The 57,671-nt window shown below is 43.2% G+C and carries 44 protein-coding genes and 4 pseudogenes; 5 read left to right on the plus strand and 43 right to left on the minus strand.

Annotation, left to right across the window (positions count from 1 at the left end):
• Positions 1 to 118: 118 nt before the first annotated feature.
• From J2T20_RS19895 to J2T20_RS19965, 15 genes and pseudogenes are all read right to left on the minus strand, one after another.
• A complete protein-coding gene (locus J2T20_RS19895) occupies positions 119 to 514 on the minus strand; it encodes a DUF1398 domain-containing protein (RefSeq protein ID WP_307591082.1) in 396 nt (131 codons plus the stop codon).
• A gap of 605 nt (positions 515 to 1,119) precedes the next feature.
• Positions 1,120 to 1,599: a hypothetical protein gene (locus J2T20_RS19900; protein ID WP_307591083.1), complete on the minus strand. Its 480-nt coding sequence runs from the start codon at positions 1,597 to 1,599 to the stop codon at positions 1,120 to 1,122.
• 231 nt (positions 1,600 to 1,830) lie between these two features.
• Positions 1,831 to 1,908: pseudogene (locus J2T20_RS19905) on the minus strand (DNA alkylation repair protein); the annotation flags it as partial.
• Positions 1,909 to 1,987: 79 nt separating this feature from the next.
• On the minus strand, positions 1,988 to 4,774 hold the full coding sequence (locus J2T20_RS19910; RefSeq protein WP_307591084.1) for an AAA domain-containing protein: 2,787 nt from the start codon (positions 4,772 to 4,774) through the stop codon (positions 1,988 to 1,990).
• A gap of 662 nt (positions 4,775 to 5,436) precedes the next feature.
• Positions 5,437 to 8,544 carry a type ISP restriction/modification enzyme gene (locus J2T20_RS19915; RefSeq protein ID WP_307591085.1) on the minus strand — a complete coding sequence of 1,036 codons (3,108 nt, stop codon included), beginning with the start codon at positions 8,542 to 8,544 and terminating at the stop codon, positions 5,437 to 5,439.
• Positions 8,545 to 8,548: 4 nt separating this feature from the next.
• Positions 8,549 to 11,653 (minus strand): helicase-related protein, encoded by a 3,105-nt coding sequence (locus J2T20_RS19920; protein WP_307591086.1) that lies wholly within the window; start codon positions 11,651 to 11,653, stop codon positions 8,549 to 8,551.
• Positions 11,654 to 11,663: 10 nt separating this feature from the next.
• A complete protein-coding gene (locus J2T20_RS19925) occupies positions 11,664 to 12,824 on the minus strand; it encodes a DNA cytosine methyltransferase (RefSeq protein ID WP_307591087.1) in 1,161 nt (386 codons plus the stop codon).
• Between the two features lie 14 nt (positions 12,825 to 12,838).
• Entirely contained in the window at positions 12,839 to 13,966 is a 1,128-nt protein-coding gene (locus J2T20_RS19930; RefSeq protein WP_307591088.1) for a DNA cytosine methyltransferase, read from the minus strand.
• Positions 13,967 to 14,870: 904 nt separating this feature from the next.
• The gene (locus J2T20_RS19935; RefSeq protein WP_307591089.1) at positions 14,871 to 15,440 is read right to left on the minus strand and encodes an SF0329 family protein; all 570 of its coding nucleotides are present in this window, start codon (positions 15,438 to 15,440) and stop codon (positions 14,871 to 14,873) included.
• Between the two features lie 115 nt (positions 15,441 to 15,555).
• On the minus strand, positions 15,556 to 16,545 hold the full coding sequence (locus J2T20_RS19940) for a tRNA dihydrouridine synthase (RefSeq protein WP_307591090.1): 990 nt from the start codon (positions 16,543 to 16,545) through the stop codon (positions 15,556 to 15,558).
• A 175-nt stretch (positions 16,546 to 16,720) separates the two neighbouring features.
• The gene (locus tag J2T20_RS19945) at positions 16,721 to 18,067 is read right to left on the minus strand and encodes a NosD domain-containing protein (protein WP_307591091.1); all 1,347 of its coding nucleotides are present in this window, start codon (positions 18,065 to 18,067) and stop codon (positions 16,721 to 16,723) included.
• A 15-nt stretch (positions 18,068 to 18,082) separates the two neighbouring features.
• Entirely contained in the window at positions 18,083 to 19,612 is a 1,530-nt protein-coding gene (locus J2T20_RS19950) for a glycoside hydrolase family 32 protein (RefSeq protein WP_307591092.1), read from the minus strand.
• Positions 19,613 to 19,863: 251 nt separating this feature from the next.
• Positions 19,864 to 20,706 carry a carbohydrate ABC transporter permease gene (locus tag J2T20_RS19955; protein ID WP_307591093.1) on the minus strand — a complete coding sequence of 281 codons (843 nt, stop codon included), beginning with the start codon at positions 20,704 to 20,706 and terminating at the stop codon, positions 19,864 to 19,866.
• A 16-nt stretch (positions 20,707 to 20,722) separates the two neighbouring features.
• Entirely contained in the window at positions 20,723 to 21,601 is an 879-nt protein-coding gene (locus J2T20_RS19960; protein ID WP_307591094.1) for a carbohydrate ABC transporter permease, read from the minus strand.
• A gap of 76 nt (positions 21,602 to 21,677) precedes the next feature.
• The gene (locus tag J2T20_RS19965) at positions 21,678 to 23,042 is read right to left on the minus strand and encodes an ABC transporter substrate-binding protein (protein WP_307591095.1); all 1,365 of its coding nucleotides are present in this window, start codon (positions 23,040 to 23,042) and stop codon (positions 21,678 to 21,680) included.
• Between the two features lie 349 nt (positions 23,043 to 23,391).
• Here J2T20_RS19965 and J2T20_RS19970 point away from each other — a divergent pair, with 349 nt between their 5' ends.
• Positions 23,392 to 24,261 (plus strand): AraC family transcriptional regulator, encoded by an 870-nt coding sequence (locus J2T20_RS19970; RefSeq protein WP_307591097.1) that lies wholly within the window; start codon positions 23,392 to 23,394, stop codon positions 24,259 to 24,261.
• A 74-nt stretch (positions 24,262 to 24,335) separates the two neighbouring features.
• On the opposite strand, the pseudogene J2T20_RS19975 reads toward J2T20_RS19970, so the two are convergent.
• Positions 24,336 to 24,657, minus strand: a pseudogene (locus tag J2T20_RS19975) (tRNA-dihydrouridine synthase); the annotation flags it as partial.
• Between the two features lie 87 nt (positions 24,658 to 24,744).
• Here J2T20_RS19975 and J2T20_RS19980 point away from each other — a divergent pair.
• Positions 24,745 to 25,101: a putative zinc-binding protein gene (locus tag J2T20_RS19980; protein ID WP_307591098.1), complete on the plus strand. Its 357-nt coding sequence runs from the start codon at positions 24,745 to 24,747 to the stop codon at positions 25,099 to 25,101.
• Between the two features lie 117 nt (positions 25,102 to 25,218).
• Here the strand turns inward: J2T20_RS19980 and J2T20_RS19985 are convergent.
• The 5 genes and pseudogenes from J2T20_RS19985 to J2T20_RS20005 all read right to left on the minus strand — a co-directional run.
• Positions 25,219 to 25,323: pseudogene (locus tag J2T20_RS19985) on the minus strand (S-layer homology domain-containing protein); the annotation flags it as partial.
• Positions 25,324 to 25,350: 27 nt separating this feature from the next.
• Complete coding sequence (gene rlmD / locus J2T20_RS19990; RefSeq protein ID WP_307591099.1) at positions 25,351 to 26,895, minus strand: 23S rRNA (uracil(1939)-C(5))-methyltransferase RlmD; 1,545 nt, start codon at positions 26,893 to 26,895, stop codon at positions 25,351 to 25,353.
• Positions 26,896 to 27,656: 761 nt separating this feature from the next.
• Entirely contained in the window at positions 27,657 to 28,547 is an 891-nt protein-coding gene (locus J2T20_RS19995) for a diacylglycerol kinase (protein ID WP_307591100.1), read from the minus strand.
• 226 nt (positions 28,548 to 28,773) lie between these two features.
• Complete coding sequence (locus J2T20_RS20000) at positions 28,774 to 29,544, minus strand: sirohydrochlorin chelatase (protein WP_307591101.1); 771 nt, start codon at positions 29,542 to 29,544, stop codon at positions 28,774 to 28,776.
• A gap of 1 nt (position 29,545) precedes the next feature.
• Positions 29,546 to 29,836 carry a YerC/YecD family TrpR-related protein gene (locus tag J2T20_RS20005; protein WP_019913624.1) on the minus strand — a complete coding sequence of 97 codons (291 nt, stop codon included), beginning with the start codon at positions 29,834 to 29,836 and terminating at the stop codon, positions 29,546 to 29,548.
• A 428-nt stretch (positions 29,837 to 30,264) separates the two neighbouring features.
• On the opposite strand from J2T20_RS20005, the gene J2T20_RS20010 reads away from it, so the two are divergent.
• On the plus strand, positions 30,265 to 30,825 hold the full coding sequence (locus J2T20_RS20010; protein WP_307591103.1) for a tyrosine protein kinase: 561 nt from the start codon (positions 30,265 to 30,267) through the stop codon (positions 30,823 to 30,825).
• 21 nt (positions 30,826 to 30,846) lie between these two features.
• Here the strand turns inward: J2T20_RS20010 and corA are convergent, their stop codons facing one another.
• From corA to J2T20_RS20075, 13 genes are all read right to left on the minus strand, one after another.
• Positions 30,847 to 31,806 carry a magnesium/cobalt transporter CorA gene (gene corA, locus J2T20_RS20015; protein WP_307591104.1) on the minus strand — a complete coding sequence of 320 codons (960 nt, stop codon included), beginning with the start codon at positions 31,804 to 31,806 and terminating at the stop codon, positions 30,847 to 30,849.
• Between the two features lie 49 nt (positions 31,807 to 31,855).
• The gene (locus tag J2T20_RS20020; protein ID WP_307591105.1) at positions 31,856 to 32,761 is read right to left on the minus strand and encodes a response regulator; all 906 of its coding nucleotides are present in this window, start codon (positions 32,759 to 32,761) and stop codon (positions 31,856 to 31,858) included.
• Positions 32,762 to 32,763: 2 nt separating this feature from the next.
• Complete coding sequence (locus tag J2T20_RS20025) at positions 32,764 to 34,035, minus strand: ATP-binding protein (RefSeq protein WP_307591106.1); 1,272 nt, start codon at positions 34,033 to 34,035, stop codon at positions 32,764 to 32,766.
• Positions 34,036 to 34,134: 99 nt separating this feature from the next.
• Positions 34,135 to 34,785: an amino acid ABC transporter permease gene (locus J2T20_RS20030; protein WP_307591107.1), complete on the minus strand. Its 651-nt coding sequence runs from the start codon at positions 34,783 to 34,785 to the stop codon at positions 34,135 to 34,137.
• 24 nt (positions 34,786 to 34,809) lie between these two features.
• The gene (locus J2T20_RS20035; RefSeq protein ID WP_307591108.1) at positions 34,810 to 35,460 is read right to left on the minus strand and encodes an amino acid ABC transporter permease; all 651 of its coding nucleotides are present in this window, start codon (positions 35,458 to 35,460) and stop codon (positions 34,810 to 34,812) included.
• 147 nt (positions 35,461 to 35,607) lie between these two features.
• Positions 35,608 to 36,420: a glutamate ABC transporter substrate-binding protein gene (locus tag J2T20_RS20040; protein ID WP_373457836.1), complete on the minus strand. Its 813-nt coding sequence runs from the start codon at positions 36,418 to 36,420 to the stop codon at positions 35,608 to 35,610.
• A 31-nt stretch (positions 36,421 to 36,451) separates the two neighbouring features.
• Positions 36,452 to 37,180, minus strand: a complete 729-nt coding sequence (locus J2T20_RS20045) for an amino acid ABC transporter ATP-binding protein (protein ID WP_307591109.1) — start codon at positions 37,178 to 37,180, stop codon at positions 36,452 to 36,454.
• 269 nt (positions 37,181 to 37,449) lie between these two features.
• Positions 37,450 to 38,439: an inorganic phosphate transporter gene (locus tag J2T20_RS20050; RefSeq protein ID WP_307591110.1), complete on the minus strand. Its 990-nt coding sequence runs from the start codon at positions 38,437 to 38,439 to the stop codon at positions 37,450 to 37,452.
• A 13-nt stretch (positions 38,440 to 38,452) separates the two neighbouring features.
• A complete protein-coding gene (locus tag J2T20_RS20055; protein WP_307591111.1) occupies positions 38,453 to 39,070 on the minus strand; it encodes a DUF47 domain-containing protein in 618 nt (205 codons plus the stop codon).
• A 708-nt stretch (positions 39,071 to 39,778) separates the two neighbouring features.
• Entirely contained in the window at positions 39,779 to 40,870 is a 1,092-nt protein-coding gene (locus J2T20_RS20060) for a DUF3048 domain-containing protein (RefSeq protein ID WP_307591112.1), read from the minus strand.
• Positions 40,871 to 41,011: 141 nt separating this feature from the next.
• Positions 41,012 to 41,788, minus strand: coding sequence for a DODA-type extradiol aromatic ring-opening family dioxygenase (locus J2T20_RS20065; protein WP_307591113.1), 777 nt, complete (start codon positions 41,786 to 41,788; stop codon positions 41,012 to 41,014).
• 86 nt (positions 41,789 to 41,874) lie between these two features.
• A complete protein-coding gene (locus J2T20_RS20070; RefSeq protein WP_307591114.1) occupies positions 41,875 to 42,705 on the minus strand; it encodes an alpha/beta hydrolase family protein in 831 nt (276 codons plus the stop codon).
• 177 nt (positions 42,706 to 42,882) lie between these two features.
• On the minus strand, positions 42,883 to 43,092 hold the full coding sequence (locus tag J2T20_RS20075; protein WP_307591115.1) for a hypothetical protein: 210 nt from the start codon (positions 43,090 to 43,092) through the stop codon (positions 42,883 to 42,885).
• A 179-nt stretch (positions 43,093 to 43,271) separates the two neighbouring features.
• Here J2T20_RS20075 and J2T20_RS20080 point away from each other — a divergent pair, with 179 nt between their 5' ends.
• Together J2T20_RS20080 and J2T20_RS20085 are read left to right on the plus strand one after the other, a co-directional pair.
• Positions 43,272 to 43,934 carry a DUF1129 family protein gene (locus J2T20_RS20080; RefSeq protein WP_307591116.1) on the plus strand — a complete coding sequence of 221 codons (663 nt, stop codon included), beginning with the start codon at positions 43,272 to 43,274 and terminating at the stop codon, positions 43,932 to 43,934.
• 42 nt (positions 43,935 to 43,976) lie between these two features.
• Positions 43,977 to 44,915 carry a hypothetical protein gene (locus tag J2T20_RS20085; RefSeq protein ID WP_307591117.1) on the plus strand — a complete coding sequence of 313 codons (939 nt, stop codon included), beginning with the start codon at positions 43,977 to 43,979 and terminating at the stop codon, positions 44,913 to 44,915.
• 568 nt (positions 44,916 to 45,483) lie between these two features.
• Here the strand turns inward: J2T20_RS20085 and ilvA are convergent.
• The 9 genes and pseudogenes from ilvA to purM form a co-directional block, all read right to left on the minus strand.
• The gene (gene ilvA / locus J2T20_RS20090; protein ID WP_307591140.1) at positions 45,484 to 46,746 is read right to left on the minus strand and encodes a threonine ammonia-lyase IlvA; all 1,263 of its coding nucleotides are present in this window, start codon (positions 46,744 to 46,746) and stop codon (positions 45,484 to 45,486) included.
• 167 nt (positions 46,747 to 46,913) lie between these two features.
• Positions 46,914 to 49,022 carry a methyl-accepting chemotaxis protein gene (locus J2T20_RS20095; protein ID WP_307591118.1) on the minus strand — a complete coding sequence of 703 codons (2,109 nt, stop codon included), beginning with the start codon at positions 49,020 to 49,022 and terminating at the stop codon, positions 46,914 to 46,916.
• A gap of 297 nt (positions 49,023 to 49,319) precedes the next feature.
• On the minus strand, positions 49,320 to 50,642 hold the full coding sequence (locus J2T20_RS20100; protein WP_307591119.1) for a YecA family protein: 1,323 nt from the start codon (positions 50,640 to 50,642) through the stop codon (positions 49,320 to 49,322).
• Between the two features lie 347 nt (positions 50,643 to 50,989).
• Positions 50,990 to 52,063, minus strand: coding sequence for an IS200/IS605 family element RNA-guided endonuclease TnpB (gene tnpB, locus J2T20_RS20105; protein WP_307591120.1), 1,074 nt, complete (start codon positions 52,061 to 52,063; stop codon positions 50,990 to 50,992).
• A 9-nt stretch (positions 52,064 to 52,072) separates the two neighbouring features.
• Positions 52,073 to 52,262: pseudogene (locus J2T20_RS20110) on the minus strand (hypothetical protein).
• A gap of 289 nt (positions 52,263 to 52,551) precedes the next feature.
• Positions 52,552 to 53,817: a phosphoribosylamine--glycine ligase gene (gene purD / locus J2T20_RS20115; protein ID WP_307591121.1), complete on the minus strand. Its 1,266-nt coding sequence runs from the start codon at positions 53,815 to 53,817 to the stop codon at positions 52,552 to 52,554.
• Positions 53,818 to 53,835: 18 nt separating this feature from the next.
• The gene (purH, locus tag J2T20_RS20120; RefSeq protein WP_307591122.1) at positions 53,836 to 55,383 is read right to left on the minus strand and encodes a bifunctional phosphoribosylaminoimidazolecarboxamide formyltransferase/IMP cyclohydrolase; all 1,548 of its coding nucleotides are present in this window, start codon (positions 55,381 to 55,383) and stop codon (positions 53,836 to 53,838) included.
• Positions 55,384 to 55,935: 552 nt separating this feature from the next.
• Positions 55,936 to 56,553: a phosphoribosylglycinamide formyltransferase gene (purN, locus tag J2T20_RS20125; protein ID WP_307591123.1), complete on the minus strand. Its 618-nt coding sequence runs from the start codon at positions 56,551 to 56,553 to the stop codon at positions 55,936 to 55,938.
• Positions 56,553 to 57,593, minus strand: coding sequence for a phosphoribosylformylglycinamidine cyclo-ligase (gene purM / locus J2T20_RS20130; RefSeq protein WP_307591124.1), 1,041 nt, complete (start codon positions 57,591 to 57,593; stop codon positions 56,553 to 56,555). The genes purN and purM overlap by 1 nt, the downstream gene beginning before the upstream one ends.
• Positions 57,594 to 57,671: the final 78 nt, after the last annotated feature.

A 57,671-nucleotide genomic window follows, 5' to 3' on the forward strand; every position in this document is an offset into this window, starting at 1 on the left:
TCCCCTTTTATACCAGGGGTTAGGAATCTATTAATACAGATAAATCTATGATTCTATTCTAGCCAGCTTTACCCATCCAGTAGAGCGAAGAGCCGCATTTATTGGCCTTTTCTTTATATCACCTTACGTTCGGTATCTCTTCAACAATCACAACGTTATCTTTAATGTCATAATAACTGCAACTCATCTTGTCCATGTCCGAGACCCACTTATATACACCTGCGCCAGCAATCTCTCTACAAAATGTCAAGAAATCCGTCTCTCCGGTCTGATGTCGTTTCAGTACATCTTGTGCAACAGCATTTGAGGACATGATATTGATCGGCACATCAACTGCATTCGACTGAACTTTGATTTGCTCACCATTATCATGCTCATACGTTACAAGTCCTGTTTGAAGGTCGTAGGTATTTTTTTGCATCCCCATAAGTTTGAATTCTTTAATCAACTTCGGGAAGTCAACACCAGTAAATTTACTATGTGCTTCTTTAATTGCTTCTAACGAAAAATTCATTGTATCACATCTCCTTCATTTGTAATCATCGTTATAGCTATAAATGAGCAAATTTACTTCCAGTAAATTGTAAAAACCAAAAAAATAGAGACAAGGTGCTTTCCTTGTGTTAAAAAGTAGTCACCACAACACTTTTTACGAAGGAGAAATCACTATGTCCCATACCCCCATCGTATCTAAACCCAACACTATCCGCAACTATTTGTTGCAGCACCGGCTACCTTTGAATTTTTCCAAGCCTTTTTTAGCCCATGTGGAAACGTAACCGAAAAAAGTAAGCCGAGCGAAAATCAAGGGAAATGCCTGAAGATCGATTCCATGTCTCCGTTTCCTGTCTTTTCTAACAGTGATTTTCCGTAACTTTCCTTGATACATATTACATCCTTTCTTTCTCAAAACGGCGGTCGTGTCCAATTGATATTTGAACCGTTGCTGCTTTGAGTACAGTTTATTATGCTCTTTACAGAACCTCAAATTTTGGCTATCTCTTCTCTGAAAATAGCATTACCTTCATTGCCCGCTTGTGCAGCGGTCAATTATAGCAAATCAGGACGCAACAAAATACCCGTGACGCTTGTCACGAGTATTAGTTTATTACTGCAAACCTATCCTTCTGCTACTTTCAATCTGATCATTCTCAACCCGAGCATCACAAACCATGCTGCGAAAAGCAGCTGCGAAACAAATACCACAGAGGTTCCAATCAACCAGGGATAAGCGCCGATCAAGTCCAGTATCCCTACCATAAATCCTAAATAAGCTACAGGCTTGCCAATCACGCTTCTTCTTATTATGAGACACAATATGATGGTAGCTGCACTGAAGACGATCGCTACAAGATGCATGCCTCCATAGTATATACTCAGTACCAACTTGTAGATATCTAGTGAAAGTTCAATATCATACACGGGATAGACCAGTCTTCCCAGGATAATGTCCAGGAATATATTGATAGGTATGACCACAGCCAAAAGACCGCATCCCAACCATGTTTTGACTATATCTACCTTCACCAGTATCTGATACAAGGCAACGATTGACGGGATCAACAATAAGGTGGCAAAGAAAAGCAATTCGTCCGCCATGGCCAAATTAAACCGTCATTTCCCCAGCCATATCATCAGCTCTGCATCCGAGAGTGGAGGACTGGGTATCGGCAGAACAAATAGATACTGAGCAAAAAAGAGAATCCCAGATAGGATCAATGTAATTCCACCAAATTTAATAACGCCAACTTTTTTCACTGGGTTCATCTCAATTCTGTGTTTTCCAATTATTTTTGGGAATCAAGTATAAACATAGAGGCAGCTCATGTTGCCATTGGATAAGTATATTTTCTTAATTCGTTCTTTGCCGAGTGCTTCAAGCTCCTGCATAACCATTTCTAAATTCATTGTTTATCACTTGCTTATTTTTAGAAGTCTTGCCCTTAAGGTTTAAGCCATTAAATATCTTCAACACCATGACCAAGCATCAGCTTGATTGCACAATAGTATCTAGTAGTCTCCTAATCTTTTGCTCTTCCGAACTTTCGTTGGTTGCGAACCTTTCTAACTTCATCCCATATTTTTCAAAAATGCTATCTTTCATCTCATCACGCTTAAGTTGTTCTGGTTTATTCTCATGAAAAGAAAAGCCATCCACCTCAATGGCAAGTGCCGCTGTTTTATCCAACTTATGATAGATCACAAAATCAACAGATGACCTATTCCGAACATAACGCCGCTCATGTTCCTCCAACCTATCTACATTCAAAAAAAGGTTCTTAAGAAGGATCTGATTCCCCAGTATAAACCCGTTATATGCCGGTTCCTGCAATATATCCTTAAGCAGCGCCTGCATAAGATTCTCCGATTTATATTTGGACACGTTTATCCCCTTAGCCCTTTCTCTAAAAACCTGAAGCTTGTCCGAGTACTCTTGATACAACAAATCAAATATGGATACGACCTCACTTTCCACCACATTGTCATCCAGTGTGCTGTACTCCATGTACCGAGTGAGATCGCCAATTTCATTACCATATTTCCGAAATAACGTATGGTCGGTCACCAAAATGAACTGCTTCTGCGCCCGGGAGACCGCCACATTGATCTTGCAGGGATCATCCACAAATTTTATACCTATTTTCCCAGAACGGGTCCTATCTAACACCGTGGACATCACCATTATTGGCTTCTCTCGGCCTTGATATTTATGTATAGTATCGCTCTCGATATCTTCCTCAAACTGTACCGATGCTTTCTCAACCTGCTTCCGGTAAGGTGTGGCGAAACCAATATCTGTATGACTGGCTGCCACTTCCTCCAAACCCGCTAGAACTTCTCCTTCAATAACGTCCAGTTCCCTCTGATTGAACTTCCCCTTTTTCCCTTGTGTCACTTCCCGCATGTGATTACCCGGTGCCGTTCTATAAATAAGCAAAGGAACATCTGTATCCTCTTCGGCTGTAAATGTTATCAGATCACCGTTATAATACTTCAGGTTACAGAATTGAATGATTTTCGGATGACATCGGTAATGCTCTTTAAGCATCACCTTGGGAATATCATCACCGTAAAGGGCAATCATTGACGATAGCAGATTATGTTGAAAATAGCTAAAAGCTTCATCGAATCCAACGGATGCAGCGTCTCCAACAATCTGCTCAATCTCCATGTCAACAATTTGCGGCAACTGCTTTGTATCACCAACAATGATAGCTCGTTTGCAGCAGGATAGCGAAAGTGCTCCTGTCACAAGGTCCACTTGCGAAGACTCATCAATAATGACATAGTCAAACAAATAGTTAGCGGGAATACAGTTGCGCAAAGAATGAGTAGTGCTCAGTACAATCGGATAATAATCGATGAAGGATTTAAAATTTTTGCTCTCGATATAATTTTTCGCATTACATTCCACCTTGGGTAGGTCTCGATACTTCTCATACAACCTATGCCGAAAAAGCTGAGCTGAATTTTGCTGGTGTTGTTCCAATAAAGACTGATAAGATTGAAAGTGTAATTCTTTTTCAATCTGGTCAATACGGCCCGATAGCTCTTCAATACGCAGAGTATAGAACTTCCGTTGAAAATTCAGAATTACATCTCCGCCCTGTTCCTTCAAGTACTTAAGTTCGGTAAACCCATGTTTGACAAAAAGCTTGAACTTGTAAAAGAGGCCATTCTCTTTTCCCTTCCTCACCGCAAAGTGGCTGTCTTTCATAAACTCTAAAATCCGCTCAGGTGTTTCACGATAGAAAGACAACTTCTCCATATGCTGGACATCCTGCTTGGTGTAATAGTTCTCAAAATGCTTTTGCTCCAGCACATACGCCGACAACTGTTGCTTCAAGCGCGCCTTCTCAACGTCCAAATCCATTAGCCGGGTAATTCGGCCATCCAACTCCTGTACTTTCGACAGCATCTCTGATTCAGGCCGATCACTCTTCCAGCCGGAGACGTCCCCAACAGACAAGTTTTCAAAGAAGCTTTTCTTGTTTTCTTTATTTCCAAGTGCTGCAACCAAAAAAGGATAGCCTTCCGCCTCCAGCTTGTCACGCACATTCTGAACAGCAGCATTGTTGCCTGACACCACAGCCACCGTCTTCTGCTGCATAACAGTCAAATTCGCCAATATATTGAGAATGGTCTGGGTTTTGCCTGTACCCGGTGGACCTTCGATAATACTGATCTTACTACTCATAGCATGTTCAAGAGCCGTCTTCTGGCTCAGGTTATATCTGAACGGAAATATAGGTTTAAAATCGACAAGGTTGTCCGCTTTCACTGGCTGTACATTCACATAATGACTTAATACACTGTCAGAATCCACAAAGGTGAGCTTAGCAAATTCCCGCTTCACAAAAGCCTCCATGTCCGGCTGTTCTTCCCCGTTCTTGATATGACCGGAAATAGCTCGCCAATAATCCATGATCATCCGCGCGTCAGAATTCTTTACCCCGCTGCTTTCGACTCGGACATGCTTCGTTTCGTACACTTTATTTGTTCCATTTCTAAAAACCACACGCGCTCTCGGACCGAAATCTAGCAGCCGAGTAACATTAATCAAAGGGTTATCCCTGTTGAATATAGCTAGATCCCTTGTTATTTCCTTAATAACAGGGTTGTTTAGGATAACCACATCAGTTGCAGAGTAATTGTACACTTTAGGGGAACTCTTATAAGTCACCTGTATATTGAGGCCCATCTGTTCATATGATGCGATATCTGATGTGCGATCTTTGCTTTTAATTAAAATGAGATATCTTTCTTCGTCCATGGCCATTCCTTCTGTGTATAAGTATTTGAAATTAATATGTAGGAAATTCGATGTATTGTAAGGATATTCCTGCAATGGGGTAAATGTCATTGGGTTGTGTTCTTAGAGAAAAAAAGACACCGTGGTTGGTGTCTTTAGAGATGATATATGGAAATATGTAATTTGGGGAAACTGTTGGTGGATAGAGACCACGCTATTTGGAGTCGGATAAACCTTCAATCACCAGGGCTGCTCCAATCTTAAACCCGCAAACAAACGAAGCCGTTATCTCCATTGCCTGTGAGCTCCGGAATACAACTCCAATAAGGAGCAACGCAAATTCACCATCAGATATTAAACTGTCTATCTTCGAGAAAAATATATTGCTTGGCTTACAGTTGCAAAAGTTTCTAATATACTGAATCTTTATGTTTCACCAAACTATTCAATCTGTTGCAACAAAAAATAGCTACTGCATATATATTTAATAATTAAGAAAATTCATTTGTTTTGGTTTCTTCAACATTTTCCGAAAAACGATTAAACTCCTTATCATCACATCATATAAAAAGAGCGAATAGGTGTTGTTTCTTACCTCATTCGCTCTTTTTATTAATTAAAAGAAATAAATAATATTCATAATATAGTCTGAGAATCAAGTTCAACGATGGTTATGTTGTTATTTATATAATACCGAATTTCAACAAATCCACATCAATTAATTGCATAAGCTCATTTGAAATATTGAAAACGCCCACCATTTTTATGTAATGACTGATATCATCCTGTGAAAGCTCGTATCCTTTTCGATCTTTTAACCACTTTTGTGCAGGTGCGTAACCACCTAAACAAAAATTCCATGCAATCTCTGATACAAAATTAAAGAATTGAGTATTGTTAATATAAATTCGACCGTTTTGATATTTAGCTGACTTAATCACAACATTATTACCGTAACCACAGAACTGAGGCACATAAGATTCATGAATGTCTATATCCAGTAAGTGCAATTTTCTCAATTTTGTACCATATTTAATTACAGTAACAAACATTTCCTTTGAATGTGGAAGAGGAATCCGCGGGAAATCAATGGATAATAACTCCTTATACTTTGTGCGATAACCAGGACTATTTAAAATAGCATAAGTGAAATCAAAGAGATCAAGCATGTTGTAAGAACCGAGGTTATCACTTATTCCATTTTCCATGTCGAATACTAAACTTGTAATTTCATTAATTTGCATTAAGGCTTGTGCATCCACATTAGCTGTTTTGCTACCATCAGTATTATACAAATACATCGGGCACTCTACTGGAATACCCTTTCTACTATAATGAACACGATTATCCGCCATATTCCTTACTATTTGGACGTGAGACCAGTTATCAGCAACTACTTGGCGAGAAATAATTAGACCATAGTTTACTTTTCCGATAAAGTGTTTCATTACCTCATAACGATCACGAGACACTTTGCGTCTGTCATAATATATGTGACGAATATCAAATGGGCGATAATCATAAAACTGATTAAATTCATTTTGAAAGGGTTGGAAAGAAACCAACTCTTCGTCGTTATGAGTTTTTACACCACCAAGATACTTTGGAAAAAGGTGTGATAAACTAATACCATTCTGATAAACTTCTAGATTTGAAAGATCTACAGGCTTAAAAAAGAAATTAGGAGCTATGGGTTTAACTGTAGTCCAATCTATATTATTTATTGAACTTTTAAGCAACTTAGAATACTTATTTGCACGCGAACTCGTTATCTCAGTATAATGTACTTTTGCTAAAGCGCCCGGTGCCTTCTCCCCAGATTTCACAAAAATACTTATGCTTATTCCTTGTTGTATATCAAAAACATTTTCATCCCGTTCCACACCTTCAAAACGCTCTCTACTCATGACATTCCCATGTAAATCAATGATAAACACTTCATCAAATTCATCCAATAATCTCCAACGCATTCCTCTAAAAGTTAAATTCCCCATATAACTATGAGGCGTTACAAATGCAATAATGGCTCGCTCTTGATTTTTCGTCATATTTTGGGCGAATCGAATGAACTTTACATAATCATCATTAATCACTTTAAAATTTCGTTCCTGCAATCGAGTACTCGTTCCAGGTTCAAGTTTATAATCTTCCATAAGATTCATAATCCAGTCGCCCTGATTTTTACTATCAGCGTAATATGGAGGATTACCTATCACTAGGTTAATCTTTTCACAATTCTTAATCTTATTTGCCTCTGTAGCCTCTATCGAAAGAATGCTTTGGCTTTGGAGATCCTTTTCTATTACAGATGCCAAGCCGCTTAAAGTATCTGTTAAAAAAACATTAATTCTAGTTGGAACTAAAAAGTCATACCCTGTATCTTTTAGGACCATCGCTAACTTCATATGAGCTACAGCATAGGGAGCCATCATTAATTCAAATCCATTAAGCCTTTTCAATAAATTCTCTTGTACAAAAAAATTCCATTCCTGCTTCAATTGATTTGAAGTAATTCCACTTTTAAGATTCTTGAATTCATCAAATGCTTGCAATATAATTCTGCGCAAAAAAGTACCTGTACCAGTCGCAGGATCTAAGATAGAAATTTTCCCAGATGCTACACCCTCTGAAACATCAAATTTGCTTTTGAGAAGCTCATTTACAGAACGAACCATAAAGTCTACTACAGGGTAGGGGGTGTAGTAGACTCCCTTACGTTTCTTTTGTTCGCTTTCGTATGCATCCAAAAAAGCCTCATAGAAATAAATAACAGGATCTTCCTTACCACCACCAGTCTGTCTGTTAAAATCCATTAATATTTTTGCTGTATCTGTATTGGCTAATAACTCTACTAAATCTTGAATGCCAAACTCATCAAATAGCTGCCCCTCCGTTTTTGAGTAGCATTCTGCGAGTAGTGCTTTTAAGAACGGATTTGTATTAGGTAGACTCTCCAAAGCCAAATTTAGATTAAACTCACCTTTTTCAGACATACATCTTGCAGAAAACAATCCATATACAATCGTTTGTGCATACATATCAGCAAATTCCAGTTCTGAAAAATCGAAATTGAATGAGCTACGAAAGCTTTCATATAAAGCTCTCGTTTTTCCATTCGAGTTTTCTACTGCAAAAGCCCTTATTAATAATCCCTTAATCAATACCGCTTTAGCAGCTAAGGCTAAAGTTAGTGTCTTTGCATCGCGAATATTTTCACGATATCTAGTTGTAAATGCCTTTTTCCAAACATTAAACCAGCCAGCTTCTTCATTATGAATAGGCCAAGTTAGACACGCTAATTTAGCTTCAAACCCTTCGAGCTGAAAACGCTCTTCCATTCTAGGTGTACAATCAAATATCTTGAGAACCGGTATCTTTGAATCTGATTCCTCAAAATGAACTAATCCTATAGTTCTATTAGGTTCTTCACCCCAAAAGCAGACAAATAAGAGGTGTTCCTTTTGCCATGTTGCATAATCTTTACTTCTCTTCCCAGGTATAAGTCTTGAGAAAATCTTTCTGAGGGATGTAATATCGAGACTTTTTTTATCAAATTCAATAGAAAAAATCCCCCACAATTGATTCTCAATAAGCGGACGTAATTGTTTTAAAGAGAGGATTGTAGAAAATTCTTCATCCCTAATACCAATGTCATTTGCACAAAAATCATACACTATGTCATCTATATCTTCGAAATAGTCAGCATCAATTTCCCAAGATAAATTAAATACGCAATATTCTAAAAAAGTTTGAAAATCATGAACACGCTGAATGTTATATCCCATTTTCATCACCTTATCCCAATTCCATCCACCCAGCTAGTCGAGGTTTGATGCCTATCGGAGCTTGGATATTTCTCATATAACTTTTATTAATATAAATTTCTATCTTCTTTCGAATAGAAGTAAACTCACCATTTGTTACTGTTAGTATTCTATTATCTTTCAATTGAGATTGAATAGTCTTCCAAACCTCAAAAACATGCTCGTTCACTTCATTACTCTGAGTGTCAAATATAAACCATTTATAGAAGCCATCACCAGATGTCCAACTCCCGTCTACTTTCTTATTAGGTAGCTCATAGCAGAAAAATATACCTTTTCTCTCTGATGATATCTTACCGCTAAATATTTTTTTAGGCAATTGGACATATCGACTAGCGTAGTCAGGATATTCTTGCATGAGGGATTGATATTCAAGAGCTAGAGTTTCGTCCTTGGATTCTTCCCCTTCATAAGCAGAATTAAAATCCTTTAGCGCTTCATAGTCATCATCTGGAGTAAGAAGTTTCCTGCCTTCAATACCAAAAACTCGTGAAATACGCAAGGTTTTTTTTGAGACTTTTTGATAAAGCGAAAGTAACCTTTCCAACTCTTCTGGCGGGAGAAAATTCCAATAATACGCAAATTCTCTACCTGAAGTTAAATTAGGGTGATCAAGCAGCAAAAGTTCTTCTGTTTCCTTGCTACGCCTTCTGTCAATACGACCGATTCGTTGCATTAATCGAACAGGATTCCAGTGCAGCTCATAGTTTACGAGACAAGTTGCATCCTGCAAATTTATGCCTTCAGCTAGAACATCAGTTGCAATTAGAATCTGAATTTCATTTTCAATCTCTGAAGAACGCTTATCGTTGTAATAGGGGGAAAATCGTTCTATTATTTCTTTCCTGTTAAATTTAGATTGGCCATCTAACTCAAAAACATTATCAAAACCAGCTCTAAGTAATTTGCGATGAATATACTGTGCTGTTGTACGAAATTCAGAAAAGATTATTACCTTTTTCCCTTGTAGTAGCCCATTTTCTCGCAGTAGTCTTATTAAGGTGTTAATTTTATCGTCGCTGCTCTCATCTTTTTCCATTAACTCTTTAACAAATCCACCTAAGACTTCTAAATCTCCGAGAGTATCCTCTAGCATAATTTGAATATCGAAATCTTCTATATTTAAATTTTCCTCTATTTCCCACAAGTATTCTGGTAAATCATCTTCCAATTCTTCCAATGAATGGGCAGTATAAGAGTTGATGTATTGGGAAATATAATTTGTTACACGTTGATGGCGTTCAAAAAATCTATTAATCTCTCGTTCGCTGCCATAACTTTTGTAATCTTCAAGGAACTTTCTCAACCTAACAAAAATACGAATACTCGTTTCCTCAAATGCAGCTGCAGAACTCTCAAAGCGCTTTAACAACAATTGTCGTATGAGATTCACAATTTGATTTTGGCGCCCCTGTTTCATCTTATCAATCTTGGACTTGTCCCCGATAAAATATATGTCAGCGTATGGTGAATAAACCGCTAGAGCTAATAGTGGAGTAGTTCTACCGGTTAAGTTGTCCACACGATAAAAAGAATCGATAAAATCGTTAATTAATTTTCCATAACTCCGTTTTAATGAATATTCCGCCACAATTGGAGGCTTTCTAACTGAGAATAAAACTTTTTCTGTATCTGAAGTTAATAAACTTTTCCTTACATATGCACGACTTCTTTGTACAACCAATGCATCAACAAGAGCGTCATTTCTAAAAATAACTTCACTTTCCGTCAAATTTTCACTCGTGTTTGCATAATCATTGTCTACTACAAGATTCAATTTAGATTCCATTTTCTTGAAATGACCTGATACACTATGAATACCCAAAGGAGGTCCGGAAAAATAATTATCTTGCCGATGAGTAAACAATTCAATTAAATGCTGTAAATCCAAAAAACTATTATTTATCGGTGTAGCTGTTAATAGAAACATTCTCTTTTCAGGTCCGCGTTCCATCATATCAAATAACTTTCGGTATCGCCCCGAACCTCTATTACGAAAATGGTGAGCTTCATCTATAATTACATATTCTGCTTGTTCAGATATTTTTTCCATCAGGTTACTATTTTTTTCAAGCAGGAGATCAGTATGATTGATAATTTTGAAGGTGTAGAAACCTTCCAAAATTTCAGGCATATACTTTTTAATATTCGCTTCCCATACTGGAAGTCTTGTTCCTGCTGGAACAATAAGCACAACATTCTTACGTTCTTTTTTCACTATACGCTCTATAAGCATAAGACCTTGAAATGTTTTTCCTAAACCAACGCCATCACAAAGAAGTGCTCCTCTATACTTTGCAGCAATTTTCACCAGACTGTTGTATCCATCAATTTGATACTTAGAAAGCAAAGGAAAGATTTTAGAATCGCGCTCTTCCCATTCAGATATTGTTTCCTCATTAGTCATAAATAGCTCATACATAGATTTTATGTAGACATCGAAAGGTGAATAATTCCTGCAATGGAGTTCGACACTGCTAAGAATGGCTTCACTAATATCTGTTGCTTCATTCCATCTGTCTTCGTACCACCGTTGCAATTGATCCACATTGGATGCAAATTGAACATTTAATTCAAAGTTACGAGTTAATCCTGCTCTAGTAAAATTACTTGAACCCACTAATCCGTACCCATTTGGAACATTCATTGCTTCAATAAATTGTTGATGGTATTCCTCGCGAAAATACGTTATATAGGCCTTTGCATGAAACTTTTCTTTATCAAACACTTTACATACTATTTTCCCAGATTTAAGGGCACTTAATATAGCAGGTACACCAAAAAGGAATTCATCTTTCTCCTTTTCTAAATCAATACTTGATTTAAAGTGGTCTAACAAAAAATTAACAGCCTCACTTAAAAGCGAACCAGTCCTTTTCGTGACCTCTGAACCAAGAATAATACGAATTTTGTCCATTTTTTGCCATTCACCATCTAATTCAAGTAATCCACCAATTTCGAAATAGCCTGTGGCTATATCAAACTGCTTTGAAACCCCACACCATTGCCTTAAATATTTACTTACTGTATTGTCTGATGAAATATTATCTACAAGAAAAAGATTGTCCCCAGGCATTGCAAGCCTCCTAATTACAAGTTACTCTCTTTTCATTCAGGCGCGTAATTAAATTCAGCATAATATCTCTTGCCATTTTTGAAGGAATTCCTTCTCCTATAACAGATCTTAGAAAAGAATCATCTGCCCATTCTGGGATACTCCAAGTCTCAGGAATAGACATAACAGTGAGCAATTCGTATATTGACAGCACTCTTGCATCGCTGAATAAAGTAAAACCATCAAATTGAAATTCTCGACCTGGATGTGCCGTAGCTAATGTTGATAAAAACCCATTAAACATGGTTATTGTTCTGGAAGGTTTGTCCCAATTCATCCTTCGATAATGATTATGATGCGCTTTTATTGGTGTTCCATCTTTTTTACAAGGATAGTAAACTTCATTAAAAATCGCCGACTTGCCCGTCGGCGTATGCATCATCCATTCCACCTGTCTCCACGGATGGGTAGGTGGGCGGTGCCATTTTGATATTTTCATTGCATTTTCTTTTTTTATTTCAAATTCAGGGAACTTCTCCAGCGTAAGTTGCATTCCTTCACGCAAAATAGGATCTAAGGAAGGTAATCCCCCTATCGCTTTTTCCAAAGTGACTTCTTCTTGTTTTTCAGGAAATCCCCAAACAATCCCCAATTCCTTTTTAACTAGTAAATATATGTTTCGTTCTCGTAGTTGTGGGACTCCAAAATCTTTAGCTTTTGCCAGGGTTTCGGGGTTAAATGTATACCCCTCTTCCAGTTCTCTTTTGATGTAATCTGGGATACCTATACTCTCTCCATTTATATTAATCTTTGTTTTTAGTTGTCTTGGAACATTTTCTAAAAATACAAAATCTGGTTTAATACGATGAATCACATCAATTGCGTATGATATTAACTGATTTCTTATATCATCTGGATCTCGGTTGCCCGCAACGCTCATCCCCTGACACGGCGGAGTTGCTATTATTAAATTCACTTTTTCCTTTATCGCAACTTTTACAATTTCATCACGGATTTCTTCTTTAGTAATATCTCCAACAATCATTTTAGTTTCAGGGTAAACTTCTTTATAGAATGCAGCACGCTTTTCAATTAGTTCATTTGCAACAGGTACTTTTACTCCGATATCTTCAAAGTACGCTTCGGCAACCCCTACATTAGAAAATAATGATAACCCTCTCAATTGAAACATCTTAATTCTCCTAACTACAATAGTTTTTCAAAGACCTTTTTAACAAACAAAGGAGGGATACCCTCACCAATAATTGATCGAAAAAAAGATTCCGAAGTATTAGTTGGAACTGGCCAGTCATCAGGTAGTGACATAACTTTCATTAATTCGTATACTGTTAGTGCACGTGCGTCAGTATACATTACGTCTCCCCCCTCGTCTAAACCAATATATCTTCCTGGATGCACGTTGTTCTGTGAAGATATTTTCCTATTATCCATTGTTATCGTACTTGCAGGATCAACCCACCGTAGACGCCGATACGTACTTTTATATCCACTAACTGGATCACCATCGATTTTAATTGGATAATACTTCGGGTTATCAAACGCTGTACAACCTGTTGGTGTGTGCATCATTGTTACAACTTGACGTTTAACGTGTTCTGGTGGCTTATGCCACGGAGAAATTCCCAACGCTTCTTCTTTTCTTTTATAAAAATGCGGAAAAATTTCCAGTAGTTCATCCTCAGTAACATCTCGAATCATTGGATCTATAGGAGGAAGATTGCCTATTACATCTTGCAGAGATACAACTTCGGGATCTACAGGTGGTATTTTCCACTTTTTTTCGATATCCTTTCGAGTAACTAAGATAACTGCTCGTTCACGTGTTTGTGGAACAGAGTAGTTTTTGGTGTTTACAATATTAATGTCAACATCGAATTCTTTGGAGAGCATTTGAGAAAGTAGTTCAGGGATAAGAATGTCGTATTCATTTAATTTTACTTTTGTTTCAAGAAATTGTGGCACATTTTCAATAAACGCATACATAGGTTTCAAATCCTGAATAGCTCGAATAACAGGAAAAATCAATGTGTTTCGTTCGTCATACTGCTTCTGCTTCCCAGCACGACTAGCCCCCTGGCATGGGGGCGTTGCAAGAATTATATCAATCCCCCTTGCTCTACTCTTTCTAAGTAAAGTTTGATATATTTCTTCATCCGTAATATCACCACATACCATTTCTGTCTGTGGGTAAATTTGGGAGTATAAATTCGCCCTTCTTTTAACTAATTCGTTTGCAAGTACTACCTCAAACCCTGCATCTTCAAGGTATGCCTCTGCAACGCCAATATTTGAAAACAAGGATAATATTTTCATTTTTCAGAATCCTCTTTCTGCCATCATTTATTAAATGGACGGGCTGCTGATCACATATGCATCGTATTACTTCTCTTTTTATTTTTTCACATAAAAGCTATACATTACTATCTTCGGCATTGCCTTGTAGACAATACTATAATCTTTAATTTTATCATAAATTAATGCCTATTAGTGAACGAATTATTAAAAACTAATTTTACAACTAAATAACCTTATTTAACTCATTGAACAAAAATACCATATTAACATTAAGTATAATTAAAATTTGAATTAGAATTAAAAGGTAAACCGGAAAGAATTAACAATAATTCTTTTAAATCAACATCCTTTAGAGCTTACAAATTTTTCGAACGTTCGAACTGCCTTCTTTTTCTACATTTTTAACACCAAAAAGAGATGCTGCCAACTTTTATATTGGGGGGGGAGTCTGATACTTTATTTTCTTTGAATAGTTGCACTCCAATAGATGTTTACATTTAATTGTGTATAAGCATAAAAAAAAAGACGCACAGAAGCTTTTCTATGCCTTCTTTTCATCTAGGCTGGAATTCGGTGGACTTTCACATTAATTTTACATCAAGTTTAATCTCCTCCTTCTGTAACACCAACGTTTTTTACTCTGTATCATATTGGAAAACTTAAGTAAATGAAAAAAATTTATTTCAGTGTACCAATCATCATCAATAAAGCCACGCTCTCCACCTATGTCAATTGTTCAGTTGGAACGACCTCTAAACGAAGCGCCCCCAACAAATGATAAACCAACGACCTAAATCAAATAGGATCTTCGCTTTAATAATTACTAGCCACTTAAAAGTGAGTTCTTAATTATCACTCCCCTATCCATTTGCCGGGTGCCCCTTGCCCATCTATGATCATCCGCAAATAAAAATTATTCACTTCATAATGTACTACGCCGTAATTCATAAAAATACCGCACAACCGGATGCTTCAACCCCATCTTCTCAGCCATGCTCAAAACCCGCTTTCTCCCAACCCTTCTGTCCACCAAAGCCAGAATATTCAATACAATATCATTGCTCTCCATGCTCTCCTCTATAGGAGTAGTTAGAAACTTATTAGCCACAACGATAAAATTCGATTTACTTAAGGAAGCCTGTGCGGACAAAAGCTCTTTGGCATGTTCTGTGCTTTTTCTGCTTCTGGCCATTACTATTAGACGGTCCTCCGGGACTGGCCCCTTGGTATCTTTTCTAACCGCTTCAATGTCGTCATTGGTGATAGGAATTTGGATATCTGGGTCATTCTTAATTTCCAGTTCCGTTTGATACCACCTGATAGCGTTTGTTTTATCACTCATGTTGAGTACGTTCTTTTTATCTACCGAGATATAACAAATCCCTGATTTATCAGGCAGATAACGATAACCCGGTGCGCGGTATTCTATCCTTCCATTTAATGCAGGACAGAGAAAGCCCTCCAGTTGTTGCTTCAATTTGCTCCAGGACATGTAATTCCCCTCCATATAAAAACAGAGGAAAGGCTTGTTGGCTCCGGGTTTATCCCCTCTCCATTCAGCCGATCCTCAATCTTTTCACATCTTTTTTCTATTTTAACTCGGCAGCTTAATCCCCACGTTCCTCCGCCCCATCATGCTCCTTGCTTCCAAATTCATCGAGCAACGCACGCACTTCACTTGTTGACTTTGTGTTCATTAAGCTATTTCTTAATTCACTTGCCCCGCGGAATCCGCGGACATATATTTTAAAGAAGCGAGTAAGAGGTCTGAACGAACGTGGTTCCAGTCCTGAATATTGATCATGGAGATCCAGATGCAGACGTAGCAAATCAAGCAATTCCCTACTACTGTGATCCTTCGGCTCCTTCTCAAATGCAAACGGATTTTGAAAAATACCGCGCCCAATCATAACACCATCCACACCGTATTGTTCAGCGAGCTTGAGGCCGGTCTGACGGTCAAGGATATCCCCGTTAATGGTCAGAAGTGTATCTGGTGCCACCTCATCACGAAGTTTCTTAATCTCGGGAATCAGTTCCCAGTGGGCAGGTACTTTGCTCATTTCCTCTCTGGTACGCAGATGAATGGACAGATTCACAATGTCTTGCTTCAAAATATGGGTTAGCCAGCCGCGCCATTCGTCTAGGTCACTGAAACCGAGCCTTGTTTTTACACTGACGGGCAGTCCCCCGGCTTTTGCGGCCTGGATGATCTCCGCTGCAAGTTCCGGACGGCAGATCAGGCCGCTTCCCTTCCCATTCTCTGCTACATTCGCTACAGGACAACCCATATTAATATCGATGCCTTTGAACCCTTCTTCCGCCATACCGATGCTCATTTGACGAAAGTATTCCGGCTTATCTCCCCAGATATGAGCTACAATGGGCTGTTCATCCTCTGTAAAAGTCAAACGCCCGCGCACAGCATGATGCCCCTCCGGGTGACAATAACTCTCTGTATTCGCAAACTCCGTAAAAAACACATCCGGTCTGCCCGCATCACTTACAACATGGCGAAAAACAACATCCGTCACATCTTCCATGGGCGCCAGTATAAAAAAAGGTCGTGGTAAATCACGCCAAAAATTATTCGTCATGTCAAAAACCTCTCTATTATAAGTACCAGGACAAATCTTCATCCCGAAATAGTAAAACTAACCTGTTATGCAAAGTATATCATAACCCCGAGAGAATCATACTCGCCCCATAAATTCAAAAAAAAGAGGCACTTCCATCGCTAGGAAGCACCCCAAAAACATAGTTGAATATTATTTATGCTACTCCTAGCGTTGGAGTGGCTCTGAATGTATTTACAGTCTTGTCCATAATAACCTGTGCATCACTTCCCGAATCAAGAATCGTATTGAGAAGCGATTCTTTTTCTACCAATACTGTTGTTACGGTAAGCGGCTCTGATGCTTCGGTAGTCAACAAAGCGTCTACTTGCGCAGAGAAACAAGAATCACTTATCTTGGCATGAACCTCCGTGGCAACAACATGATTATTAGAAATATAATTTCCATTACCCGAAACAATACGTATGATTGCAGGTGTTGCACCTACCGGCTTGATGTTCTGAGTATTAATTCCTTCCGAAAAGTGATTAGCAATTACAGAATTATTATTGCCACTGATATAGAGGAGACCATACAAATCATCTAAACCATTGTCTATTCCCAGAAAAGGAGTCCAAGGTTCATGGTCACGTAAAAAGTGATTTGAAGAAACCAAGTTTTCCGAACAATTTTCCCTGAATACCACCATTCCTGGATAAAATGAATGAAGTCTATTATTGGTGATACTGGAACGTGTCACACCCTCAAAATAGATACTGCTCGCACCTCGTGGAAAAACATTATTCGCTGTAATCAAAAGTCCACCAAAATTTTGAGCGTAAATTGAATATCCTTTAAAACCGGCTCCTATCAAGTTATCGGTTATTTTTGAAGCCTGTCCCCAACCTCGTAGTTCTATACAGTTACCACATTCAGCTATGAAATTATCATGTATAGTCAGTGCATCTGCATGATAAGCAGTAATTCCATGCTCTAAATACACTAACCCCATGCCTGTAATCCGAAATGAGTCACAAGCACTTGCAACATAAATACCCGTTTTCCGGTTAGTGTATGTGTTTTCCGGATTTGTTTCTCCTGAACCATCTTCAATAAAATGCAAACCATCAATACAAAAGTTAGAAAACTCTACCGAACTTATTCGGGGATTTCCACTTCGTTCAACATAAAATGCAGCTCCTTTATATTCCTCGTCATTTACTTCTAGGGGAATATCTACGAGTATGCGACTTCCTCCCGGCCACAATTCATGCAAATCGGCCCATTCATTCTCAGAAGTATTAAAACGAATACTCGAAGATGTAAACCCGTGTCCAGAACCCATAATTTTGAGATAACTGATGTCTATAACGACTTGACTGCCAAGATGATAATCTCCCGGTGGAATATAGATAACCGCACCCGGCTTTCCGCCTTTATTCACATCAGTGTCCGTTTGCCTACTTTTAATATCTGCTATAATGCTATTGATTACCTCACCAATATCCTCATACGGATTACCGACAGGCCACTCTGTTACGTCGTAATAATTTTTACTAGCCATAAATAAATTCTCCTATCAATTTTGTGTGTTTGATTCATAAACAACAGGGCACAATTTCCAGATATCGATTGAAATCAGATTGGCCTGATCCCCAGTTGCAAATACATCCATGTTAATGCTTGCTGGATCCGGATAGATATTATTGGTTACTGCCGTACGGTAATCGTCCGTATATACCTCTATAACACATGTGTCAATAAAGATATGAAGCTTCAACGTTTTATCGTCCGATGTTTCCAGTTTGGTCGATTGAATGCCTTCACTCCACCCGTCAGAGTGATTGCGGTTAAAACGAAGCTCCTTCGATTGTAGATTATAGGAAAGAATCGTTTGCTGCGTTCCATCGGAAGAAGCTCTTAATACAAAGCCGATCTCTTCAGCCTTACTTCCCTCCAGTTGGAATTCCGCCTTGATCTCCATACAGTCACTGCCGACATATTCGGGCAGTACAGCGGTTCCTCCTGGGGTAATGATTGTATTCTCTAAATGGTAATGCTCCCTCCTGAGCACTTCCAATTCCTCCACCGGTGTAAATTTCAACCTTCCGTCGGCGTCCAGCTCCACGGTCCTTGGAGCGGACATGGCCCCACACCAATGGTTTTTCTCGGTTGGTCCGAAGTTTTTGAACCAAGGCATCCAATCCCATCCGTTTAGCCAAGCAATGATAATTCTTCTTCCTTTGCCGTCAAGAAACGATTGCGGTGCGTAATAATCGAAACCTGTATCGATATCCCCCATTTTATCCCAGGTAAATTTACCGCTTACATAATCCATGTCTCCAACGAGATAAATGGTTTTCCGGTCGCCCATCCCCATGGGCGAGAACATCAAGACATAACGGTCACCGAGCTGGAAAAAATCAGGGCATTCCCACATCGTTCCCATGGTTCCGTCGCTTTCCGCCAATACTCCGACATATTCCCACTGACGCAAGTCCTGCGATTTGTACAGCAACGCTTTCCCGACGCCATCTTTCCCTGAACCGATGACCATATACCACATATCACCATGCCGCCATACTTTTGGATCCCGGAAATCGGCGGAGCCGTCTTCAGGAGGACCGGCTATAACCGGATTTCTGGCGAATTTCTCAAAAGTGATTCCATCTTCACTGAATGCCAGACACTGGGATTGAATGACTTTACCGTCCCGAATGATTGCTCCTGTGTATAGAAGCGTCAGAATACCGTTGTCATCCACCGCACTTCCAGAAAAACAGCCGCCCCGCTCGTCCAAATCATAGACTTCACTAGGTGCAAGCGCGATAGGCAAATGCTCCCAATGTACCAAGTCCTTACTTTTTGCATGCCCCCAATGCATGGCGCCCCATTTAGCCGCATATGGGTAATACTGATAAAACAGATGGTACTCTCCCTTATAGAAAATAAGTCCGTTGGGATCGTTAATCCAATAGGCCGGCGCCATAAAATGATACTTCATCCGAAGAATATCCTTGTTTACGGTATCTTTTATTTTTGTGATGGATTGCTCAGCTTTAAGCAAAGCATCACGGTGAGTAACCGATCCATTAGTATGCGTCTCCATTTGTTCACTCTCCTTATATCTGCTGCACACACTACAATCTATTTATCCAATATTGTCTATACACAGATGTTGTCTGGAGCACTTTGCTTGTGCTTTCCATGACTTCATTGTATATGACTAATAGTTAAAAGTCGTTGGTAAAGGTTTTTCAATACTTATCACATATTGCTTTTATTCCCCTGCTTCAATTGTCTATCCATTTGCCCAAATAAACCTAAAATGCCGGATTCCCTAGGAATCCGGCATTTCACTCATTCTTTTACTGCTCCCATCGTCATGCCGCTTACAATATACTTTTGAATCATTATGGAGAAAATCATAACAGGTAAACTGAAACAGACAGCCGCGGCCGTCATTGGCCCTAAGTCAAGATTATACGCTCCCAAAAATTCGGAAAGTCCGACAGGCATGGTTTTGGCAGAAGTACTGGTCATCATCAATGACATCAAAAAATCGTTCCACGAAATCATATAACAAAAGATGGAGGTTGTTGCCAAGCCGGGTAGGGAAATAGGAAGAATGATCTTTATAAAAGCACCTAACCTACTGCAGCCATCCACACGTGCCGACTCATCCAGTTCTTTTGGCAATCCATCAAAAAATCCGATCATCATCCAAATAACGAATGGTATGTTAATGCTCGTATAAACAAGAATCAATGCAAATTTCGTATCGTAAAGACCTAACTGGTTTATAATTCCGTACATCGGAACAGCTACACTGATTAAAGGTACCATCCGCACGCCGAGGGTCAGCAATAAAAACATATTTCCCAAACGGGAGGAAAACCGAGACAGACCATATGCGGCAAGCGATCCGAGAAATACACTTACCACTGTACTGGCAATTGCAGTAAAAAAGCTGTTGCCAAAATATTTTACTATCGGAAGAACATCAAACATCGTCCTATAATTTTCTAATGTAAAAACAGTAGGAAATAAGGTCGGGGTAGAAGAAATTACTTCTGCTGATTCTTTCAAAGAAGTCATTATTAAATAAACATAAGGAAATAAGAAGGCAAGTACTAACAATCCCGTTAATAGTAGGATTACCATGGAACTTACCGTTAATCTTTGTTTGGTAAATGCAGTCATTCGATAACCCCCTGTGTCATACTGCTTTTTTGTTCGGATTCCATAACCGCATCATGAAAAATCCGCAAATCGACATTAACGCGATCATAAATAATATGGCAAGTGCACTGGAATAACCAACCTGATTATAACGAGCCATCGTGTTATAAATCATCGTGCTCAGAAGGGAAGAGGAGAAGTTAGGGCCTCCTTGGGTCAGAACCCAAATGATATCAAACGAGCGTGCTGCATCTATCATTCTGATCAGGACAGCGACAACCATAACCGGACGAAGACTAGGCAGTGTAATAAACCAGAAACGCTGACTCCTATTCGCTCCGTCAATATGCGCTGCTTCGTACAGACTTTGAGGAATACCCTGTATGCCAGCCAGCAGGACCAGCATCATAAAAGGCGTAGTTAGCCAGATATCTGCTATCATGCAGGACAGAAGCGCAAATCTTTCATCTGACAACCATAAGATGCTTTGAGGGCTATCAATGATACCCAGTTTGAAAAGAAAGGAATTAAGAATACCGAATTGATCGTTGAGCATAAACTTCCAAATTAAACCGCAAACAAGAGGTGCGATCATGAGTGGGCTTAAAAATAACGTACGCGCAAGATTACTGCCTTTGAAACCTGTACTTAACAGCAGCGCCAGGACTAATCCTAGAACGAGTTCAATGGTTACCGCTCCAATTACAAAAATGACTGTGTTGTACAAGGATTGGTAAAAACGATCTGAGGTCAAAGCAGTCATGTAATTCTCTCCGCCAACAAATTTCGTACCGGTTTTGGAATCAAACAGACTGTCCCTTACTAAAAGAAACATGGGATATACGAAAAATAAAATCATGAAGACGGCAGCCGGTGAAAAGAACAACAGGGCTGTTCTCCGATCACTCTTGGTCATGGAGTCACATCCTTTTCATTTCGATTAAAGAAAACGGAGGAAAGGCGAGCCCCTCCTCCGCTCAACACATTAACTTTTACTGCCCTTGAATGTCATTAATGATATTCGCTGCTTCGTCCAGTGCTTCTTGAGCCGTCTTTTTGCCCGACAAAGCTGCTTGTACAGCAGGAATCAGTGCTTCGCTTTCAATTTCGTTCCAGTGCTCAAGTACAGGGCGATTCTTTGTTTGCTTGGCAGCCAAAGTCTCTCCAAGTGAAAGCAGATGAGCGTATTCCGGTTTCTGTCCACTAGTCTCGAGGATAGATTTACGAGCTGCTACACCAATTGCAGCTAAGTATTGGTCATTACGATCGTAAAGGAATTTAATGTAGTCTTTAGCGATATCTTTCTGATTGGAGGAGGCTGGGATCACTTGGTACCACGGACCAGGTACAACACCAACTCCAGCTTCTCCGCCGATCATCGGCGCAGACGCTACTTTTCCAGCTACTTTCGATTTGGCAGGATCGTTAGATGGAACGAAGAAATGTCCCCATTCCAGCATCATTGCCATCTTGCCATTCCAGAACAACTCGGCAATTTCGTCAGAGGCCATATTCAAAGCGCCTTCAGGTGCCGATTTGTCTTCTCTCAGAATCTTTGTGATGAAATCCAATGCATCTACGTATGGTTTTGTGTTTACATTTGCTTTACCGTCTTCACCGACAACAAGTCGATCTGCTCCGGCTTGCAAAGCATGATCCAACCAGCTCGCAACGGAATCGCCGTTATTTTTTCCTAATACACCTGTACCGTACATATCCATCTCGCCGTTATTCTCTGTATCGCGTGTGAAGAACTTAGCTACGTCACGATACTCCTGCCAGGTGGTAGGCACTTTCAGTTCATAGCCGTATTCTTTTTGGAAAGCTTCTTTTTCTTTCGCATCTTCAAAGAGGTCTTTTCGGTATAGCATGGTTTTGGAGTTGGTCCAAACTGGCATGCCGAGAATTTTGTCGTCTACTTTTGCGCCATCAATTAAGCTAGGATATAAGTCGTTTTTTACTTCGTCAGTAAATAGGTCATCCATTGGCTCTAAGCCACTCGCTAATGCAGGAAACCACAGAATGTCGATTATCGCAGCATCGTAAGAACCCGTTTTTGCTTTTAATTCCGCGTTGAGCTTGTCAAAAACGCCGATATAAGGAACAGCCTCTATCTTAACTTCGTACCCAGTTTCAGTCTTGAATTCTTCTGCTGTAGCTGTGGCCACTTTAAAAGCGGGGCTTCCACCTTCCACGAGCACAGTAAGGGACTTGTTCTTTTGCTTATCCGCAGAGCCTTCTTTGTTTCCTGCCGTATTGCTTACTTTTTCATTTCCGCCTGTACATCCCGACAATACTGTTATTATCAGCATCATGATAACTAAAGCAACCAAACCCATTTTTTTCTGATAAGTCATACCTAACATCCCCCTTTATATTTTGTAATCGATTACGCAACCCATGTCCGGCCATCTTCGAGGCAATCAGTTTTCAATATTCAGCACACAACCTGATCATTGGCAATCCACCCAGCGGAAACATTCATTGTTTTTTCCTCCTATAATATTCATGCCTTTCCCATCCTCTCCTTATACAATACAACAAGTTGTTCTGTATTGTTAAGTATTGATGATGTTGGAAGCGCTTAACGGTAGCGCTTTCCACGAATTCATTGTATATTAGTATAAATTAAAAGTCATTGGCAATAATTTTTTAATACTTATCATATATTGCTTTTTATTTATTTTTCTCTCGGAGGTGACCCGAATGTTATTTCAAAATCTTTCTCCATATATTCGTGTGGCAATGGACAGTAGAGTTCCGTCACAATGGCACTTGCCAGAACGAGTTCTATTTGATTACGAGCTTCTTTATGTAAAAGAAGGAAGGTTAAAAGTAACCATCGAAAATCAAACTTATGAAGGAGAACCTGGGGATTTATTTTTATTTCGACCGAAACAACCGCATTCCATTATGAAAATAGGTACCGGAATGTTGCGGCAACCACATTTGCATTTTGATTTGATATTTAAGGAAGACAGTCCTGATGTGAAAATTTCTTTTAAACCGTTGGAGGAGATTTCTGAGGAGGAAATGATGTGGTTCCGCGAAGACGTCTTGGATAGTAATTCGCTTAAGATTGCGAGCCACCTGAGGCTTCGAAATCCTGCTATTATCGAGAATATGCTATTTGAAATTATTAATGAATTCCAAATGAAGCTGCCTTATTACGAGACCAATGTGAAAGGTATGTTCATTCAACTGTTTATCCATCTCCTTCGCGAGAATTATTGGAACCAGAATCCTCATCTGGTTACCAACATGGATGAATTGGTTAAAATTCGCAACTACCTGAAACATCATATCGATCAAAAGGTGACAGTGGACGAGCTCGTTCACATCTCAGGAATAAGCAAGTTTTATTTAATTCATTTGTTTAAAAAAACATTCGGTATGAGTCCGATACAATATCACCAGATGTTACGAATTGAAAAAGCGAAAGAGATCATTCAGTTCACTACGGAATCATTGACTGTAATTGCCGAAAAATTTGGATACTCCGATATCCAGTCATTCAGCAAAGCTTTTAAGAAAATAGACGGTGTCAAACCATCTTTCTACCGCAAATATAAATAAAAAAAACCGTCAGGGAATTTCAACCTGACGATTTATCGATTAATTTAACCCGCTTTAGCAGCCTGGATGATCTACGCTGCCGTTTCCGGACGGCAGATCAGGCTGCTCCCCTTCCCATTCTCTTCCACATTCACTACAGGACAACCCATATTATTATCGATGCCTTTGAATCCATCTTTCGCCATACCGATGCTCATTTGACGAAAGTATTCCGGCTTATCTCCCCAGATATAAGCTACAACACGCTGTTCATCCTCTGTAAAAGCCAAATGCCCGCGCACAGCATGATGCCCCTCCGGGTGAAATAACTTTCTGTATTTGCAAACTCCGTAAAAAACACATCCGGTCTGCCCGCTTCATTTACGACCGGAAAACAACATCCGTCACATCTTCCAATCAAAACTAAGAGTGACCTGACTCACTATTCAGTTAGTAATCCCAGGTTATACTTACACAACATTTATTGAAGTGGAGGGGTACCCAATGAAAAGAAATGATCTACCTCTTGTCTATTCATGTTCCGGATGTTCCTCGGCAGCGCAGACCGCTAACATGATTGCTATTAAAATGGATCGAGAAAGAATAGCTGAAATGTCCTGCATCGCTGGAGTCGGTGGTGATGTCAAACCGCTTGTCAAAACAGCAAAGTCGGGACGGGACATCATCGCCATTGACGGTTGTCCCTTGTCCTGCTGCAAGAGCTGTTTAGCTAGGCATGGCGTTGAACCTAAGCATCATTTTGATTTATCGGACTTTGACGTACCCAAACGTATAGGAGAAGATCCTAACCCCCATCATTTCCTGAGCGCATATCATCAAATTCTTGAACGAATGGATTAACGACAGAATCTCGATCATATTCTCCAAAATGAATCACATCTTATAATATAAAAGTTGTAGTACAAAAATAAGCAGACCTGTCCAAGTTTAGACAGATCTGCTTATTTAATGTGAGGATTAATTCAAGATATCCAAGAGCGTTTTCACTTGTGGATCAAATAGGCCCTTATTTTTACCATTGATAATACCAGCTTCTGCTGCAGCCTTAATTTCGTTCGTTGCATAGGAGCTTGCACTTGATTATTTTGCTTATGCAAACTCAATCCGATATAGCACAACCACGCACTCCACATGTGTCGTATGCGGGAACATATCCACCGGAGCCACCTCGACGGTGGTATACCCACCATCTTCAAGCACCCGCAAATCCCTCGCTAGCGTAGAAGGATTACACGACACATACACCACACGCTCCGGCTTCATCTCTAAGATCGTTTCCAACAACCGCGGATCGCAGCCCTTACGCGGCGGGTCTACTACGATTACATCCGCCGTAATCCCCTGCTCTTTCCACTTAGGGATTACATCTTCAGACGCTCCGACCTCGAACACTACATTCTTCATTTCATTCAACACTGCATTAGCACGGGCATCCTCAATCGCCTCACGGACGATCTCCACCCCATAAACCTTCTCGGCATGCTGTGCCAGGAATAGCGAAATCGTCCCGATGCCGCAATAAGCGTCGATTACTGTCTCTTTACCTGTAAGACCTGCGTACTCCACAGTCTTGCCATACAGGACCTCTGTTTGAGCAGGATTCACCTGATAAAAAGAACGCGCCGAGATCGCGAACTGCACATCGCCGATGTAGTCATAGATGACATCCCTGCCCCAGAGTGTGCGGGTTTCATCGCCAAAAATAACGTTAGTCTGCTTTGTATTGACGTTCTGACAGATACTCGCTACTTGCGGGAGCTGCTCGCGGATGCTGCCGATCCAGGCGTCCAGATGCGGGATGTCCCGTCCGTTGGTCACTAGCACCAGCATCATTTCTCCGGTGCGGAAAGCTTTTTTCACTACGACGTGACGCAGCAGGCCGCGGCCGGTTTCTTCATTATAAGCAGAAATGCCGAGATGGCTGCCGATGCTCTTTACGGCGGCTACGACTGCATCATTATGTTCATGCTGAATCAAACAGGTCTCCATGTCTACGATTCGATGACTGCCACGAGCGTAAAAGCCGCCAACGAGGCCGCCATCGGTTACACCGATCGGCACCTGAGCCTTATTGCGGTAACGCCAAGGCTCGTCCATACCTAGGGTAGGACGGACAAGAATACCTTCGCTCGGTCTATTGATGTGGACGTTGCTTTCTCCACCGCTTTTCCCTACGCTCTCGTCTTCGTTCTGCCCAGCACTTAACTCACTTTTTCGGCTCTCGTTGTTACCAGCCACCGTAAGCTTCCCAATCCGCTCCAGGTTATCCACCACCAGCTGCCGTTTCCACGCCAGCTGGGCATCGTAGTCCATGTGCTGCAGCTGGCAGCCGCCGCATTGATCGTAGATGGGACAGGGCGGTCCTATGCGGTCGCTGCTGGCCTTAACGATCTTCAGCAGCTTGGCGTAGCCGTATTGTTTCTTCGTCTTGAGTACCTTAGCCTGGACCTTCTCTCCGGGCAGGGCACCCTGCACAAATAGGGTAAAGCCTTCTACGCGGCCTACCCCTTCGCCTTCATGTGTCATGCCGATGATATCGAGCACAACTTCGTCATTTTTATTCACAGGCAGTCCGGCGATAGGGGCCGTGCCGTCCCGGCGACTGGTGTTGCGGCCGCTGCGGTGTCTAGTCATTAGTTAGAAGTCACTTCTTTCATTAATCATTGTTAATCAGTCAATCCAAAATAGATTATGGGATGGTTACAAATTCATTTAGATGGATTTTCTCCAGTTAATTTGATCTACTCATACGATTTGAAGAATTTAAGTGGAAAAAATCCATCTAATTCGGAGTTAATGTTGTAAAAAGAGGGAGAATGGGGGAAATACGATGAATTAGTGGTATATTTTCCCCTTAAATCTGTAGATGGAGGCTATATCAGCAAATTAGCAGGAAAATTTCCCTCTAAATAGGCAAAGGTTAGCTGAAGGGAGCTATTAAACTGAATATTCTCAGCTAAATGACCGCGTTACCCGTCTGTAAGCTGCTCCCACGGTAACCTCTCAGCCTTACTTACCGTCCTCCGGTACTATCTTTCCCTCATATAAACGGTCTCAGAAGCACCATCACGAGGTCCTCAACACATTAGTTACTCCAGCTGCAACGCAGAAAACCAGTTTTGGTAGGCGCATATCATCCACTCCCAGTTAACCACACCTTCTCCTACCAACACATTCGATAATTTCCAACCCATGGTTAGTATCGATGGTTGGTGTTCGATGATCGGTCGGTGGTCGATGGTTGGTGGTTGGTGGTTGGTGGTCCGTGGTCCGTGGTTGATGGTCCGTGGTCCGTGGTCCGTGGTCCGTGGTCCGTGGTTGATGGTCCGTTGTTGATGTTCGGTGCTGATAGAACTTCCACCCACACCCATCCACTATAACTCCTGTTACTCCACTCAATTATTATGAGCAAAAATCCTTAAATGCTGCGGCAGAATCCGGAACTGTCCCGGCAGGGTGCCGCCCAGCTCACCATCCAGATTCAACTGGACATGACCAGGGGAGGTGACCTCCATCGCATCCGTGCGGAAATACACGACCTTCTTATCCTTCAGATGCGCTCCGCTGATGGTTAGGCGCACTAAGCGGATGAATTCCGCGAGGTTGCATTTCTTAACCGCAATGACGTCGAATAGACCGTCGTCGATACGGGCATCTGGAGCAAGCTTCTCGAAGCCGCCCACAGAGTTGGTATTGGCGATAAGAAACAGCATGAATTCGTCATGGATAAGCTCTTGTCCGTTCGCTCGAATAACGAGTTCTGTCGGGGAAAGACTGGCCATTTTCTCGATGCCTTTTAAGTAGTAAGCAAGCTGTCCGAGCATGGTCTTCTGCCTACTGGGTACTTCATATGTTAGGTCGGTCAGGCTTCCGCCTCCGGCAATATTGATGAAATAACGATCATTGGCTTTGCCCAAATCGATAAGACGCGACTCCTGACGCAGAATCAGATCACAGGAATCCTCCCAGTTCTTCGGGATGCCCATTGCCCGTGCGAAATCATTAGTGGTACCGAGAGGTAAAACGCCGAGCGGTGGAAGATTAGGTTTCTCCGCCATCCCGTTGATAACCTCATTCAGGGTGCCGTCGCCACCGGCCGCTATAATCAAATCGTATCCACGTTCTACGGCATCTGCCGCCGCCGCCGTTGCATCGCCTTCTCCGCTCGTTGCATGGCAAGAGGCCTCAATGCCTCCTGTATCCAGCCGGTCCAGAATATCGGCGAGCCGCTTCTTCATTTCTTCCCGTCCAGAAGTGGGATTATAAATCAATCTCGCAGTTTTCATTTACCGGAACGCCACCTGTTTTTTTATATTGATAACCTAACTGATTATAACCAATTCCATACCCTACAATCAATGTCGCCGGCAAAAGAGTACGAATATAGCTCAGCAACAGTAAGGAAATCAGCCTCAACTGAACACAAAATCATGTGAAACACTATAAATATGTGTATGCAGAAGCCGCTATAATAACACTGTGGACCGCCATCATTTTCGTTAAAAGCTGCGTCTATCCCTCGCCCCGTATGCGCTCCAACAGACGTTCGACCTGTCTCTCGATCCAGTGCGGAAACAGCGGATGGGGCAGTAGGGTTCGGCCCGAATATCGGTACGTCAGCCCTTCAAGCTTCTCAGGAATCACTACCTTGGTGAAGTATCCCTCACTCAAAAAGAGCGGTGCCACCAGTACATCGTGGCCCTGTTCCCGCCAATACTCCACCTTACTCCGCACATTGTCCGGGTTCAGTAGAGCGTAATCTGCCGCAGCCACACCGCTTACCTCACGTACGCGCTTGGCTAGCGATGTAATGCCTTCCTGCCAGCGCTGCCGGAACCCATCGTGTACACTCCCGTGTCCAATCAGCAGAATGGTCTCCTTCGCCGGGTCTTTGGACACATCACGAAGCTTGTCCCATACCATAATAGCGATATCCGGATCATCATCCACCGGGTAACCGTAATGGATTCGTGCTTGAACGGTGAAAAGCTCCAAATCCGTTTCCCGCTCCGGTTCCGGCTTAGCCCCCAGAGCATACTCTATCTCATCGACATGAGTGCTTCCGGAAGACATAAACAAGGGGATCACCATAATATCTGTGACCCCTGCATGTTCGAGCTCATCAATTCCATCTTGAATCAATCGGCCTTCTACAAGCTCCAAAAAAGAAATAGCCACGGGAATCTCTTCCCGCAGCGATAAGCCGCTTACGGCTTCCTCTACAATCATTACCCAAGCTGTATCCCTGGAGCCATGACTAATAATGAGTATGCCCGGCTTCATTCTATCGTCCCAGACGTTCGAGCGTTAATTTGTACCCGTCATTGCCATAGTTCAGGCAGCGCTTTACACGGGAAATGGTAGCCGTACTTGCTCCTGTTTCTGCTTCGATTTGGTTGTAAGTAGATCCTTTACCCAGCATACGTGCAACTTCAAGACGCTGCGAGAGTGACTGGATCTCATTAACCGTACATAGATCATCGAAGAACACATAACATTCTTCCATATTTTTTAAAGTTAAAATAGCTTCAAATAATTGATCGATACTTTTATCATTCAGCTTCTTAAGCTGCATAAATAATCATCCCCTAAAAGTTCTGTCAGCATTAGCATCTCTGATTAAGCTTCGTACAAAACTGCTTTTGGAAGCATAAACGGAATGTGACTATTGCCTCTACTATATTGCACTGGAGCGCTTTTTTCAAGCATTAACGGTTTCACGCAGTAAAGTCCGAAAATCATGGACAAACGTCCACTCTGCGCGGACACAATAATACTTATTTTTAAAAGACCTTCCTTTCCGTGTCAACATCAACTGCCTTCCCTATAGTACTACAAAAGCGCCGAAAATCAAGCCTGGACACGGTTTATTCACTTTCATACAGCCTTTATGGGCATACGCCCTTTTCCGCTCCTATCCCTAAACACCCGGGCATTCGTCCATACGTTATGTTCGCCTATGACATACAGTATAGTAAACCAATAACGAAGGAATGTGATATTATGCCTGATCATTACTATAATCATTCCCGCCGTAACCAGCGTTCGCTGGTCGAACCGTACAATACATCGCCCTATCCCGGTATCAGTCCATACGTGCAAGTTCCACCTCCTGGAGCAGGCGGATTGTACTCTTCCTACGGAGCAGCCGAAGTTGCCGAGACCGCTCTTGCTGTCCCTGTTGAAGCCTCAGCGGCCAAAGCCGGGGGGCTGCTCGGAAGCCTGGGAAGTCTGGGTGGACTCGGCGGTCTTGGGAACGCGGCAAATATCGAGCAGATTAAAGGCTTCATTGATCGGATGGGCGGGATCGACGGCATCGTCAGCTCTATGGGCAAGGTGCAGAAGGTCATGCAAAGCTTTCAGCAAATGGCTCCTATGGTTAAGCTCGTGATGAGCAGCTTTGGTAAAAACAAGGGATCGAAGAATGGATCACTGGCAGCTGAAGAAGATGCAGCTCTTTACGGCCCTAGACGTAAAAAAAGACGCCCTGCTCAGCGCCGTAAATCCTCTACCCCGAACCGCCGGCGCTTAAGCCCGGCTAATAGCAAACGGCGCCGCAAATAGCGGCGCCTTTCCTCTTTAACACTATTTAAACCATCCGCTTCGCCGAAACCATTGGAACATTCCTCCGCCAAGCACCAGCATAAGCAGCAGTATGACGAAGTAACCATATTTCCAGTCCAACTCCGGCATCACCCGGAAGTTCATGCCGTAGATCCCGGCTATCAGTGTCAGCGGCATGAATACCGTCGTAATTACGGTGAGTGTTTTCATTATAGTGTTCATCCGATTCGAATTGAGAGAGATATAGCTATCGCGAAGATCGGCTGTCATTTCACGGTCGGCCTCTATCATATCGGTCAGCTTCAGCAGATGATCATAAATATCGCCGAAGTAGATCCGTTCCTCCCCGTTGCTCTGGACATGCTGCGAGTTGACAATTCGGTACATAAGATCACGCATAGGCACAATAGTTCGCCGCAGCTTCAAAAGGCGTCCACGTACATCGAATACCTGCTTCATCAGTTCCTCTACCGACTCACTGCTGCCCCGGCTTTCCAGATCGGCAAGTTCGTCCTCAATCCCATAGAGACTGGGGAAATACTTATCCACCAGCTTGTCCATGATTCTATAGGCTGCAGCCATCGGACCGCCTGACCAGCCTTTACGGTTGTGAATCTCACTCTGCACCTGTTCCCAAGCTTCATCCATCTCGGACTTCTCCTGATGATGATAAGATACCAGATAATTTTTATTCATGAACAGGTCTACCTCTTCAGCATCCAGTGTCTCAGCATTCAGCGCATGCAGCACAAAGAACTGCACATCCTGGTAGTAATCCAGCTTCGGCCGCTGCAGCAGATGCATACAATCCTCAATCGCCAACGGGTGAAAATGAAAATACTGATCTAGCAGCAGCGTTTCCTCCGGTGTAGGCATCGCAAAGTCTGCCCATATCCATGCGTAATTCTCCATACGAATGCTCTGGAGCGGAAGCCCGGTCAGCACTTCTCCCTTATGAGTTACTGCAAGCGTGCGTATCATATAAGACCCCTCCACCTCATCAGTACTTGCTCTATGCTCTAGGCCATTCCTAATATCGACCCATTCCCTCTTGGAGCTCCAAATACAGCACCTGAAGAAACTTCTTAATATTAACTTTCACCTTGCCGGTTTCTTTGCCCTGCTCGATTTCCTTCATTTTCAGACGGACTTCCTCGAAATCGAAATAAAGCGGAGCATAATGCTCAAACTTGGGATTGCCGTAATCCGTCAGTCCGATCGAAGCTAGATTGTTTAGACCTGCAGATAACGCACGCCGAAGCCGTTGTTCGATAGCTTTGCTTTCCTTAGCAATGTCACTCGGGTTTTCCTTATAGGTTCTAGCTGTCATTTCATACAATTCTTTGAGCGGAGGTAGACTTCCGGTATCCTCACGATTCGACAGGACCTCCATAATTCCGATAATGTCACGGCTCCCGCTCTCCCCAATCATCCCCAGATTCATCAATATCGGCTGCAAAATCTCGCGCACGGTACGTTTAACGACAGGCAGAGGCGGGGAACCAAACTGCAGCCCTTCCAGCTTTTCCAGACTGGACTTGATCTCGTCCAAATACCGATTGATAGCGTAGCGCTCATTTACCTTATGCAGCACAGCCTCGACTTCGATCCGGTTAATCGGTTTACGTATGAAGAACTCAATTCCGCTCCGGTAGGCCCGTCCCACCATTTCCCCGTTCTCGATCTGGGAGATCATTACGAATTTGGATCGGCAGCCCTGGGCCTGAAGCGAATTAATAGTCTCAATCCCATCCTGATCCGGCATGAGCAGATCCATCAGGACAATGTCCGGGCGTTCACTTAAAATTAAACGGACGCCGTCCTGACCGCAATCCGCCATGCCGACCACTTCACCTATTCCGCTGTCTTCGATAATATATTGCAGCATTCTTCTGGCACTTCCATCATCATCTACTATACAGAAAGAAAGCGGCATCTCTATTCCTCCTTTCTCAGCATTACTGTAGGAATTATGATCTGAAACAAAGCCCCGCCTGTGTATGGAGCGGCACTCACGGTGATTTCACCTTGAAAAACTTCGACGATATCACGCACATGCGAGAGCCCAATCCCTGTCGCCGCCACTCCCTCTTCATCGAATTTGGTGGTAAAACCCGGCTCAAATAACAGTTCACGATCGCGCGCCTTCACTCCTTGGCCACTATCGGTTACCGTGAGTACGGTGAGATCACCTTTTTCATAAACATCGAGAGAAACGGTTCCTTTTTCCTTAATCGCTTCAACCGCATTGGCGGTTAGGTTATTCAAGAGGGTCAGCAGGGGAATGTAATTGGCAGTGGTATAATCGGAGGTTATTTGATGATGAAAGACGATTTTTTTACCCAGCATTTCGGCATACTTTGTATTACTCTTGACCGTAAAAAGAAGGATTCCGGACAGCGGCATATCGCCGGTAACCTCACGGTCGACCAGCTTCACCAGCCCCGCAAGAATACGCTGTGAATCCTTTTTCACCTCATGAATTTGCTGCGTGATATCCAACACCTGGCGGCTCTGCAGCTGATGCCCCTCGTCCTTAAGACTGCGATACAAATCGTAGCTGTTCAAGGTTACGTTCTCCAAGGTGTCGATAGATTTTTTCAGATAAAATACTTCTCCATACAATCCTGAGCCGAATCCGAGCATTTGCTCGATCCGCCGCTTCTGTTCCTTTTGCACGATTCGCATTTGACTAACAGAAATACTGCTGTATATACCTGTAGTGAAATAAGTCCGCAACATAGCGATCAACATCAAAAAAGTCCATTCATTCAGGTGAAACGAGGCCGTTCCAAGCACAAACAAGCGGGTCAAAAGCTCCATTTCATTCGATATCAGGTCTATAATCGCCGCTACGCCGCCGAGAACGAGAGGATGGAAGGTGTCCAGCCGCGACTTAATAAGTCTCATGCCCAATGCAAAAACAATATAATAAACCATTGCCGAGCAATGCCTGCCCATAATCTGGGTAATATCCATTCCATCCCCTGCCACTAAATCTATAGCAGTACGAAACAGAAGAACAACCACTCCGGTAGCTATCCCTGTGGTTATATACGGAAGATGCCTCATTAAAAGCAAAAACAGCAGAAATGCACTGCTGCCCAGGCCGATTCTGAAGATATCCCCGTTGAACGGATTGATTTTGAACTCCCCGGCTACAGCTGTACCCACGGAAACCAACAGAATCTGTATATGTTTATGTTTCATTAAAGATATTCCCATCATCAAACTGCTCCTACTTAGAGATGTTGATGATTATACTACCATACTACGGAGGGATTTCAAACGAATAAGTATACTTCGGGGCTAAATACTTTTGCTCTCCAAACGTCTCGATACAATGGACAGCATAAAATTAACTGTAAAATAGATAACTGCTACAAGTATCAACGTTGGAATGGTATAGGTGTATCCGTGACCAATTACGATTTGAGCATTATGCATCAGCTCTGGCAACGAAATCACTACTGCCAGTGATGTATCTTTTAACAACGAAATGAACTGACTTACCAAAGGGGGAACCATACGTCGCAGCCCTTGAGGTAGAACGATATGCCAGAGTGTCTGGAAACTGCTGAGACCGGATGAACGTGCAGCTTCGATCTGACCTTTATCAACAGAGGCTAATCCTCCACGCACAATTTCCGCAATCATCGCGGCTTCAAAGATCGTAAGTGCGGCAATGGCTGCTGTAATCAGTCCCATTTTAATCCCGACTTCCGGAAGTGCGAAGCGAATAAAGAATATAAGCAGCAAAAGTGGTAAATTCCGAATTAACTCAACGAACACAAACATGATGGGTGACAGCACAGGTACCTTTGTATACCGAATCACACCGATCACGCAACCCAGTATAAAGCTAAGCACAATAGCTGCAAAAGCAACAATTAGAGTTATATATAGTCCATCCAACAAGAATTTCAGATTCTCGGGGGAGTATGCACCAGCGAAATCCATATTGCCCCTCCTTTCACTTTATGTTTAATATTTGCGCTGCAATCTGCGCTCCCATACTCGAATTCCATAGCTAAGCGGCACTGTAAGTACCAGGTAGAATATCGCTACAAAAATATAAGTATCAAATGTCCGGTAGGTATCCGTGGAGATAATATCCGCAAAATACATAAGATCCATGCCGGCTACAAGTGTCAGTACCGACGAGTTCTTAATTAGATTAATGAACTGATTGCCTAGCGGTGGAATAACCAACTTAATCGCCTGAGGCAAAATAATATGAACCATCGTCTGAATATAGTTCAACCCGGATGAGCGCGCAGCCTCCATTTGACCCTTTGGAACGGCCATAATACCTGCACGAATAGCTTCTGCGATGAACGCAGAGGTGTACACAGCAAGACCGATCGTCCCCGCCGCAAACCCTTCAATTGAAAGACCCAGTGCAGAAGAACCATAATAAAAAACAAATACTACGAGCAGCAGCGGTATGTTACGAACAAACTCAACGAAGCCTGCCCCGAACCAACGGAGTCCTCTCACGGAAGAAATCCGGAATACAGCGATCAGAGCTCCCAGCAGGAAACTGCCAACCAAGGCAATTACACTGGACAGGATCGTGTTATAAAAACCTTCCATATAGATGTCGAAATTACCGGTCAATATCGAGAAATCCATAGATGTCACCTACCTTTACTTATAAATAAAAAGCCTGCTCATCTGTACATACCCTTACAGACAAACACGAAAGGATGGCCGGCGGTATAACCCGTTCCATCCTTTCGCTGAACCCATATGATTAGCATTCATTACGTTAGAGATCAATTATTTAGTTGGAGCTTTACCAATCCATTTTTCGTAAATCTTATCATATTCGCCATTCGCTTTCAGTTCAGCTAGTGTATCATTAACTGCTTTAACTACATCTGTATTTCCCTTTTGCATTGCAATGCCGTATGGCTCATCGGTAAATGGCTCTCCTACTACCTCATAACCAGGATCTTGCGCAGCCATACCGTACAGAATAGCATCGTCAGTGGTAAGTGCATCACCTTTGCCGGCTTTAAGTGCACTAAATGCATCCTGGTAGTTATCAAATTCAAGCACCTTAATACCTTCTACCTTTTCTTTAATATTCTTAATCGAAGTCGAACCCTTAGAGCCCAGAATGGTTGTATCTTTGGTTGCATCCTGAATCCCTGTAATCGGGCTGCCCTTTTTCACCAGCAGCGATTGTCCAGCTTGGAAGTACACATCGGAGAAATCAACTTCCTTCTTGCGCTCTTCCGTAATAGTCATTGTAGCCACAATCATATCAATTTCACCGTTATTCAACATCGGAATACGTGTCTTGGAAGTTACTTCCTTAAGTTCGATGGCATTCTCGTCACCCAGGATATGCTTAGCAATAGCCTTCGAGATGTCGATATCAAAACCTTCTACATTACCGGATGCAGGGTCCTTTAATCCGAAAAGCTTCGTGTCGAACTTCACACCAACAACCAGTTTTCCATGTTCTTTAATCTTAGAGATCGCATCTGAGCTTGCCGAATTATTTTTGTTTCCACAGCCGGCAAGTACAAGTAACGACACAACCATCATGACACTTAGCAGTTTTCCCAATTTGGACATTTTCATTTGTAGTTCCTCCCTGATCCTTTTATATTTTTTAATGACTTAATACACGACTAAGAAAGGTCTGTGTACGTTCTTCTCGCGGGCTTGCAAAAAATTGTTCCGGTTCTGCTTCTTCTACAATCTGCCCCTGATCCATGAATATCACACGATCCGCTACCTCACGGGCAAAACCCATCTCATGCGTAACGACAACCATCGTCATTCCTTCACGGGCTAACGCACGCATAACATCCAGCACTTCCCCGACCATTTCCGGATCAAGCGCCGAAGTCGGTTCGTCAAACAGCATGATTTTCGGTTTCATAGCAAGACCTCTCGCAATAGCTACACGCTGCTGCTGTCCACCGGATAATTGGGATGGATAGGCCTTCGCTTTATCTGCGATACCCACCTTCTCCAAGTAATACATAGCCGTCTTTTCAGCTTCTTCTTTAGATAGACCCAGCACCTTAATAGGCGCCAGTGTAATGTTATCGATTACTCTTTTATGTGGGTATAGATTAAAATGCTGAAATACCATGCCGATATCTTTACGCAGCTTATTTATATCCGTCTTGCGGTCATTAACAGTTAAATTGTTAACCGTCAAATCACCGCTAGTAATCGTCTCCAGGCGGTTAATGCAGCGGAGCATAGTGCTTTTGCCGGATCCGGACGGACCCACCACTACAACCACTTCACCTTCCTGAACATGCAGGTCTATACTTTTGAGTACGTGGAAATGTCCATAATGCTTTTCTACCTGATGAAAATCGATCATCGCCAGGCCTCCTTCAATCTGTCAACTATAGTAACACCTAAAACTCACTTTATCTTAAAGACTATAAAAAACTACAAAAAACTATGAACAACCCAAATTTCTTATGTCATTTTCTTTTCAAAACGTGAGATATTTCATTTTCTTTTCTGCCTGATTAACGTTTTTTATCAGTCTCTTGTGACTTTTTGTGACATTCCTCTCTTGAAATCAAAAAAAAGAGCCTGTCCTTTCGTAGAATATTCTACGATAAGACAAACCCTGTCGAAGTTCTAGAAAAAGATTTTGAAGATCAATCCCGCCAACACAGCGCTGATCGGAATGGTAATAAACCAAGTTACTACGATACGTCCGGCAACTCCCCACTTCACTGCGGAGAAACGCTTGGCTGAACCTACACCTAAAATCGCAGATGTAATGGCATGTGTTGTACTCACGGGTAAATGCAACAACGTGGCTGAGAATATAACCGAAGCTGCAGAAATATCTGCCGCGAAACCGTTAATCGGTTCGATTTTGAAAATTTTCGTTCCCATTGTCTTGATAATCTTCCAACCGCCAACGGAAGTACCAAGTGCCATTGCTGTAGCAGCGGAAATCTTAACCCACAACGGAACTTCCATAGAGTCCAGATTACCTGAAGTCACCAGTGCAAAGGTAATGATCCCCATTGCCTTCTGCGCATCATTTGTACCATGAGTAAAGGCTTGGAATGCAGCAGTAATGATCTGCATCGAACGGAACCCTTTATTTACCGTATGCGGACTGCGTTTGGCGAAGATCCACTTCAAGATGGTCATCACAACATATCCAATCGCAAAGGCAATTAGCGGTGAGAGTACCAAGCCCAGCACAATATCCTTGAAGCCGGCCCATTTGATATGGTCAGAACCTGCGCCCACGAAGACCGCACCCGCTAATGACCCAATCAGTGCATGCGAGGAGGAAGAAGGAATACCAAACCACCATGTAGCCAAGTTCCAGATAATTGCAGCGATCAAAGTCGCAATAACAATCTCAATTCCGTTATCCAACAAGGCGGGGTCGGTTATGCTTCCGCCAATTTTTTTGGCTACGCCTGTAAACAGCAATGCCCCGATAAAATTCATGGAAGCCGCCATTACAATTGCAGTTCGCGGGGTTAGCGCCCGCGTAGAGACAGAGGTAGCGATTGCGTTAGCTGTGTCATGAAATCCATTGATGAAGTCAAACGCAAGCGCGAGAAATATAACTAAGCCTAGCACAAATAATGATGTATCCATAGTTTAGAGCCCCTTATGAGTTGCGCATGATGATTGATTCCAACATGTTGGCAACATCTTCGCATTTATCGGTAGTTGTCTCCAACCGTTCGTAAAGCTCTTTGCGCTTAATCAGCTCAATAGGGTCTTTTACTTTTTCGAACAATTCTTTCGTACAAATCCTCAGAACTTCATCGCCTTGGTTCTCCAGATCATTCAGACGAATGGTATACTCCCGGATAGCCAGCAGTTTCTTCTGGGACAGCAAGTGAATAGCCTTTTGGATTTCATACGCGGACTGACGCAGAATTTCTGCAAACTGGATGATATACTCATCCGCGTCAAGCAAGTTATACATATAGAAGCGCGAGGCTGAAGCCTCCAGGCCGTCGATGACATCGTCCATACTTGTGGTGAGGTCCATTATATCGTCACGTTCTAGTGGCGTAATGAACGTTTTGTTTAATTCTTTAATGATGGTGTGCGTGTAAGAATCACATTGCGATTCGTACTTCTTCATCTCTCCGGCAAAAATCTCCACATTCTCCTTGAGAGTGGAAATATTCTGAGCGAAGTAGTCTGCCGCTTGGACAATTGTATCCGCCATGTTTTCGAGCGTCTCAAAAAAAATGTCCTTTTTTCTCAACTTCATCTAATTTAAACCCCTTTACGTAAATTCACAGCGAAAAACCAGTCTCATTCATATGTAAACAGCATGAAAATGAATGACAACCTTTGTTATCTTATCATATCCGATACATGGATGTAACCATTAGAAATGAACTTTTTGACACTATCTTAACATTTGGCAGTATCTGCGAAAACAATTCGCATATTCAGCAAATATTGGAATTTAACGGAAATGTTTTGAGGGTAATTTATTTACTGTTTACTCTTCCCCATACACTTATTCTTAACCACTCACTCCCCTCTTGATGCACGAACACGTATGGATACCTGCTCAAAATGAATGCGTAAGGTATACGTACTCAGCGGCCGCTATTTACCTGTAATGCACTTTACACTTTATTCGGCTCCTGTAGCTCGTTTCCGCTCATTATAATGCACTTTTACACTTTATCCGGCTCCGGTAGCTCGATTCCGCTCATTATAATGCACTTTTACACTATATCCAGCTCCGGTAGTTCGTTTCTCGGCTATAAATAGTCCAGTATTCATAAATAGAGGCATCTGTGTCCGCACAGCGTACTTATCGAGCGTTTTATAGACAATAAGGGACCTGGAGTCCGCATAGCATACTTCACCGATCTAAGTCTTGCTGCAACAGCGGACGGAAGTCCAAATCTTCTCGGTAGTGCCCCCAAGCCTTAAGTTAATATCTTAAGTTCATCTTATATAATTACTTTTGCGGCTGACCGTACGTTACATGGTTGCTGAAGGTTGGAGCATTCGGAACAATTAAAAAGTGTGTGACTCCCGGATATAACAGCGCTTCCTGTCCGTCCTTAACAAACCGGATCACATCGTTTGGTTTCCGCGTCCATCTGCCCTTAATAGCTTGTCCGCGTTGAAAAAGCACAGCCTCTCCGCCTAGTTCAACATCGATCTGGAGCCGTCCCACCTCATCAAGCACCTTATGATCAGCGCCCAGAACGATTACATTCGCAGCCTCAACCGGATTGTTATTATTCAAATCCATGTGCGGCTTTCCGTTCACCCATCTTAGATACGTCCGTCGTTCGGAATCATATTTGTAGTCTAGGCTGTAGCTTTTGAGAAGAAAATAAACATTGAATTCGGTAGCAGCTTCCCCGCCGAGCGGTACATAATCCGGATTGTTGAACGAGTACGTTGGAACCTTAGTTTCCTTGGCATAACCCAGCTTGTCCGCACCTTCCCGGAGTTTGTCTGCATTGCTGTAAAGGTTATGGGGAGCTTTCCGACTCTTATCCCGCCAGAAATACGCACTGGCCCGGCCAATCTCATCCATATCCTCTTTTTTGTCTTTCTGTAAAATGGCATACGCTGCCTGACTGCCGCCAGCATGCACGGTCACTCCGCCATAGCTTTCCCCGAGATCAATCAGGTAGGGACGGATACTTCGGATCGGCCCGATCTTGACAACCCCTGTATGACTTTGGAAGATTCCGATCAATCGTGTAACCCCGCCTTCGGCAAGCACCTCATATAGAATGTCAGCTTCACTTATTCCCGACTGAGGCCGAGCGGCAGGAGCATTATTAATCATGACAGATAAGGGCCGCGGGAGTACGGAATCTGTAACAGCAAGTCCCGTAAGGCCGGAAACCGAGGCTGCAGTAGGGTCTGCAGTAGGTGAGGATTGTGGAGAGACGACTGGCAGCGGAGCCGCTGAAGGCTCAACTGTCGGGACAATGTTAGGGTTAGCAGTCTGGGATCCGCAGGCGGAGAGCAGTAGAGTCGTAACAATAAGGCCGGTAATAAGGGGGGGAAACGAGCGATTTACTTTCATTAACGGGTTCTTCCTCCTTTGAAGGTATTGCACTTCCTTCCATTTAATCATAGCCTGCCCCATTTGTCTTGATTATGAAGCAACGGATATTAAAACAGGGCATAGCCTAAGTATCCGGCCATACCCTGCATTATCTTTTATTTAATCCAGCATCCAACAGTTCAGACTCAGCGTTCCGTATTGATAGGCTTGAATCATTCGCTGGGCCCGCCTTCCTTCATCTGCTGTACCCATGGCGTAAAAGAGCGGAACGAAATGCTCTCTACCGTAGGAGGGAACCGCTTCACGGACATGCGGTGCTTTCTTCTCGTACGCAAACAGTGAAGGTAAGTCCCAGGCCTCCAAGGCCTTGGCAATCCATTCATCAAAGCTTAGCGCCCAGTCTTCGGGTTGATCCTTCTCATTCAGCAGCCTTAGATTGTGAATCAATCCTCCGCTTCCAATGAACAATATCCCTTCGTCCCGCAACGGTGCTAACATCCGCCCGATCTCATACTGCTCACTGGGAGAACGGAGCGAATCCACGGATAATGCAACTACCGGGATATCGGCTTTAGGAAACATTTTTTGCAAAATCACCCATACACCATGATCCAACCCCCGCCCAAGAATGGGTTGATGGGCCAAATTATGCTTCTTAAACAACTCGCAAATTCTGCGGCTAAGAAGAGGATCACCAGGGGCCGGATAAGCTAGTTCATACATTTCATCAGGGAAGCCATAGAAATCATGTTGTGCTTCATGTTGTCCATCCACCGTAACCAACTGCTCGGGGCTGTCCCAATGTGCTGAGAATACTACGATGCCTCGGGGCAATGGAAGATCCTGACCAAGCCTTGTAAGGAAACGAGTATAATCATTATCCTCCAGGGCAAGCAAAGGGGATCCATGCGCGATAAAAAATGCCGGTAATTTCATAGGGTGCCAACCTCCATAACCCAGTTTATGGCCTGCACCTATATTTTACAGCTTCTGTTCGATGAATGCGAGTGGAGGACAAGCCATTAGATCATCCAATTTTGCCACTCCTGTTGGAGATGCTCCTGTTGGTTCATCCAATCGATCGTCCGCTTGAGTACTTGCTCCTGTGCAGGGCCTGAGGAGAAGGTATGATCAGCCTGAAATATAATTTCCTTATCGCACCGTCCCTCCGGGCGGGTCCAGAATAGCTTCTGGTACAGGAAGGCATAATCTACCGGAATGACATCATCAGATGTACCATGGATGACAAGTACATCACCGCCAAATTTGCCGGTTTCCTGAAACGGCTGAAAGGCCGCCAATGAATTAAAATAAGCGGGCGTAAAGGTGTAACCTGCATGGTCGGCCGACCCGCTCTTTACGGCTGTGTCATAGGCTTCCCGTCCCACAATTTTCACGATATCATTAAAGGGGTAGCCTACAGCTGACCAGAGCACGAGATTCTTAACCCGACGATCCCGAACGGCTGTCAGCAAGGCAACCGCACCGCCTAGACTATGGCCAATCAGCGTCACACGGGTAGGATCTACATCACCGGCGCTGAGTCCGTAATCAAGCACGGCCTTGGTCTGGGCAATCAGAGATTCCATATCCTCACTGCCATAATTACCGGTACTCTCCCCGCAGCCGATATAATCAAACCGGATAACCAAATATCCTTCCTGTGCCAGTTCACGGGCGGCTTTAACAAAGATACGGTCCACACCGATCCGGCTGCCGATAAACCCGTGGCAAATCACTGCCAACGGTACTCGATCCTTGCAGCGCCCAGAAGTACTCTTTTCTTTAGTAGGATAATGTATACTTGCCGTCAGCTCTTGGTGATTATGCCGGATTACAATCGACCGCTCCACGCTTGTTCCTCCCTTTTGCCTTCATTTATTTTAAATTATAATTATTCCGATTAATTTAGTATGGATTATATTCTAATAGTATCTTTTCTGAAGTCATGCTGTCAATAAGAAAATAGAAAAACCCCTTTTGTTCACCGGGAACAAAAGAGGTGAGTACCCTCACCCTCTTATAGGGCTTTACTCGTAGCTTCTATGGAACATATCATGTGTCTTCTGTCTTCCATCCCAAGACTTAAGCCACTCCTCCGGGCTACCGGGAGCACATTCCCATAAACAGGATTCGTTCTTTGCTGCATCCTCACTAGACTCATCCAGCTGATCACCGGTAATCATATCAGGAGTAACACCTACGTCCGTTCCGTTCACCTCAAACTCATTTTGTTCCATAAGTATTCCGCCTACCTCCAGGGTTGTGCCTATATTTTTTCAGACTTCTATTAGTGTTCACTTTTCGATCAGGATTATGCATTAGTTGAGCTTGTCCTTGCACGACCTGTCGAGCAACCGTATACTCTTGTGTAAAGGCCGTGTGATTCTTATCGATACTGGAGGTTTACCTTTACGTTATGAAAGTAAAAGAAATGATTAAGGAAAATAACCGCTTGCGGGAACAAATGACACCGTTTAATCGTTCTTATCTTGAAGATATGATTTTGGTTCTACGGGCAAGCAGAGTGGACTCCCTGCGAACAGAGGAACTGCTGCTAGAGGCTGCTCAGCAAATACTTCAGGCACAGAAAAAAGGGAAAACTGCTACTCAGGTCTTCGGCAACGATCCGCAAGCCTATTTCAAGGAAGTAATAGAAAGCACTCCCTCCCGTCCCGCTCGCAGTAAATTGAATTATTACCTGATGATTCCTTGGACAGCCTTTACCTTATTATTCGGTATCATGGCCATCGTCAGCTTCATATCAGAGTGGACTACGGGATCAACGGGTATGTTCAGTCAGATTAGTCTGTTCACGCTACTTTCTGTTGGCTTAGGTTCTATAGTATTTATTGAAATGATTATGAAATGGATGGCATCCTTGTCTGATACCGATGCTCCCCAAGTGGGCAAATTCGATATCAAGGCTTTTGGTGTCTATATAGGTATCGCAGTTGTTGTCATTTATGCAGGTCTATATCTAAGTCAACTGTTTCCGCCTTTTCCCATATCCCCCTGGGTCAGCCTGATTGTGTCCACCGCCGGTTTAATTGGACTAAAATTCATATTCCTTAAGAAATAATATCCGCATTCCATTCCGGGAATAGGGAGGAATCAATTAATAATGAACAAGAAGCTTTCGATACTGACTGCGGCGGTAGCAATAGTTATAGGACTGAACGCAGGAGTAGATCAAGTCTTTGCAGCCGCAACCACTACGGAGAGTAAGAAGCTATCTACAATAACTACTAGGAGTAGTCATGCTGAAGCGGTATACAGAGCTTCCCTGCCTCTTCTGAACTCTGTAGATCAACTGCCTAAGGCCATCTCATACCTAAACAACAATATATATGCCGTTAGCTCTTACCGGGCAACAATTATGACCCTGAAGCTGGAGAATGCCCATAAGGTTGTACTGAGCTCATGGAAAAGCAAATTTTCCAGCAGTGATATCCAGCGGAAGCTGACTGCAGTCTATAAACCAGGCCTTAGTATGACCCAGCTTGCTGAAGAGACACAGGACGGAAAGTTGCGTACCCTACTAGAAACAGCCGGAGAAAGCGGCTATACGCTGGAAAGTACGAAAGGATCTTTTTTTCCAGTCATTGATTACGGAGCCTACCGCAAATATAAGCTGTACGTTACCGATGACATCCGTGATTATATTTCGATTATGGCAGTCGAATCAGACCTTCCCTCCGCGAAGGACAACGGTCTGATTATCGCCTGGACCGAAGTAGCCTCCCGTGCATTGTCCCAAGAGAGCTTCATTAAGGCTTATCCGCGATCCAACCGGGTTACGGCGGTGAAGTCGTTGTACCAAATGTATTTGGTACATACCTTCTATGGCCTAAACAATACGCCACTCTTTCATTACGATAACTTAGAGATGGACCTGGAGGCGCAGAAAGCTTATTCTGCACTGCTGAGTAAACGTGAAGACCGTACTCCCTTTCTGGATAAGCTGGAGGGTTTCATGATACTCCTGAAGGAAAACGGTTATACGCTGGATGATGCCATTGAACAGTATCTGGGCAAGGAAGTTCCGCAGGGTATAGAATAATTAACTCATCCTATCTACGCTACCTTGTTTATGATTAGTTTTGATGTAACTAAAATATAAGATGAACTTAAGATATTAACTTAAGGCTCAGGCGTCACTACCGTGAAGATTTGGACTTCCGGCCGCTGTTGTAGTAAGACTTTCTTTGATTTAACCCGCTTTTAGCGGTTGAAATCCGGATACAGCTTATGCTTTCGAAGCGAGCTTTCCTGCGGAAAGCTTTCGGGCGGTCGCTATCGCTCCTACAGTTCCAAATTTCTCTTTCGTTCCTTTTCGCTTTTTGTTATTTTCTTTTGTTCAGCTTAAATAGCTGCATTCTATGCAGCTATTTAAGCAAAATCCCACCTCATATTGGGTTTAGTTGTAAATTATGCAACTAAATCCCGTCAGCACAGGATATCAGGCATTGCCAAGTCAATATAGCTGTACAAACTGCAACTATTTGCCGTTATAGCAGGAAAAACCTGATTATAGTTGCACAAACTACAATTAAACCTTCCGGAGTAGTGCACCCACCCCCTCCTATATCAAAGAAAAGCCCGTCCCATTCCCGGGACGGGCTTCTGAATTAGATAAGCATATTGAACAAGTTCAAATCCTTGTTAATCTCTAGGTAGCTTACACCTTTTTGCTCCATCCGTTCGATGAGCGGTGCATAGGCCTCTTTGGAAAGCAGTTCAATCCCTACTAGGGCTGGACCGTTCTCTTTGTCGTTCTTCTTCGTGTATTCGAAACGGGTGATATCATCATCAGGACCAAGAACATCTGAGAGGAACTCACGTAAAGCGCCCGCCCGCTGCGGGAAGTTAACCATGAAGTAATGCTTCAGACCTTCATAGATCAGTGAGCGCTCCTTAATCTCCTGCATCCGGTCGATATCATTGTTGCCGCCGCTAACAATACAAACTACCGTCTTACCGACAATTTGCTCACGGTACATATCCAGTGCTGCGATTGGCAAAGCACCCGCTGGCTCAACTACAATGGCATTCTCGTTATACAGCTCTAGAATGGTTGTGCAGGCTTTACCTTCCGGTACTTTCACAACATCATCTAGATACCGCGAGCAAATATCGAAGGTTAGTCCGCCGACACGCTTTACAGCAGCACCATCCACGAACTTATTAATTTCCTCAAGCGTAACTACTTCTCCACGGAGCAGTGCTTCACTCATAGAAGCTGCCCCTAAGGGCTCTACACCAATGACCTTGGTAGAAGGACTAACCGTCTTCATATAAGTAGCTATGCCTGCAGCCAAGCCGCCTCCACCTATGGTTACGAATACAAAGTCAGCTGGTTGATCAAGACTTTCCATGACCTCCATAGCAATTGTACCATTACCGGCGATGATCTTAGGTTCATCAAATGGATGAATCAACGTCATTCCATGATCTATACAAGCTTGTAGCGCTTCCTCGTAGGCATCATCGAAGGTATCCCCTTTGAGAATAACTTCAACATTCTTCCCGCCGAATCGCCGTACCTGCTTCACCTTTTGATTAGGGGTTGTGCTTGGCATATAGACTTTCCCGTTGATGCCGAGTGCCTTGCATGAATAAGCCACACCCTGTGCATGATTACCCGCACTGGCGCAGACAATCCCTTTTTCTCTGTCCTCTGCGGACAAGCTGCGAATCATATGATAAGCACCGCGTATTTTGAACGAACGCACGATCTGCAGATCTTCCCGCTTCAAATATACATTGCAATTGTACTTGGCCGACAGCACCGCGTCACGCTGAAGTGGAGTCCGCACAATAACTTCCCGCAGCATATGATGAGCTCGTACAATATCTTCCATTCCTACGATCCGGTCTTCGCCTTCTCTCATGAAATCCTCGCCTCTACTTGTGTTTATTTTGCTTATTGTAACATACTCTTCCGCGGCTGTTTTTTCAAGCATTGTCATGCTTCTGATCATGAAAAACCGGTCTAGGCAGCTTACCGCCAGGACCGGCTTTACCAAATCGACATCGATTCTTGGATATATTTGTACCGTTAAGCTTTAAATCGGGATACGGTCTCCAGCAGCTTAGTTGTACTGCTCTTAATTTCTTCCATCTCTGCTACAATACTTCCGGACTTATCAATAATGTGCTCTGCCTTAACGGCTATGCTGCTTGCCCCTTCTGCACCTTCACTCGTCGCAATCGTTGTTTCTCCAATCGCGGTCAGCATATTTTGAATGGAAGCCAGAAGTTCCTCAGAGGTCGCACTGAAGTCTGTTACCAGATCTTCTACATATTTAGCATCCTCACTATACTGACGGCCCGTCTCCTGCATAGCATCGTAATCCTTAAGAACTTGCTGATCTACGAATTGGAGCATGCTCTCAGCACCCTCTACCAGATTGGATACAGCCCCGACAACCGAGTGTGTAACTTCCTGAATTTCGGATACGGTCTCGCGTGAGTTCTCGGCTAATTTACGAATTTCTTCAGCTACCACCGCAAAACCTCGTCCCGCTTCTCCCGCACGCGCGGCTTCAATCGAAGCGTTCAACGATAAAAGATTGGTCTGGGAAGCAATCTCCAGAATAGCGCCTGACAATGCACTAATCTGTGAAATAGATCTGGATTGTTCAATCGCATTACGCAGCTTGATTTCACCTTGACCATATATTTGATCTGCTTGCTGGCGTGATAGAACAGCACCTTCTCTAAGACGCTCAGCACGCTCATTAATTTCTTTAGCCGATTGTGCACCGTCCTGTGCTTTTCTGGCAATATTCTCAATAGCATTCTCAATTTCTATTGTACTGGCGTTCATCTCCTGCATGGAAGCTGCAGTCTGCTCCATACCTGCCGATAATTCTTCAGTTGTTGCCGATACATCTGCTATATTTTCATCCAGCTCGAATACATTTTTCTCAGTTGCATCTACTGACCCTGAGATGTTGCTGGAATTTTTCATAATCTCTTTGATGAGTTCCTGCTGAGAGGAGATCATATCATTGAAACCTTCTGCCAATACAGCGATTTCTCCCTTAGACGTTACCTTTGCCCGCACGGATAGATCCCCTGACATGGCTGTTCGGAAGGAAGATGTAAGGATCGGAATCTGCTTCAGTATACTGTTGGATACAAAGTACAACAGAACACCCATAATAAGAATTGCCGCCAATGTAGAGATTAAGAATATGGTCTGGAACAGCTTAAGCTCACTCTCAGCATCTCCAGCCGGTACCACCAGCGCTACTGCCCATTGCTTTTCCACAGCAGGTGCGTAGGATACATAATTGGAACGTCCATCTATATCCGTTTTGATAACATCAGTGCCCCACTGCACTATTTTGTCGCCGACGGCCTTCCAATCTTCGCCAAGGTCACCCATTTTTTTGAGTAGAATATAATCACTGTTTGGGTGATAAATGAATGCCCCCGTCTTATCAGTCAGTATGGCAAAGCCACTTCCCTTGTAATTAAAAGCACTCAGAGCCTCAGTAATCTGTTCTGTGGAAATGTCCACTCCGGCTGCGCCGATGACTTTCCCGCTGTCATCCATTATGGGTGAACTGAGACTGACCACCATTTTGCCTGTTAAAGCATCTATATAAGGATCCGTTACCGTAAGCCTTTTATTTTGGACTGTGGTCATGTACCAGCCGCGTTCTTTCAAATTGTAATCTGCCGGAGGCTCAAATTCATCATGCGTGATGAGCTTGTTAGCGGAAGCTATGCCTATGTATACATTAAGCAGATTCTTATTATTATTTTTGATCAGATTTAATGTGCGAATTAGTTCACTATAACCTGAAGTAGACTTGACCGTCTCTTTTGAACTTACCTGTGATATGTAATCACGGACATAAGCATTAGCATTCAGCATCTGCACGCTATCGGAAGCAGGCTGCAGCATTTGGTTAACTTTCTCTGCAATCTGCCCCTTCTCGTAGGACAAAGAGCTGTTTAGATCTTCAATAATAATTTTCTTAGCATTGCTATAAATGACGAGGGATACTATCGAAAATATAATAGTAATAGACAAAATTACAGATAGAAACAATTTCCCCCTAATACCCATGTTGGAAATCGAATTTACAATTTTTTGAAACCTCAATACTAAAATGGACTTCATTTTCTCTTTGTGAAAATCTTGTTGTTTCATAGGGAGATCCCGCCTTTTTCAAATAAAATAGTACCTTGGATTGATTTTTCACCGGAATCATTCGACTAATTCCTACAAAAAAACATTCATTTACTATTAATATCGGACTTTCGACAGGGATTTGTTATACATGTTAGGTTTTATGCCAAATGATTTGAAAAGTGTATGGGTTCGACTTTTCCCACTCTAGATTTCTATGGAAATACATTACATAAGAGGTTAGTTATTATTTCAAATTTGAATGCATAAAAACACAGCCGGATTAAGGACTGTGTTTTCATTCTTACTGATTACATTCTATTGTTTAAGCATCCATTTCAAAAGATCCGGCAAGCTTGCCCAGAGGCGGGAATGCATAATTACATACTCAACAGCTTCGTTGGCATCTCCCATGCCTATGAAATCAGGTAGGTTATGCGGCAATCTTTTTACACCAAGAAGATAGTCAGGCACATGTTTGTTCACATTACGAGCAATACGATACAGCATTTTTAGCTGTGAGGTAATTCCGTTCCGCTTATACTCCAACACAATTCGATCGTAGGCAAAAGCGGCAGCGGCGTCATCCTTGCCGTGGTTTTTCAGCATGCGATCCGCATCATTTAGACGGTTATTGTACAAATATACAGCTAACAGCAAGTACCGGGCACCTGTGTTATCCTCTGTATTAAGCTCTAGAATATGCTCTAAGGTCTTGGCTGCTTCCTCACCGTTTCCACCAAACCAGCAGGATTCTGCATAGCTTTTGCAAATTCTAATGTAGGGTCTAGTCTCGGAAAGCCCCCAGAAATACCCTTTGTTCTTCTCAAAAAACAGGTCACCCAGCTCGCGCTTGCCGGCATCCATTCCTGACTTTAAGAAAGCCCGGGCTTCATGCTCATTCTCTGCTTCCTCTGCTAGAATCAAGTAGGCATCCGAGCTGTTCGGATAAACCTCAAGCGCCGCTTCAGCCAACTGAATACGTTTCTTAGGGGACGTGGCTTCTCCCGCTTTGTGCAAGAGATATTGCTCCTTCTCCTTGGGAGTGCCGGAACCGGTTGTTATGGATAGAAGCTCATCTTGCTCACCGGCCATTCCATATTCTTCTACATAACTGAGAAGCTCCTTGAAATTGCGAGACACTGTTGCTGTAGTGACTTCATACTTTTTAGCCACTTCAGTCTGTGTTACAAGAAATCCATATTCCTGTGACAGCAAATACTCAATGGCTGCACAATAAGAACCCACTTTCTTCACCGCAGGTTTGGTGTGGAGGGAATATCCGTTCCAGAGCAACAGCGCCTCAGAGATAAGTTCATTTTCATAGTCGTTTTTCATGCTCTCAATAAGATGCAATGCCAGCTGCTCGTGAGACGAGTTGTCCCACTTCAAATCCTTGGATACCATTTTCTTAATCTTGGCCATCGTGAGATTACCTTTGGATGTTCCGGCAGTGTGTACCCTTTCAGCTTCAGAGAGTGTGGGTTCATAAACCTCTGCCTCTTGAGCCGCCGCAACTTCATCCGTGGTTACAAGACGAAGCAATGATTCCATTACTGAGGATTCCTTGTCAATGCAGCACTTTTTATATTTTTTCCCGCTTCCGCACGGGCATAATTCATTTCTTCCAACCTTTATCAAAACTTATTCCCCCTTAAATCTGTGACTAGCTATACGGTTCAAGTCGCATCGCTATCCGCACTATGATTATATCCCACAACGGATAGTTTGTGCAGTCTTGCTACAATCGGAATATTACATATCAAGGCATCCAGGATTCCTAAGCAAGCCGTATGTAAAAAGCCCCACAAAGTGGAGCTATAGGATTCGAAGCTTATTCTAGTACCTTTGTAGGGTACCCCGAAAATTTGTACTCCTAGATCTGTGAACTGCACACCACCTAAGAGGTGGGTGCTTCTTGGTCAATAGAGCTACTGCTCCAAGTTTACCCAAGCTTATAGGCTAGTTCCTAACCCGGTGAGTGCAATTTACATTGCTAGTTTCAACAAGTTCTGCGCAGCGTTAATGTCTCTGTCATGCTGAGAGTTACATTCTGGACAAGTCCATTCACGGACACCTAGCTTTTTAGTCTCAGCGTTTTTGTACCCACAACATGAACATAGTTGGCTGCTTGCGTAATGCTTGGGAGCAATAATTACTTTCCTGCCATACCATGACGCTTTGTATTCGATCATGGATCTAAACATCGCCCAAGAAACTTCGGATATAGCTTTAGCTAATTTGTGATTCTGCATCATGTTCTTTACGCGCAAGTCTTCCATGACGATCACTTGGTTATCGTTAATCATGTCGGAAGAAGCTTTGTGTAAAAAGTCTTTACGCTGATTAGCTATTTTTTCATGCATATTGGCAACTTTAACTTTTGCTTTGTTGCGATTATTTGAACCTTTTTTCTTGCGTGATAACGAGCGTTGTAACTTCGCTAATCTCATTTCAGATTTTCTTAGATGCTTTGGATTGTCAATAACATCTCCGTCAGAAGTGATTGCGAATGATTTAAGTCCAAGATCAACCCCGATTTTTCGATCTGATTTTGGGAGTTGGGCTATTTCTGTTTCAACCAATACGGAAGCAAAGTATTTTCCTGATGGCGTTTTGGATACAGTGCAAGATTTGATTAACCCCGTGATTTGACGATGTAGCTTGATTCTGATTCTTGTCTTCAGCTTGGGAATTTTGATATAGCCATCTTCAATGGCTATGGTTCCGTTTTGATTGTTCGTTGTGAAGCTATGGTTGTTCGTCTTCTTGCTTTTGAATTTAGGGAAGCCAACGTTCTTATCACGGAAAAAGTTCTTATAGGCTTTGTCTAGGTGGAGTTGCGCGTTTGCCAAAGCCAAACTATCCACTTCTTTAAGCCATTCAAACTCTTTTTTGTACGGGGCGGGAGTATTGCCCAGCATCTTTTCGGTTTGCTTATAGTGTTCGATCTTATCCGCAAGCATCTTATTGAAGATGAACCGAACGCAGCCGAATACTTTTGCTAAATATTGTTGTTGCTCGTGGTTTGGATAGATGCGATATTTGTAGGCTTTCAGCAAGGTTTCACCTCATTTCTGACCTTGAGTTTCAATATACTTTTTGATTACATCAATAGGTGCTCCACCCTTTCTTTATCAGTCGAGAGGAAGCACTTTTATAGCGTTGATGATTCCATTCTTGGAGCGTGATATTGTAATTGGGCTGAATATACTCGAGTATCCGTGAGAACACTGAATGGTTATTAGAGTCTAACTCCATTTACAACACAACCTTTTATGTAATAGGACTGAATACTTCTAACGTATCGTTTTAGGTTGGATTAGTCAAAGAAGGAAGACCGTTGCCATTCATCCCACCACTTTTGAAGTGGGGGAATTCTGGCAACTGATTGTTAAAAAAGGCCTTTCCATGATCGGAAAGGCCTTTTATCTGTATATATCCGGTCATTTTCCCCCGTACTTTTTGTAGTATACCACTTCTTATACTACTTGTCAGTCCCTTTTTAGGACTTAATACGTAAAAATTTTCAAGATCCGGTTCTTTGTCCTCATACGAGAGCTTTCGCAGCAATGTCACTTCGATTCTGTTTTCCTGCAAAAGTAATACCCTCAGCGCTCTTGTAGGCAGCAGACCGGGCTTCTGCGATATTGGCGCCCATTCCTACTACACCCAGTACCCGTCCGCCGTTCGTAATCCAATTCCCATGCTCATCTCGAGCTGTTCCTGCATGGAAGATAAGCTCTTCCGGGCTATCTGCAAGGCCATTTATAGGAACTCCCTTAGGATACGAACCGGGATAACCACCCGATGCAAGGACTACACATACCGCGGCCTCGTCGCTCCACTGAATATCGATATCTGCTAATCTTCCTTCTACTACAGCCAGGAAAATATCCAGTAGATCCGTGCGCAAGCGCGGCAATACAACTTGTGTTTCCGGGTCTCCAAAACGAGCATTGAACTCTATCGTCTTGGGTTTTCCATCCGGAGAGATCATCAGCCCAGCAAATAATACACCGCTGAAGGGACGGCCTTCGGCCACCATGGCCTTAGCAGTTGGAATGATAATCGTTTCTACGGCTTCCTGGATGATGGAATCGTTGATATGCGGCAGAGGAGAATACGTGCCCATTCCGCCTGTATTAGGTCCTTTGTCGCCATCAAATATCGGTTTATGATCTTGAGCAGCGGCCATAGGACGCACTGTCTCCCCATCCACGAAGGCTAGAATTGACATTTCCTGCCCCGCCAAAAATTCCTCTATGACAACCTGACTACCCGCATCACCAAAAACCTTAGTCACCATGATATCAAGCAACGCCTGCTCGGCCTCATCCCGCGAATAGGCTACCGTTACACCTTTCCCTGCCGCTAGGCCGTCTGCCTTGATAACGATTGGCAGCTCTTGCTCACGCAAGTAGGAAAGTGCCGAATCATAATCACTGAACTTCTGATAGGCTGCTGTCGGAATATTGTATTTATGGAGCAGATCCTTCATGAAGGTTTTGCTGCCTTCAATCTCAGCCGCATTACGGCGCGGCCCGAACACCGGGATGCCCTGAGCTTCAAAAGCATCGACAATCCCTGCTGCAAGCGGATCATCCGGTCCAATCACGACTAGACCGACTTCCTTTTCCTTCGCAAAAGCGGTCAAGCGATCAAATTCGAAGACCCCGATGGGTACGCACTCTGCAAGCTGCGCAATTCCGGCGTTGCCGGGTGCACAATAAATTTTACCCGCCTTCGTGCTCTTCGATAGACTCCAGATAATCGCATGCTCCCGACCGCCACCGCCTACTACTAAAATATCCATAGGTACCTCCCCAGCGTTCTAGTGTTTAAAATGGCGGACGCCGGTGAAGACCATAGCAATGCCATATTCATTTGCAACTTTAATGGATTCCTCGTCTTTAATGGAACCGCCCGGCTGAATAACCGCCGTGATGCCTGCCTTCGCAGCCATTTCAAGCGTATCTCCCATTGGGAAAAATGCATCAGATGCAAGGATTGCTCCCTTAGCTTTATCTCCTGCTTGTTCAATTGCGATTTTGGCTGCACCCACCCGATTCATTTGGCCTGCACCTACACCTACTGTCATGTCGTCTGCTGCCAATACAATGGCATTAGACTTCACATGCTTAACTACCTTCCAGCCGAAGAGCAGCTGTTTCATTTCATCTTCAGATGGCTTACGGTCTGTAACCACTTGAAGTTCATCTGGATTAACGGAGTGCACGTCGCTTTCCTGTACGACCATACCGCCCTCAATGGAAGTTACGACAAAACTGGTTTGGCGCGCAGATGCAGAGCTGAGATTACCAATTTTGAGCAAACGGATATTTTTCTTTTTCGTCAAAATTTCGATTGCTTCTTCCGTGAAGCCTGGTGCGAGCACGATTTCCAGGAAAATATCCTTAAGCAGATTCGCCGTATCGGCATCCACGATGCGATTCGCGGCTACAATTCCGCCGAAGATGGAGGTAGGATCAGCATTGTAGGCTTTTTGGTAAGCTTCATATACACTAGCTCCTACGCCTACTCCACAAGGATTCATATGCTTAACTGCCACCACAGCGGGTTCTTCAAATTCCTTAACGATTTGCAGCGCAGCATTGGCATCATTGATATTGTTGTAGGATAGTTCTTTGCCATGCAGCTGTTCAGCAGCCGTAAGCGTATCCGCTGCCGCCAGAGGCTTGCGGTAAAAAGCCGCCTTCTGATGCGGATTTTCGCCATAACGAAGGTCCTGAATCTTCTCGTAAGTAACCGTATAGCGCTCCGGCAGAGGTTCACCGGTAACGTTAGCCATATAATCGGAAATCAAGGCATCGTAAGCCGCCGTGTGACGGAATACTTTTGCCGCAAGCCGTTTGCGTGTTGTAAGGGATGTATCCCCACCTGCGCGAATTTCCTCAAGAACAGTACTGTAATCCGCCGCATCTACTACCACACTCACGAAGGCATGATTTTTCGCCGCAGAACGCAGCATTGTCGGACCGCCAATATCGATATTCTCGATGGCTTCCTCGTAAGACACATCCGGTTTAGCAATGGTCTCCGCAAAAGGATACAAATTAACCACAACCAAGTCGATATAATCCAGACCCAGTTCAGTCATTTGCCGCGTGTGCTCCTCATTATCACGAACCGCAAGCAATCCGCTGTGTACAGCAGGATGCAGCGTTTTAACGCGTCCGTCCATAATTTCAGGAAAACCTGTTACATCGGAAATACCGATGACCGGTACGCCTTCTTTAGCCAGAAGTGTGCTTGTTCCGCCTGTGGAGATGATTTCTACGCCCAATGCAGACAACTCGCGACAAAAATCCACGATGCCCTGTTTATCCGATACGCTGACCAGCGCTCTTTTGATACTCACTTTGAATAGTCCTCCTCCGATTAACGTGCGATTTAGTGGGGTGTAGCGTATGACCTATTTTCAAAACGGGTGGGTACCCATTAATAAAATTCCGTTGAGTGCAAGGCAGAAGAATCAAAGATCATTCATCGATTGATTTGGTTGTCCGACAATTTAGAGGGAATTTATCCGGCTAATTGTTCACTTTCAGCTTTACAGAGGCATTTAGTAGGAAAAATTCCTACTAAATCACTCATATTGGATCAGATCTCACCAAAATGACCGAAAATGACCGAATTAGAGGGATATTTTCCAGCTAAATTCCTCTACCACTTAATTAGGCTCGATTTAGTAGGATGTTTTCCGTCTAATTTGCCTATATAAGAGCTCACAAGCCCCAACGGTGAGGCTAGTATATGACACAGAGGACATTATTAACAGTATTACCAACTGACGGTACGACACCAAATGACGCTTGTGCAATATTTCCCGAGAAATATCAGAAAATGATGGCATTGGTTATAGTACTCGCTCAAATCGTCGATATTCGTAGCCAATCGGCCTCATTACAGCTTACATTTCGCGAACCATCGTCTTTCTTCCATCCAAAGAAATTCTTCCCGCGGCAAAAGCGCCGACAACCTCAGGATACAACTCATATTCAACCTTATGAATACGTTCTGAGAGCGAATCAACGGTATCGTTATCCTCCACCGCTATGCTGCGTTGTGCAATGACAGGCCCGGTATCCATTCCCCCGTCGACAAAATGCACAGTAACTCCCGTCAGCTTCACACCATATTCCAGGGCCTGGCCTATCGCATCTTTGCCCGCAAAAGCCGGCAGAAGCGAGGGGTGAATGTTAATGATCCGTCCGCTGTAAGGCGTTAGCAGCACAGGTGTAATGAGGCGCATATAACCGGCAAGCACAATCAACCCGATCTCCAGGCGCTGAAGTTCCGCCACAATCTCAGCTTCATAAAGCTCACGGCTGGCGAAGTCCTTCGGCCGCAACAGGAGGGTAGGAATCCCCGCCTCCTTCGCTCGTTGTGCCACCGGTGCCTCCGGCTTATCAGACACCAGCAATTCAATGCGGCCACCGCCAAGGTTACCTTTATTCTGAGCATCAATCAGTGCAGTAAAATTACTGCCCTGCCCGGAGGCAAAAACAGCGATTCGACTCTGCAGCATTAGACTTCAGCTCCCGTAAAGGTAACTTTGCGTTCCCCTTCCGTTACCGTGCCTATATGGTACGCTTCCTCACCACTAGCTTTAAGTAGCTCCAGTGCACGTTCACCGTCAGCAGCATCAACGACCAATACAAGGCCGATACCCATGTTAAAAGTAGTGAACATGTCCCGGTTGCTTACATTGCCTTTGCTTTGCAGCAAATCGAAGATGGGCAGAATCGGCCATGAGCCGTAATTAATCTCTACATCAACACTTTCAGGCAGTACGCGCGGTATGTTCTCGATGAACCCGCCTCCGGTAATGTGAGCCATTCCCTTCACAGTAAGCTGTTCCAATAACGAGAGCAAAGGCTTTACGTAAATCTTGGTAGGTGCTAAGAGAACATCTACTAGCGGTGCCCCAAGCTCAGCTACCACTTCGTTTAATTCATAACCGTCTGCCTCCAGCAAAAGCTTGCGCACCAACGAAAATCCGTTGCTGTGCACACCGCTCGAAGCCAAGCCAATTACGGTATCTCCAGGCGCTATGTTCGCACCTGTTACGAGCTTGGCTTTATCCGCTACGCCAACTGTAAATCCGGCGATGTCATATTCACCCGCTGAATACATACCCGGCATTTCTGCTGTTTCGCCGCCGATTAGTGCACAGCCGGCCTGATGACAGCCCTCTGCGATCCCAGCAACGATGGCTTCGATTTTCTCAGGTACTACTTTATCGCATGCTAGATAATCGAGGAAGAACAGCGGTTCAGCGCCCTGTACGACAATGTCGTTCACACACATTGCTACTGCATCAATGCCAATCGTGTCGTGGCGGTCTGCCGCGAACGCGATCTTCAGCTTCGTGCCTACGCCGTCGGTTCCAGACACCAATACCGGCTCATCATACTTGTCCTTATTGAGTCCGAACAGTGCACCGAATCCACCCAGCTCCGTCATCACTTCAGGACGGTAAGTGCGTTTCACGTGCTTCTTCATGCGTTCTACGGCTTCGTTGCCAGCCGCAATATCCACTCCGGCATTTTTATAAGCTTCCGACACTATTGGACACCTCATTTATTATTATTTAGAGCGCGTTTGTGGGGGCAGCAGAAACCCCTGAATAGGTGGATATTAGGG

The sequence above is a fragment of the Paenibacillus wynnii genome, assembly GCF_030812855.1.
GTDB lineage: Bacteria > Bacillota > Bacilli > Paenibacillales > Paenibacillaceae > Paenibacillus_AQ > Paenibacillus_AQ wynnii_A.

Bases quoted from the DNA above. Each gene is read 5' to 3' on its own strand.
- J2T20_RS19895 (WP_307591082.1), bottom strand. From the start codon at position 514: ATGAATTTTTCGTTAGAAGCAATTAAAGAAGCACATAGTAAATTTACT.
- J2T20_RS19900 (WP_307591083.1), bottom strand. From the start codon at position 1,599: ATGGCGGACGAATTGCTTTTCTTTGCCACCTTATTGTTGATCCCGTCA.
- J2T20_RS19910 (WP_307591084.1), bottom strand. From the start codon at position 4,774: ATGGACGAAGAAAGATATCTCATTTTAATTAAAAGCAAAGATCGCACA.
- J2T20_RS19915 (WP_307591085.1), bottom strand. From the start codon at position 8,544: ATGAAAATGGGATATAACATTCAGCGTGTTCATGATTTTCAAACTTTT.
- J2T20_RS19920 (WP_307591086.1), bottom strand. From the start codon at position 11,653: ATGCCTGGGGACAATCTTTTTCTTGTAGATAATATTTCATCAGACAAT.
- J2T20_RS19925 (WP_307591087.1), bottom strand. From the start codon at position 12,824: ATGTTTCAATTGAGAGGGTTATCATTATTTTCTAATGTAGGGGTTGCC.
- J2T20_RS19930 (WP_307591088.1), bottom strand. From the start codon at position 13,966: ATGAAAATATTATCCTTGTTTTCAAATATTGGCGTTGCAGAGGCATAC.
- J2T20_RS19935 (WP_307591089.1), bottom strand. From the start codon at position 15,440: ATGTCCTGGAGCAAATTGAAGCAACAACTGGAGGGCTTTCTCTGTCCT.
- J2T20_RS19940 (WP_307591090.1), bottom strand. From the start codon at position 16,545: ATGACGAATAATTTTTGGCGTGATTTACCACGACCTTTTTTTATACTG.
- J2T20_RS19945 (WP_307591091.1), bottom strand. From the start codon at position 18,067: ATGGCTAGTAAAAATTATTACGACGTAACAGAGTGGCCTGTCGGTAAT.
- J2T20_RS19950 (WP_307591092.1), bottom strand. From the start codon at position 19,612: ATGGAGACGCATACTAATGGATCGGTTACTCACCGTGATGCTTTGCTT.
- J2T20_RS19955 (WP_307591093.1), bottom strand. From the start codon at position 20,706: ATGACTGCATTTACCAAACAAAGATTAACGGTAAGTTCCATGGTAATC.
- J2T20_RS19960 (WP_307591094.1), bottom strand. From the start codon at position 21,601: ATGACCAAGAGTGATCGGAGAACAGCCCTGTTGTTCTTTTCACCGGCT.
- J2T20_RS19965 (WP_307591095.1), bottom strand. From the start codon at position 23,042: ATGACTTATCAGAAAAAAATGGGTTTGGTTGCTTTAGTTATCATGATG.
- J2T20_RS19970 (WP_307591097.1), top strand. From the start codon at position 23,392: ATGTTATTTCAAAATCTTTCTCCATATATTCGTGTGGCAATGGACAGT.
- J2T20_RS19980 (WP_307591098.1), top strand. From the start codon at position 24,745: ATGAAAAGAAATGATCTACCTCTTGTCTATTCATGTTCCGGATGTTCC.
- rlmD (WP_307591099.1), bottom strand. From the start codon at position 26,895: ATGACTAGACACCGCAGCGGCCGCAACACCAGTCGCCGGGACGGCACG.
- J2T20_RS19995 (WP_307591100.1), bottom strand. From the start codon at position 28,547: ATGAAAACTGCGAGATTGATTTATAATCCCACTTCTGGACGGGAAGAA.
- J2T20_RS20000 (WP_307591101.1), bottom strand. From the start codon at position 29,544: ATGAAGCCGGGCATACTCATTATTAGTCATGGCTCCAGGGATACAGCT.
- J2T20_RS20005 (WP_019913624.1), bottom strand. From the start codon at position 29,836: ATGCAGCTTAAGAAGCTGAATGATAAAAGTATCGATCAATTATTTGAA.
- J2T20_RS20010 (WP_307591103.1), top strand. From the start codon at position 30,265: ATGCCTGATCATTACTATAATCATTCCCGCCGTAACCAGCGTTCGCTG.
- corA (WP_307591104.1), bottom strand. From the start codon at position 31,806: ATGATACGCACGCTTGCAGTAACTCATAAGGGAGAAGTGCTGACCGGG.
- J2T20_RS20020 (WP_307591105.1), bottom strand. From the start codon at position 32,761: ATGCCGCTTTCTTTCTGTATAGTAGATGATGATGGAAGTGCCAGAAGA.
- J2T20_RS20025 (WP_307591106.1), bottom strand. From the start codon at position 34,035: ATGAAACATAAACATATACAGATTCTGTTGGTTTCCGTGGGTACAGCT.
- J2T20_RS20030 (WP_307591107.1), bottom strand. From the start codon at position 34,785: ATGGATTTCGCTGGTGCATACTCCCCCGAGAATCTGAAATTCTTGTTG.
- J2T20_RS20035 (WP_307591108.1), bottom strand. From the start codon at position 35,460: ATGGATTTCTCGATATTGACCGGTAATTTCGACATCTATATGGAAGGT.
- J2T20_RS20040 (WP_373457836.1), bottom strand. From the start codon at position 36,420: ATGAAAATGTCCAAATTGGGAAAACTGCTAAGTGTCATGATGGTTGTG.
- J2T20_RS20045 (WP_307591109.1), bottom strand. From the start codon at position 37,180: ATGATCGATTTTCATCAGGTAGAAAAGCATTATGGACATTTCCACGTA.
- J2T20_RS20050 (WP_307591110.1), bottom strand. From the start codon at position 38,439: ATGGATACATCATTATTTGTGCTAGGCTTAGTTATATTTCTCGCGCTT.
- J2T20_RS20055 (WP_307591111.1), bottom strand. From the start codon at position 39,070: ATGAAGTTGAGAAAAAAGGACATTTTTTTTGAGACGCTCGAAAACATG.
- J2T20_RS20060 (WP_307591112.1), bottom strand. From the start codon at position 40,870: ATGAAAGTAAATCGCTCGTTTCCCCCCCTTATTACCGGCCTTATTGTT.
- J2T20_RS20065 (WP_307591113.1), bottom strand. From the start codon at position 41,788: ATGAAATTACCGGCATTTTTTATCGCGCATGGATCCCCTTTGCTTGCC.
- J2T20_RS20075 (WP_307591115.1), bottom strand. From the start codon at position 43,092: ATGGAACAAAATGAGTTTGAGGTGAACGGAACGGACGTAGGTGTTACT.
- J2T20_RS20080 (WP_307591116.1), top strand. From the start codon at position 43,272: ATGAAAGTAAAAGAAATGATTAAGGAAAATAACCGCTTGCGGGAACAA.
- J2T20_RS20085 (WP_307591117.1), top strand. From the start codon at position 43,977: ATGAACAAGAAGCTTTCGATACTGACTGCGGCGGTAGCAATAGTTATA.
- ilvA (WP_307591140.1), bottom strand. From the start codon at position 46,746: ATGAGAGAAGGCGAAGACCGGATCGTAGGAATGGAAGATATTGTACGA.
- J2T20_RS20095 (WP_307591118.1), bottom strand. From the start codon at position 49,022: ATGAAACAACAAGATTTTCACAAAGAGAAAATGAAGTCCATTTTAGTA.
- purD (WP_307591121.1), bottom strand. From the start codon at position 53,817: ATGGATATTTTAGTAGTAGGCGGTGGCGGTCGGGAGCATGCGATTATC.
- purN (WP_307591123.1), bottom strand. From the start codon at position 56,553: ATGCTGCAGAGTCGAATCGCTGTTTTTGCCTCCGGGCAGGGCAGTAAT.